Below are 57,671 nucleotides of genomic sequence, written 5' to 3'. Positions count from 1 at the left end.
CGTGCGACTGAGCTGGGCGACGACCGCCCGGTGGTCGCTGCCGGCGTCGTCGAGCTCGGTCACGACCCGGAAGCCGGTCGGCAGCCACTGCTCGGTGGCCATGACGTGGTCGATCGGCGCACCGAGGAGGGGAGGGACGTCGGTCGGCCAGGTCCCGACGCCGGCGTTCGCGGTCGCCTCGGCGGCATCGCGGCAGGCGCCGAGCGCTCCACCGTCGGTGCCGAGCCCGGCCATGTGGTCGAGGGTGGCGTTGAAGTCACCCGCCATGATCACGTTCCCCGACCGGCAGACGTCGGCGAGGTACCCCAGGCCGGCACGCCACTGCCCCATGTGCTCGGGCGTCGGCGACACGGGATGGGCGGCGACGATCGTGGGGCCCTCGCCCGACACGGGTGTCGCGACGACCGTCGGGAGGACGGGCGTCGTCCGTGCGTCGGTGGTGCCGTCGTCACCGATCGCGACCTGGTAGTCGCCCAGCGCGGCACTGATCAGGAGCGTCGTCGAGCGGCCGCTCGCGATCTGGTCGTAGGCCACCGTGTGCACCCACATGGGCTTGCCGGCGGCGGCCATGGCCTCGGCGACGGCGACGCCGACCTCCTGGCGGGTCTCGGGCAGGGCGATCACGTCGGCACCGACCTCGGTCGCGAGGGCGACGACGGCGTCGGCCCCGGTCGCCGCGCCGAGGGTGTTCCACGACAGCACGGTGACGTCGGTGGGCGTCTTCTCGACGAAGTCGGTGCGGCCCAGGCCGCGAGCCGTCACGACGCCCGCCGAGAGGACGCCGAACACGAGCAGCAGCACGGCCGCGCTCGCCGTGAGCGACCGGATCGGCCGCGCGACCAGGCCGAGCACGAGCAGCAGCACCACCAGGACGATCGCGACGGCCCCGGCGACGAGGCGGAACGACACCACCTGACCGACCGGGAAGACGCGCTGCAGCCCGACGGCCTGGGGCCAGAGGGCGGCCAGGAGCACGGCGGCGACGGCGAGGACGAAGACGAGGGCGACGAGACGACGGATCATGGCCCCTGGAGCCTAGGGGAACCCCCGACCGCACGTCGGGCGCCGCACGGACGGCTCGGATGCGCGCCGCCTACGATGGGGGGATGCCCACGCGCCTGGTCGACCTGCACACTCACTCGAGCGTGTCGGACGGCACCGAGGCGCCCGCCGCGCTGGTCGCGTCGGCCGTGCGCGCGGGGCTCGACACCGTCGCCCTGACCGACCACGACAGCACGGCCGGGTGGTCCGAGGCCACGGCCGCCGTCGCCGGCACCGGTCTCACCCTCCTCCCCGGCATGGAGCTCAGCACCCGGCTCGGACTGAACAGCGTCCACATGCTCGGCTACCTCTTCGACCCCGCCCACCCGGGCCTCGTCGCCGAGACGGCCCGCCTGCGCGACAGCCGTCTGCACCGGGCCGAGCGCATCGTCGAACGCATCGCCGCCGACTACGACCTCACCTGGGGAGACGTCCTCGCCCAGGCCAGCTCGGGGGCGACCCTCGGGCGGCCGCACATCGCCGACGCCCTCGTCGCCAAGGGCTACGCGCCCGACCGCAGCGCCGCCTTCGCGGGCATCCTGCACTGGCGGTCCGGGTACTACGAGCCGCACGAGGCACCCAGCCCCCTGATCGGCGTCCGCCTGATCCGGGAGGCCGGTGGCGTCCCCGTCATCGCCCACCCGGCGACGCGGGGTCGCGAGTCGAACGTCTCCAGCGAGGGCTTCGAGGCCCTCGTCGACGCCGGCCTGCTCGGCGTCGAGATCGACCACCGCGAGAACACCTCGGCCGGCAAGGCGCGACTGCTCGAGCTCGCCCGACGGTACGACCTCATCGTGACCGGGTCGAGCGACTACCACGGCGACGGCAAGCCCAACCGGTTGGGCGAGAACACCACGGCTCCCGGACAACTCGACCGGATCGTCGACGCGGCGACCGGGTGGGTGCCCGTCCGGGGCTGAACCGGCCCGCGCCTCCTCGTCCGCACGGCGACGTGCCGGGCGATGACGTGCTGGACGCACGAGACCCCCTCGCCGCGGACGGTCGAGGGGGTCTCGTGCTGGATCGGTCGTCAGCCCTGCGGCTGTGACGACGAGTCGCCGGCGGGACGACGGCGACGGTTGCGGCTGCGCTTGCGCGGGGCCTCACCCGTGCCCTCGCCGGCCGGAGCCGGCGCGTCGGGCGCCTGTGCGGCACCGCGGCCCGTGGTCGAGGGCTCACCGGAGGTCCGCACGGGAGCGTCGCCGCGACCGCGACCGCGACCCCTGTCACGATCGCCCTGGGGGCCGCCGGTGCGCTCGCGCGAGCCGACCGAACCCGCCTTGACCGCCGACAAGGAGCTCGCGCGCAGGCGTCCCTTCGTCCCGGCGGGGATGTCGAGGTCGGCGAAGAGGTGCGGGCTCGACGAGTAGGTCTCGACCGGCTCGGGCTGGCCCATGTCGAGGGCCCTGTTGATCAGAGCCCACTTGTGCAGGTCGTCCCAGTCGACGAACGTCACGGCGATGCCGGTCTTGCCGGCGCGGCCGGTACGGCCGGCGCGGTGCAGGTAGGTGTCGTGGTCGTCGGGCACGGTGTGGTTGATCACGTGCGTGACGTCGTTCACGTCGATGCCTCGGGCCGCGACGTCGGTCGCGATCAGGATGTCCTTCTTGCCCGCCTTGAACGCGGCCATCGCGCGCTCGCGCTGCTCCTGGTTGAGGTCACCGTGGACGGCCGCCGCGTTGAAGCCGCGGTCGTTCAGCTCTTCGACGAGCTTGGCGGCCGCGCGCTTGGTCCGGGTGAAGACGACGGTCTTGCCACGACCCTCGGCCTGGAGGATGCGCGCGATCACCTCGTCCTTGTCGAGCGAGTGGGCCCGGTAGACGACGTGCTTGATGTTCGCCTGCGTGAGGCCCTCGTCGGGGTCGGTCGCGCGGATGTGGATCGGCTTCGACATGAACCGGCGTGCCAAGGCCACGATCGGGCCGGGCATGGTCGCCGAGAACAGCATGGTGTGACGGGTGGCCGGCACCTGCTGGAAGATCTTCTCGATGTCGCTGAGGAAGCCCAGGTCGAGCATCTTGTCGGCTTCGTCCAGCACGACCTCTTGCACCTCTTTGAGGTTCAGGAGGCGCTGGCCGGCCAGGTCGAGGAGGCGCCCGGGGGTGCCCACGACGATCTGCGCGCCGGCCTTGAGTTGCTCGACCTGGCCCTCGTAGGCCTTGCCGCCGTAGATGCTGACGATCTTGGTCGCCCGGTTCGAGGTGGCGAGCTCGAGGTCGTCGGCCACCTGGACGCAGAGTTCGCGGGTCGGGACGACGACGAGGACCTTGACGCCGGGGGCCGGGTCGAGGCCGATGCGCTGGATGATCGGGAGGCCGAAACCGAAGGTCTTGCCGGTGCCCGTCTTGGCCTGGCCGATGATGTCCTGCCCGGCGAGGGCGAGGGGGATGGTCTGCGTCTGGATGGGGAAAGGTTCGAGGATCCCCTTCGACGCCAGAGCGTCGACCATGTCGGGGTCGATCGCGAGGTCAGTGAATGTCAAAGTGTTGCCCTGTCTCATATAGGGGGATGCGTCGAGTTTAGCCCGTCGCGACGGGCGGCCCCTCGGACCCCGTAAGATGTGGGCGTGGTGTCCTGGCCCGGTCGAGGTGCGAAACGCGGCGTCCCGTCCCTGCAGTGGCCGCGGCCCGCGGCGAAGCCGACCCCCGCGGCCCGGGTCGAGCTCGACCAGTTCACCCCCGACTTGTTGGTCTTCCTGGGGCACGCGGCCTACCTCGAACTCGCGCTCTTCGAGACGCTGGGCCGCTCGTCGGCCTTCGCCCCCGACGTCCGCGCGAAAGAAACCACCGGCCGCATCGCCGAGACGACCTTGGCCCGACACCGCGGCCTGGTGGCCGAGATCGAACGGTCGGGCCACGACGCCACCGAGTCGATGGAGCCCCACATCGCCGCCATCGACGAGTTCCGGGCCCGGACCGGAGGCACGGACTGGTACGAGGCGATCGTCGCGGACTACGTCGCGGCCGGCCTGCTCAACGACGTCTTCGTGCGGTTGGCGGCCGGACTGCCGGCGGACCACCACAAGCGGATCGTGGCGGTGCTCGAAGCCCACGACGACGCACCGCTCGTGGTGCGAGAACTGTCCGCGGCCATCGAGGCCGACCCGCGGCTCGCGTCACGGCTGGCCCTCTGGGGGCGCAGGTTGGTGGGAGACACCCTGTTGGTCGCTCGCGCCGCGGTGTCCGCGTCGCACGTGTCCGCCGACGACGAGCGTCTCGAACCCGTCTTCACGGAACTCATCGCCGCCCACACGCGCCGCATGGACGCGCTCGGACTCACCGCCTGAGCGCTGACCGCTGGTAGCCCTCCGGCTGGCGGGAGCGTCTCGGGCGAACTGGCGTGGCCGCCCTGGGCGACCGGCCATGCATGGAGGGCCTGGCGGAGGCGCGGCGTCAGGAGGCGGAGCGCACCAGGCGGGCGAAGTGCTCGCTGTCGTGAGCCCGGCGGCGGGCCGCCGCGACACGGCAGACCACGAACGCGACGACGGCGGGGAGGACGAGTGCTGCCACCCAGATCCATCCGCCGTCGGCGGGCCATCCGGCCCAGGTCAGGACCTCCCACACGATCGCTGCCACGACGGCGCCGGACGCGGGCGCGAGCAGGACGCCGCGGGTGTCGCCGTCGGGCAGCGCGTAGTGGAGGACGAACCCGAGGATGGCGCCACCCAGGACGACGAAGAGGAGTTCCACGACTAGCTGACGAACCCGACCTTGCGGCTCTCTTCGCTGCCGACCTCGACGTAGGCGAGCGATGCGGTGGGGACCAGGTAGGTCTTGCCCTTGGAGTCGGCGAGGGTGACGTACGACTTGCCGCCGTCGAGCGCGTCGCCGACGACCTTCTCGACCTCGTCGGCGGTCTGGGCCGTCTCGAAGCTGATCTCACGGGGGCTGTTGGTGATGCCGATGCGAATGTCCACGAGGTCACGATATCCGACCTCGCCGTCCCGGCTCTGCACGTTCTCTGTCGGCGCACACGGGGTGGCCCGTCGGGCCGTCGACGGTCCACGCGACCGACCTCGATGTCGGTGCCAGCCGGTAGCGTCGGGACATGGCCTCGACCGTCTCACCGCCCCTCTCGAGTCCGGCCCGAGCCTCGGTGCCGCCGGTGCTCGACGACTCGCAGCGGGCCGTGCTCGACCTGGCCGACGGGCGGTCGGCCGCGGTCCTGGGTGCCCCGGGCTCGGGCAAGACCCGCACGCTCGTCGAGTTCGTGGTCGACCGCGTCGAAAGGCGCGGTTGGGGTCCGGCCGCCGTCATGGTGCTCGCACCGACGCGCTCGACGGCGACGACGCTCCGTGACGTCATCGCGTCGAGGCTCACCGTGCCGACCCCGGGGCCCCTGGCCCGCACCGTCTCGTCCCTGGCATTCGACGTGGTCGGCCATGCGGCGCGGCTCGTCGGCCTGCCCACGCCGACCCTGCTGACGGGCGGCGACCAGGACAGCATCGTCCGTTCCCTCCTCGAGGGGCACGAGGTCGACGGCACGGGCCCGTCCTGGCCCGAGGGGCTCGGCCCGACCGTTCGTCGACTCCGCGGCTTCCGCACCGAACTGCGCGAAGTCCTCATGCGGTCGACCGAGCACCGCATCGGGTCCGAGGGGCTCCGACGAGCCGCCGAGAGGGCCGACCGGCCCGAATGGGCGGCGGTGGCCGACTTCCGCGACGAGTACCTGAGCGTCCTCGACGCCGCACGGGGGCGGCACCTCGACTCGGCGGACCTGGTCGACTACGCCGTCGCCGCCCTCGACCGCGGCGAGACCTCCCCGGTCGTCGAGGGGCTGAGGGTCGTCCTCGTCGACGACGCGCAAGAAGCGACCGAGTCGACCCTGGCGCTGCTCCGCGCCCTGACGCGGCGGGGTGTCGCCGTGGTCGCGTTCGGCGACCCCGACCTGTCCACCAGCGCGTTCCGCGGGGGCACGCCCGACGTGCTCGGTCGTCTCGGCCCTCGGCTCGGCCTGTCCGACGTCGAGACCCTGTACCTCTCCACGGCCCACCGGCACCAGCCTCCGTTGCGCGATCTCGTGCAGCGGGTCACCTCGCGCATCGGGACGGCCGGCGCCGGTCGCCAGCACGCCGCGGTGGCGGCTCCGGCGATCGAGCCCTCCGAGGCCGGGGGAGCGGCGGACCCGGTGGCGGTCCCGATCGTGACCGTCCGGGCCGACAGCCCGAGCCACGAAGTGGCGTCGGTGGCCCGCCTGCTGCGCGAGCACCACCTGGTCCGCAGGGTGCCGTGGTCGCGCATGATGGTCGTCGTCCGCAGCGGTGGGCAGGTGGCCGGAGTCGCCCGGGGGCTGCAGCTCGCCGAGGTCCCGACCCGCACCTCCGTCGCCGGACGCGCCGTGCGCGACGAACACGCGGCCCGCCACCTGTTGCTCGCCGCCGCCGTCGCCGTCGGTCGCGACGAGCTCACCGTCGAGCTCGCGACCGAGCTGCTGCTGGGGCCGCTCGCCGGCTTCGACGCGTTGTCGCTCCGACGCCTGAGGCTCGCCCTGCGAGCCGACGAGCTCGGCACGGGCGGCGTCCGCTCGGCCGACGACCTGCTCGTCGAGGCGCTCGAGGGGGCCGGTCGCTTCGTCACCATCGACTCGAGGTTCGCGGCCCGAGCCGGGCGTTTCTCCACCAGTCTCGACGCGGCCCGTCGTGCAGCCGCGACCGGCGCCAGCATCGAAGAGGTGCTCTGGGGCCTCTGGGAGCGCAGCGGACTCGCGGCCGAGTGGTCGGCCCAGAGCGACGGTCGCGGCATCGTGGCCGCCGAGGCGGACCGTCACCTCGACGGTGTCGTCGCCCTGTTCACGGCCGCCAAGCGCTTCGTCGAACGCACCCCCGAGGCACCCGCCGGTGCCTTCCTCGACTCGCTTCTCGGGGCCGAGGTGCCCGAGGACACCCTCTCGCCGCAGGCGACGGCCGAGACCGTGTTGGTGTGCTCGCCGTCGAACGCCGTGGGCATCGAGGTCGACGTGGTCGTCGCCGCTCGGCTGCAGGACGGCGTGTGGCCGAACCTCCGGGTCCGGGGCGGGCTGCTCGCCCCCGACGAGCTGGTCGACCTCGCCGAGCGCGGCCTGCTCCGCGGCGGTCCGATGGACGACCACGACCACGACGACGAGCCGGCAGCCCCCTCCGACGCGCGGGCCACGGTGCTCTCCGACGAGCTGCGCATGTTCGCCCTCACCGTGTCGCGGGCCACCCGACAGGTCGTGCTCTCCTGCACCTCGAACGACGACGAGGGGCCCTCGCCGTTCTTCCGGCTGCTGCCCGACGGCTGCCCCGAGGCACCCGCCGGGCACCCCCTGTCGCTTCGAGGACTCGTGGGGCACCTCCGTCACGTGCTCGTCTCGGCGCCTCACGGACCACGGGCCGACGACGCGGTCGAGGCGTTGGCCCGACTCGCCGGCGAAGGCGTGGCGGGGGCGTCGCCGGACGACTGGTACGGGTTGCCCGACCCCAGCACCGTCGAGCCGCTCATCGACCTGGAGGCTCCCGAGGCCCACGTGCCGGTCTCGCCGTCGCAACTCGGGTCGTTCGAGGAGTGCCCCCTGCACTGGTTCGTCGACCGGTTCGGCGGGTCCCCTCCCAACGCGGCGATGGGTCTCGGCACGGTGCTGCACGACGTGATGGAGCACGCCGAGGGCACCGACGTCGACTCGCTCTGGCAGTCGGTCGAGGGGCGCTGGCCCGAGCTCGAGTTCGAGTCGGCCTGGATCGCTGAGGCCGAGAAACGCCGGGCGCGCGACATGACCGAGAGCCTCTCCTCCTACCTGCGGGACTTCGAGGCGTCGGGCGGGAGCCTGCTCGGCGCCGAGTCCACCTTCAGCCTCGACATCGGGCCGGCACGTCTGCGCGGGTCCATCGACAGGGTGGAGCGCACCCGCGAGGGCGCCGCCGTGATCGTCGACCTCAAGACGGGCCGGTCGGCCCCGACGTCGCCCCAGGCCGTCGCCGAACACCCCCAGCTGGGCAGCTATCAGGTCGCCCTCGCCGACGGTGCCGTCGAGGCCGTGCCCGAGGGCACACCTCCCGGCGGGGCGAAGCTCGTGATCGTGTCGTCGGGCGTCCGGGGCAAGCTCTACCGGGAGCCCGCCCAGGGGGCGTTCGACGACGACCGACTCGCGGCCTTCCGTGCCCGGGTCGTCGACGCGGCCGAGCACATGGCGGGGCGGGTGTTCGTGGCCCGTCTCGACGACCACTGCGAAGGGCGGCACGGCGGATCGTGCCGCATCCACGTGGTGGGCGAGGTGAGCGGCTCGTGACGGCCGGAGGCCGCGCCGCCGACGGGGGTGGCGCCGCGGGCACGCGTGACGGGGTCGACGGACGCCGCGTCGACGGCACGACGCGCGCCTCCTCGTCCCGGCTCGGAGCAGCCGAGATCTCCGAGGCGCTCGGGCTTCCCACGCCGACCCCCGAGCAGCAAGCCGTCATCGAGGCCCCTCTCGAACCCGCCCTGGTCGTCGCGGGCGCCGGCAGCGGCAAGACCGAGACCATGGCCAACCGCGTGGTGTGGCTGCTGGCCAACCGTCTCGTCGGCGTCTCGCAGGTGCTCGGCCTGACGTTCACCCGCAAGGCCGCCGGCGAACTCGGTGAGCGGATCGAGCGGCGCATCGGCCAGCTCGCCGCCGTCGGACTGCTCGGCGACGAGGCCGATCCCTTCGACGTGCCCACCGTCTCGACCTACAACGCGTTCGCCAACGCGATCTTCCGCGACAACGCCCTGCGGGTCGGTCGAGAGAGCGAGTCGCAGGTGCTCGGCGATGCGTCCGCCTGGCAGCTGGCACGCTCACTCGTCGTGGGCAGCCACGACGAGCGCCTCGCCGGGCTCGGTCGAAGCGTCGACGGCATCACCGAGGCCGTCCTCCGCCTGAGCCACGCCCTCAGCGAGAACGTCACCGGGCCCGAGCCCGTGGCACACCTGGCCGACCGGTTCCTCGACCTCGCGAGTCTTCCGTCGACCAAGGGCAGCGCCTACAAGTCGGTCGTCGACGCCGTCGGCGCGGTGTCGGCGCTCCCGCCGCTGCTCGACCTCGCCGTGGCCTTCGCCGACGAGAAGGCCCGTCGAGGCCTCGTCGAGTACTCCGACCAGGTGGCCCTGGCCCTCGAGGTGTGCGACACGGCGCCGAACGTCGTGGCCGAGTTGCGCGACCGCTACCGCGTCGTGTTGCTCGACGAGTACCAGGACACCAGCGTCGTGCAGACCACCTTGTTGTCCCGCCTCTTCGAGGGCACCGGGGTAATGGCGGTCGGGGACCCCCACCAGTCCATCTACGGGTTCCGGGGTGCCAGCGCCGCGAACCTCGGACGGTTCCCGGTGGATTTCGGAGCCCGGCCCGATGCGGTGTTCAGCCTCTCGACCAGCTGGCGCAACGCGTCACGAGTGCTCGACGCCGCGAACACCGTCGTGGCCGAACTCGCGCGGTCCTCCGGGGCGGTCGTGGGCGAGCTGCGAGCCCGGCCGGGTGCGCCCGAGGGGCGCGTCGAACTGCTCTTCGACCAGACGCTGCCGGGCGAGGCCGACCAGGTCGCGGCCTGGCTGCAGAGCGAGCTGGCCGTGCCCACCATCGTCGACGGCGAGCCCGCCCGCCGAACGGCGGCGTTGCTCTTCCGCTCGAAGAAGACCATGCCCGTCTTCGTCGAGGCCCTCGCCGCTCGAGGCGTCAGGTACCACGTGCTCGGCGTCGGCGGTCTCCTGCAGCGGCCCGAGGTCGTCGACCTCGTGTCCTGCCTCCGGGTGCTGCACGACCCGTCGGCCGGTTCCGAGGCCATCCGTCTGATGGCCGGTGCCCGATGGCGGATCGGCGTTCGAGACATCGCCCGGCTGCGCGACGTCGCCTCGTGGCTCTTCTCGCACGACCACGCCCAACAGCGCCTCGACGACGAGGTCGCCGCCGGGTTCCGGGCGTCGGTCGCCGCGGGTGAGCACGGGTCGATCGTCGACGCCCTCGACTTCGTGGCCACGGCGCCCGTCACGCATCGGCAGCTCTCCGAGTTCAGTGACGAGGGGCTCGTCCGCCTGAGGCGGCTGGGCTCGCAGCTCGCCTTCCTCCGCGCCCGCACCGGTCTCGATCTCGTCGACCTGGTCACGCTGGTCGAGCACGAGATGCTGCTCGACGTCGAGGTGGCGGCGGCTACCGGCGCGCCGTCGGGGGGCGCGTGGCTGCAAGCCTTCGAAGACGAACTGGCGGGGTACGTCGCGACCGACGAGAACGCCGGCCTCGGGGGCTTCCTGTCGTGGCTGGCAGCAGCCGAGCGGCGGGACGACATGGGTCCGCGGTCCGAGCAGGCCGAGCGGGGCACCGTCCAGCTCCTGACCATCCACGGCTCCAAGGGGCTCGAGTGGGACGTCGTCGCGGTGCCACGACTCGTCGAGGGCGAGTTGCCCGGCACCTCCCGCGAAGGCGTGGGGTGGCTCGGTTTCGGCGAACTGCCGTACGAGTTCCGCGGCGATGCCGCCGAGCTGCCCGTGCTCGGCTGGCGGGGCGTGGCCGACCAGAAGGAGTTCGACCAAGCGCTGAAGGCGTTCAAGGACGAGTTGATCGTCCGGCACCAGGCCGAGGAGCGGCGTCTGGCCTACGTCGCACTCACCCGGGCCCGTGACGCCCTGCTCGTGAGCGGCTCCTTCTGGACGAGTGCCGTCCGCCCCCGCCCTGCCAGCCGGTTCGTCGTCGAATTGGCCGAGCGCGGGCTCGTGCCGACCGGTGACCTCCCCGAACGACCCGACGACGACGAGAACCCCCTGGCCGCCGCGTCCCGAGAGCTCAGCTGGCCGCTCGACCCCTTGGGGCAACGCCGCGCGGTGGTCGAGGAGGCCGCTGCACGGGTCACCACGGCCGTCGACCGGCTCTCACGAGACGAGCCCGCCGGCACGCAGCAGCCAGGCCCCGCGTCGAGATGGTCGTCCGACATCGACCTGCTGCTGCTCGAGCGCGACGCCGCGCGAGCGGGCGCCGGGGCGGTCCCCCTTCCCCAGCGCATCCCGGCCTCGAGGTTCAAGGACTACGTCGACGACCCCGCCGCGGTCGCCGCCGCGCTTCGTCGTCCCCTGCCCGAACGGCCCTATCGGGCGACCCGCCTCGGCACGCTGTTCCACGAATGGGTCGAAGAGCGCTTCCGGCCGACGGGTCGTGCCGAGACCCTCGACGCCTGGGGTGACGAGAGCGACCTCGACGACGAGCGGGTCGGCTCACCCGGGTCGGGGCCGATCGATCCCGACGACGCGAGGCGGTTCGAGCAGTTGGTGACGACCTTCGAGCGCTCGGCCTGGGCATCTCTCGAACCGACGGACGTCGAGCTCGAGATCCACCTCCCCCTCGGCAGTCGCACCGTCATCTGCAAGATCGATGCCGTCTTCGAACGCGACGGCCGGTTCGAGGTCGTCGACTGGAAGACGGGCAAGGCACCCACCGACGACGCCGACCTCGCGCTCAAGCAGCTCCAGCTGGCGCTCTACCGCGAGGCCTACGCCCGGTTCAGGGGTGTCCCGGCGGACACGATCGACGCGGTCTTCTACTTCGTCGCCGACGACGTGGTGCTTCGGCCCCGGCACGTGGCCGACCGCGACGAGCTCGTCGAACTCTGGCAGCGGGTCGAGGCGTCGACTCAGACGTGACGGCGCTCGGTGGCCTCGAGCAGGTCCTCGACCCCGTCGACGTCCAAGGCCGCGGTCGAGCCCGAGCCGATGCCGGCCCTTCGGTCACCGGGCAAGGAGTCGACCAGCTTCGTCATCATCTCGACGGCGTCGTCGACCACCGACGTGTTCTTGGTGCCGGTGCCGTGCAGCAGCCACTTCGCCAGGTCGAGTTCGCGGTAGAGGGTCGCCCGGTGCCGCAGCTGGTGGTCGCTCGTGCCGCGTGCGGTGTTGTAGGCGTCGAACGCCGTGTCGACCGCCGCCGGGCTCGGGGCACCCAGCAACCAGGCGAGGTCACGGGCGGGGTCACCGACCTGGAGGTCGTGCCAGCCGAGCACGCCGCTGACCGTGTCGCCGAGGACGAGCACCGAACCGGCGTCGAGGGAGCCGTTGACGACCGTGGGCTGGAACTGCCACAGCACCGAGTCCTGGATCGCGGCTTCCCAGCGCTCGAGCAGCGCGGCCGGCAGGAGGCGGGTCGAGGCCGCACGATCGACCAAGGCCGCCGACGAGCGCATGGCCTCGAACGGCGTGTGACTGATCAGGCCGGCGTCGGTCACGAAGCTCGTCGGCAGCGAGTGGATCGCCGCCACGGCACGGCCGAGTGCCGTCGGGAGGTCGCTGGTGGCGGTCAGTCGCGAGATCGACAGGTGCTCGCCGGGGACGACGTCGTAGACGATGCCGCGTGTGCGGCCGATCGGGGCCTGACCCCGGTAGGCCGGCACGTCGAACGAGAGCCGCCCTCGGACCCCTGCGCTCAGGGCACGGAGGGCGACGAGGTCGGCCGACTGCTCGGCCTCGGCCCGTTGCGAGCGAGGGACGCGGACGATGCAGTGCTCTCCGCCACGGCCGTCGACGAGTGCGGAGTCGAAGTCGCCACCCGTCTCGCTGCCGTGGCGTGACGCACGCGTGACGTCCAGGTCCGCGACGGCGGCCGTGGCCAGCGCGGCTAGAGTGAGATGAGATCTGGCCATGCCCTCAGGGTAGGCCGCCGCACGCGATGCCCTGCCGTGCGCCACGCTGTCAACTCGCGATGATTGGTCGTCCGATGTCTTCGCCTCTCACGTCCCGGCTCCCGCTGTCCCGACACCAGGTCGACCGGGACTACCTCACCCGTGAGCGTGACGGAGTCGTCGACGAACTGCTCGCGTCGGAGGTGACCCGTGTGCTCCCGGTCTGGCGGGGGCGGACGTTGATGGCCTCCCCGGATTCCCTCGCGCTCCTGCCGGCTGCCGCGGTGCCGGCCGCCGACGACTACGTCTACCTCGGGGTCTCGAAGGACCCCTCCGCCGTCGAGCCGGTGGGCACACCCCTCCTCGCTGCGCTGCTCGACGACGAGCGCGCGCGGTCGCTCTCGTCCGACGACTCCGCCTGGGGCAGTCCTCGCGTCTCGGGAACGGCGTTGAGTGACCGGGACGCGGGCCTCGCCGTCGAGGCCGTCGCCGTGGCGAACTGGCACGACTCGCACCGGTTCTCGCCGCGCACCGGCCGCCGCCTGGTCACCGACAAGGCGGGCTGGGTCCGTCGCGACCCGGACGACGGCCACGAGGTCTTCCCCCGGACCGACCCTGCGATCATCGTCGGCGTCACCGACGCGGACGACCGACTCCTGCTCGGCTCGAACGCCCTGTGGGAGCAGAACCGGTACTCGTTGCTCGCCGGCTTCGTCGAGCCCGGCGAGTCCCTCGAGCACGCGGTGCAGCGCGAGATCTTCGAGGAGTCCGGCATCAACGTCGTGTCGCCTCGATACGTGGGCTCGCAACCGTGGCCGTTCCCGGCGAGCCTCATGCTCGGCTTCCGGGCCGAGGTCGACGCCGACGACCCGGGGACGCTCACGCCTGACGGGGCCGAGATCCTCGACCTGCGCTGGTTCAGTCGTGACGACCTGGTCGCCGGCCTGGGCGAGATCGTCCTGCCCGGACGGACGTCCATCGCCCGGGCGATCATCGAGGACTGGTTCGGCGGCGAGATCGACCAGTGACCGAGGCCGCCGACCTGATCGCGGGGCTCGACGAACAGCAGCGCCGTGCGGCGTCGAAACTGCTCGGCCCCGTGTGCCTCCTCGCGGGTGCCGGTACGGGCAAGACCCGTGCCATCACCCATCGCATCGCCTACGGGGTCGCCACCGGCGTGTACGCCCCCAACCGCGTCATGGCGCTCACCTTCACCTCACGCGCGGCCGCCGAACTGCGCGGCCGTCTGCGTCACCTGGGCGCCGGGGGAGTCTCTGCACGGACCTTCCACGCCTCGGCCCTGTCCCAGCTGTCGTACTTCTGGCCGCAGACCATGGGTGGTCAGATGCCGCGGCTCCTCGACAGCAAGGCCAAGGCGCTCGCCCACGCCGCCGAGTCCCTGAGGCTCAAGATCGACACGGCGGCGTTGCGCGACCTCGCGGCCGAGATCGAGTGGCGGAAGGTCTCTCGGCTCACCCTCGAGGACTACGCCGAGGCGTTGTCGAGCAGGTCGTTGCCGCCGGCCATCAGCGTCGAGAAAGCCGTCGACCTGCACCGTGCCTACGAGGCCGTCAAGGACGAACGGCGACAGCTCGACTTCGAGGACGTCCTGCTCGCGACGGTCGGCATGCTCGAGCTCGAGCCGCGGGTGGCCCAGCAGGTGCACGAGCAGTACCGCTTCTTCGTCGTCGACGAGTACCAGGACGTCTCGCCCCTCCAGCAGGACCTGCTCGACCTGTGGCTCGGCGGCCGGAACGACCTCTGCGTGGTCGGCGACGCCAGCCAGACCATCTACTCGTTCGCGGGTGCGTCCTCGGACTACCTGCTCGGGTTCGGTTCACGGTACGACGACGCCACGGTCGTCCGTCTCGAGCAGAACTACCGCTCGTCGCGGCAGATCGTTGACACGGCGAACCAACTCATGCGGGGCCGTCCGGGTGCCCTGCACCTCCACCCGGCCGTCGAGACGACGGGCCCGGTGCCACCCGTGACCGAGTACGCCAGCGATTCGGCCGAGGCCAGGGGCATCGCCGAGACCATCGCCGACGAGATCCGGTCGGGAGTCGCCCCGGAGGAGATCGCGGTGCTGTACCGGGTCAACGTCCAGGCCGCGGCGATCGAGCGCGCACTCGCCGACGTCGGCGTGTCGACCCGCATCCACGGCGCGACGCGCTTCTTCGAGCTCCGCGAGGTGAAGGAGGCCCTGATGATGATGAAGGGTGCGGCGGTGAGCATCGTGGGCGAGCCGCTCTTCAAGACCGTCAGCGACGTCCTCCGGTCGCTCGGCTGGACCCAGGACGCACCCGACCAGAGAGGCGCGATCCGCGACCGCTGGGAGTCCTTGAACACGATCATGGGCCTGGCCGAGGCATCACCCGTCGGGACGACCCTCCGCCAGTTCGTCGACGAGCTCTTCGCCCGCCAGGCCGGTCAGCACGAGCCGACCATGGCCGCGGTCACCCTGGCGACGTTGCACTCCGCGAAGGGACTCGAATGGCGCAGCGTCTACTTGATCGGCCTCAGCGAGGGCCTCGTCCCGATCAGCTACGCGAAGGACGACGCGGCGATCGACGAGGAGCGCCGCCTCTTGTACGTCGGCGTCACGAGGGCGCGTGAGCGGCTCCGGTTGTCGTGGAGTCGCTCGGGGCAGGGGCGCGGCGGCGAACGGCGGGTGAGCCGGTTCGTGGAAGAGCTGCGCACCCGCACTCCGGGTGCGGCGGCACGTCCGCGCGAGTGACCCGCCCCTCGGCGATCGAGATCGACTCGACCTCGGAGTCCTCGGGTGCGCCGTCCGCAGCCGTCAGGCGGGACCACAGCCGGCGGGCGGCTCTCGTGGCGACCTCGTGGACGGACAGCAGCGGAGGCGCGGTGAGGGGACGGGCGCTCAGCTGACCGGCGATCGCGGGCCAGGCACGGTCGGCCTCGCCGGCGTGGAGGTCGAGACACCGGGCGCAGGCCGTCGAACCGGGAACCGTCACGGGGCCGATCCGCGCGTGACGATCGCCCACGCGCACGACGAGGTGCGTCAGATCGGACCTCACCCACTCTCGGACGACCCGGGGGTCGAGCACGTGCCCGCCGACCAGGACGCCCGTGGCGTGCCTCGGCGGAGCCAGGTCGGCGTCGGCCCGTCGGACGTCGGCACCGCAGGAGCCGAGGAGGCGCGCGACGGCATCGGCGACGGGGCCCGGCCCGCCGACGACGACGGTCGGCGGGACGACCGACCGGGTGTCGCCGCCCAGCGCGGGTCGCAGGCGCTCGACGGAGGCTTCGACCGCGGCGCGATCCAGGCCGAGGTGGGCGACGAGGGTGGGCAGGCCCCCCGCGCCGTGCCCCGCGGCGACGGCCGCGACCACCCGCTCGTCGAGCCTGCTGACCGGACTCAGGACGAGCGTGGGGCGGTCGACGCCGACCTGGAGGGTCGACGGATCGCGCCAGACGACGGGGATGCGGGGATCGAGGACGAGGGGCATCGTCCGATCATGTCGTGGGGCCGGGGCGGATGAGGAGTTGTCCACAGGTCCGCCCGGGCCCCGGTGACGGTGTCCGTCAGGATCGGGGGGCGTCCTGGTCGGGCCCGGACTCGCCGGGCTCGGTCGCCGAGCCGTCGTCCCCCTCGCGGGGGCGGTCGTCGGTCGTGTCGTCGAGCAGGTCCTGGATCGCCTGGTCGACGTCGTCGAAAGTGGGCTCGTCCGACGTCAGGCGGGCCACGAGGGACTGCGGGTCGTCGACGTCGGCGCTGGTGGGCACGATGTCCGGGTGCGACCAGAGGTCGTCTCGGCGCTCGGCACCGACGGCGTCGGTCACGGTCTGCCAGAGGACGGCCGCCTCGCGGAGGCGCCGCGGCCGCAGTTCGAGGCCGACCAGGGTGGAGAAGGCCGACTCGGCAGGCCCCCCGGCGGCCCGGCGGCGGCGGACCGTCTCGGCGATCGCCGCGGACTTCGGGAGGCGCGCCGTGGCCTGGGCGGTCACGACGTCGACCCAGCCCTCGATCAGGGCCAGGGTGGTCTCGAGCCGGGCGAGGGCGGCGAGCTGCTCGTCGGTCTTCGGGGGGATGAGGGCCCCGCTCTTCATGGCCTCCTGCAGGTCGCCGGGGTTCGAGGGATCGAAGTCCACCGCGAGTTCTTCGAGCCGGGAGGTGTCGATGCGGATGCCTTGGGCGAACTCGCGGATGGACGAGATGAGGTGCAGGCGCAGCCATCGGGCGTGCCGGAACAGGCGGGCGTGCGCGAGTTCGCGGACCGCCAGGTAGAGCTGTACCTGGTCGGCCTCGATGTCGAGGCCCTCGCCGAAGGCGGCGACGTTCTGGGGGAGCAGCGCCGCCTGCTGCTCGTCGAGGAGCGGGATGCCGACGTCGCCGCCGGACACGACCTCGGTCGAGAGCTGGCCGACGACCTGTCCGAGCTGCATGGCGAAGAGCGTGCCGCCGACGCTGCGCATGACCTGGCTGGCCCCGGCGAGCATCGAGCGCATCTCTTCGGGAGCCTGCTCGCTGAGCACGCCGGTCAGGGAGTCGGCGATCGACGTGGCCACGGGCTCGGCGAGCTGGCTCCACACGGGCATGGTGAGCCGGGCCCACTCGGCGCGGGTCACGAGGCGGGGCGTGGCGGTGAGCTCGGCCACGAACGTGACGTCGTCGAGCCACAATGCGGCGACGTGGAAGGCCTGCTCGAGGGCGGCGGTCTCGGCCGCGGTCGGCACGACGGCGCTCTGGGCGCCCACGGCGGTCGCCTGTTCGGTGGCGATCGACCAGTCGATGCCGTCACCGCTGCTGTTGACGGCGTTCTGCAGCTGACTCATGAGTCGCGCCACGAAGGCCGGGTCGTCGGGCAGCCCGGCGGCCCCGGCGAGCTGCGACGGATCGATCTCGGAACCGCCGGACAGGAACTGCCGCAGCATGTCACGGAACTCGTCCTCAGGCCCGCGCGGCGAATCATCGGTCATGCTGACTACGCTAGCTGCTGGCCGCACGAAGATCCTGGGATTCGGCCACCGCTCCGGGGGCGTCGCTCCGCTCGTGGCGAACGCGACCCGCGCCTCCCCGGCCGATCCCGAAAGGACCCTCCGTGGCCTTCTTCACGCCCCCGCGCACCGCCCCCTCGTCAGCACGCCGAGCGAGCAGGTTCGGCTGGCCCCTCCTGGGTGTCGCCGTCGTCTCGGCCGTGGTCCTGAGCCTCCTCCCGGGGCCCTACCTGATCGAACAGCCCGGCCCCGTGTTCGACACCCTGGGCAGTGCCGAGTACGAGGGTTCGTCCCAACCCCTGATCACCGTGTCGGGCCACGAGACCTACCCCACCGCGGGCACCCTCGACCTGCTGACCGTGAGCGTGCAGGGCAACCAGGACGTCCGGCCGGGCTGGGTCGACGTCGTCCGCGCGTGGGCGGACCGTAGCCGTTCGGTCATCCCGGTCGAGGCCGTGTACCCGTCGGGGGTGTCGAACGACCAGGTCGACGAACAGAACGCCGTCGACATGCAGAACTCCCAGAAGTCCGCGATCGCCGCGGCGCTGATCCACGAGGGATACGCCGTCCCCAGCGCCGTGACCGTCAGCCAGGTCTCCGAGGGGAGCCCTGCCGAGGGCGTCCTGCGCGAGGGAGACGTCCTGGTCAGCGTCAACGGCACCAGTCTCGCCACCGATGCGGACGTGGACGTCCTCCGCGGCCTGGTGGCGGCGAACGGGGCGTCGACGCCGGCGGAGGTGGTCCTCGAACGCGCGGGGACGAGCATGACCGAGCAGGTCACCCCGCAAGAAGTCGACGGCACGCCGCTCCTCGGCGTCGGGGTCAGCGTGGACTACACGTATCCCTTCGACGTCACGCTCAAGCTCGACCAGGTCGGCGGACCGAGTGCCGGCATGATGTTCGCGCTCGGCATCATCGACAAGACGACACCCGGCGAGCTCACCGGCGGCGCGAAGGTCGCGGGCACGGGCACGATCACGGCCTCGGGCGAGGTGGGTGCCATCGGCGGCATCCGACAGAAGCTCTACGGTGCTCGCGACGCCGGGGCGACCGTCTTCCTGGCGCCGTCCACGAACTGCTCCGAGGTCGTCGGGAACGTGCCCTCCGGGCTGGACGTCTACTCGGTCGCCACGTTGGACGATGCGGTCACGGCGCTCGAGACGGTCGCGGACGGCGGCGACACGTCGTCCCTGGCCACCTGCACGGCCGGTCGATAGCGTTCGTGCAGCCCGCGCAAAGCTGAGAAGGGGACGCTGAGTCGGCCAGGCTCGACACGTAGGATGGCCGTCCACGTCCCCGTCAGCCAGGAGTCCACCCTTGACGTCACCCGCATCGTCGCGAACCGCACGACGCTCGCCCCGATTGCCCGTCCTGGTCACGGTGGCCGTCCTCGCCGCCCTGGTCATCGCCTTCTTCATCTTCTCGTCGCTGCTGACCGACTACCTCTGGTACCAGCAGCTCGGGTTCACGGGAGTGCTCACGACACAGTGGATCTCCCGCCTCGTGATGTTCGCGGTGGGCTTCGTGGCCATGGCGGTGCCGGTGTACGTCAGCATCGAGGTGGCCTTCCGGTTCCGGCCGGTGTACGCCAAGTTGAACTCCCAGCTCGACCGCTACCAGCAGGTCATCGAGCCGCTGCGTCGGGCCGTCGTCATCGGCGTCCCCGCCGTCCTCGGCCTCTTCGCCGGCATCGCCACGTCGACGCAGTGGCAGACCGTCCTCGAGTGGATCAACCGCACCCCCTTCGGTCAGACCGACGCGCAGTTCGGGCTCGACATCGGGTTCTACGTCTTCGAGCTGCCGCTCTACCAGGCCGTGGTCGGCTTCGCCTCGGCCGTCGTGCTCATCGCCGGCATCGCCGCCGTCGCGACCAGCTACCTCTACGGTGCCCTGCGCTTCACCGGTCGCGAAGTGCGCATCTCGAAGGTCGCGCGCATCCAGTTGGCCGTCACGGCCGCCGTCTACCTGCTCCTCCAGGGCGTGAGCCTCTGGCTCGACCAGTACGCGACCCTGTCCGACGGAACGAACAAGCTCCTCACGGGTGCCACGTACACCGACGTCAACGCGGGCATCCCCGGCAAGCAGATCCTGGCCGGCATCGCGGTGGTCGTGGCCGTCCTGTTCATCGTGACCGCGATCGTCGGCCGCTGGCGCCTCCCGGTCATCGGTACGGCCGCGCTCATCATCATCAGCATCATCGTCGGGGGCATCTACCCCTGGATCGTCCAGCGCTTCACGGTCGAGCCCAGCGAGCGGACGGTCGAGTCGCCGTACATCGAGCGCAACATCCAGGCGACGCGTGAGGCGTACGGCGTGGCCGACGTCGAAGAGCAGACCTACGATGCGAAGTCCGACGCCGAGGCCGGCGCCCTGGCCGGTGACGCCGTCACCACCGCGAACATCCGCATCATCGACCCCGCACTCGTGACCGACGCCTTCGCCCAGCTGCAGCAGTACCGCCAGTACTACAGCTTCCCCGAGCAGCTCGCGGTCGACCGGTACACGATCGACGGCAACGTGCAGGACACCGTCATCGCCGTGCGCGAGCTGAACACCTCCCAGCTCGGCAACTCGGCGACCCCCTACAACACGACCTTCGTCTACACGCACGGCTACGGCGTTGTGGCGGCCTACGGCAACCAGCGGTCGGCGGACGGCCAGCCGGTCTTCCTCGAGTCCGGCATCCCGGTGACGGGCGCCCTGGGCGACGCCGGCGACTACGAACCGCGAATCTACTTCGGCCAGGAGTCGCCCACCTACTCGATCGTGGGTGGCGACGGCGGCAACGACATCGAGCTCGACTACCCGTCGGGCAGCAACGACAACGGCACCAACGAGACGACGACCTTCGAGGGCGACGGTGGGCCCAAGCTCGACAACGTCTTCAAGAAGCTCATCTACGCCATCAAGTTCCAGTCCGAGCAGATCTTCCTGTCCGACGCGGTGAACGACCAGTCGCAGATCCTCTACGACCGTGACCCCACCGAGCGCGTCCAGAAGGTCGCTCCCTACCTCACCATCGACAGCGCGCCGTACCCCTCCGTCGTCGACGGCAAGGTCGTCTGGATCGTCGACGGCTACACCACGACCAACGAGTACCCGTACTCGAAGCCGCAGGCGTTGTCCGACGCGATCGCCGACACGTACAACGACCGCCCGGTGTACGCCTCGAACAACATCAACTACATCCGCAACTCGGTGAAGGCCACGGTCGACGCGTACGACGGCTCGGTCAAGCTCTACGCGTGGGACACCAGCGACCCGATCCTGCAGACCTACGACAAGATCTTCCCCTCCACGCTGTCGCCGCTGAGCGACATGTCGGCCGAACTGCTCCAGCACGTCCGCTACCCGCAGGACATGTTCAAGGTGCAGCGGGCGATCCTCGGCACGTACCACGTGACGGACGCCGACTCGTTCTACTCGAGCGACGACGCGTGGGTCACGCCCAACGAGCCGACGAGCAACGCCCAGAACCCGCCGTTGCAGCCTCCGTACTACCTGACGCTGCAGCTGCCCGATCAAGACCCTGCGTTCTCGATCTACTCGACGTACATCCCGCAACAGTCGGGCGAGAACGCCCGGAACGTCCTGACGGGCTATCTCGCGGCGAATGCCGATGCGGGGTCGACACCGGGTGAGATCTCGTCGGACTACGGCAAGCTGACGCTGCTGGCCCTGCCGCGCACCGACACGCTGCCCGGTCCCGGACAGGTGCAGAACAACTTCAACACCGACACGGCCGTGGCCAACCAGCTCGCTCTCCTCACCCGAGGTGACACGAGCGTCGTCCGAGGCAACCTGCTGACCCTGCCGGTCGGCGGTGGTCTGCTCTACGTCCAGCCGATCTACGTGAAGTCGAACTCCGAGACGTCGTACCCGGTCCTGCAGCGCATCCTGGTCTCGTTCGGAGACAAGATCGCCTTCGAGGACACCCTCGACGGCGCCCTCGACTCGCTGTTCGGTGGCAACTCGGGTGCGACCGCCGGAGACAACGGCGTTCCGACCACGGGTGACGGGACTGGCGGCACGGGCACCGGCACCGGCGACGGAGCGACCGACGGTGGCACGGCCACCCCCGACACCGGCGGCACCGGGTCGGGTACCGACAACGCGGCGCTCGACCAGGCCCTGGCCGACGCTCAGCAGGCCCTGACCGACCGTGCCGCGGCCTACGCCGACAACGACCTGGTCGCGGCGGCGGAAGCCGACACGCGCCTCCAGACCGCCCTCGAGGACGCGGTCGCCGCCAGCGGTCAGTAGGCCCGACCGGTGTGACGTCGACCCCCCTTCCGGCATGCCGGGAGGGGGGTACGTCGTCGATCAGGCGTCGTGGGTGCCTCTTCCGGTGGCCCGATTGGACGGGAGCCGAACGGCGTGCTAGAGTCATTTCTTGTGCCGCGGGGTGGAGCAGTTCGGTAGCTCGCTGGGCTCATAACCCAGAGGTCGTAGGTTCAAATCCTGCCCCCGCAACAAGAACGAAGAAGGCCCCGGTCGAATGACCGGGGCCTTCTTCGTGTCCTCGTGCGCGTGATCGGGTCTGTGCCCCGGCCGCCGATCATGCCAAGGTTGAGGCATGTCGAGACTCCGGGTGGTCATCGCGCCCGATTCGTTCAAGGGAACCCTCGGCGCACCAGAGGTGGCGTCAGCACTCGCCGCCGGCTGGTCACGATCACGGCCGGACGACGTCGTCGTCACCCTGCCCTTGGCGGACGGTGGCGAGGGCACCCTCGACGCGTTCGAGCGGGCGTACCCCGGGAGCGTCCGCCACGAGAGCGTCGTGGAGGGCCCTGACGGCCGCCGGGTCGACGCCCCCTGGCTCACGCTGCCCGACGGCACGGCCGTCGTCGAGCTCGCCTCGTCCTGCGGGCTCGGCCTGCTGAGCTCACCTGCGCCGCACGACGCGAACACCCGCGGCCTGGGTGGCGTCATCCGTGCGGCCGTCGACGCCGGAGCCACCCGACTCGTCGTCGGCCTCGGAGGCAGCGCGTCGACGGACGGGGGAGCGGGCGCTCTGACGATCCTCGGTGCCCGCATCGTGGATTCCCTGGGGGAGCCCGTCGCCTCGGGCAACCACGGCCTCACGACAGCCGCCCGGGTCGATCTGTCGGGTCTCATCGCCCTCCCGCCCGACGGCGTCACGCTGTTGGTCGACGTCGACAGCCCCCTGCTCGGTCCCGACGGTGCCGCGGCCGTGTTCGGGCCGCAGAAGGGTGCCTCCGTCGACGACGTCCTCGCACTCGAGCAGGGTCTCGAGCGTTTCGCGAGCCTCGTCGACGTCGATCCCACGACGCCCGGGGCCGGGGCCGCAGGAGGAACGGGTTTCGGTCTGCTCGCCTGGGGTGCCCGTCTGCAACCCGGAGCGGTCGCCGTCGCCGAGACGGTCCGTCTCGCCGAGGCCCTGGCCCACGGTGACGTCGTCGTCACCGGAGAAGGATCGTTCGACGGTCAGACCGCCGCCGGGAAGACCGTGTCGCTCGTGCGTCGGATGGCCGACGCCGTCGGAGTACCGGTCGTCCTCGTCGCCGGTGCGGTCGACGCGCCTGCGGACGGCTTCGTCGACGTCGTCTCGACCACGCAGGTGGCCGGGGGCGTCGCCGAGTCCACGACCCGCGCCTCCTACTGGGTGGGCGAGGCCGCCGCCCTGGTGGCGGGGCGGTGGGCGCGATGAGCGCCGGCAGGACGCCCGAGATCGTCGTCGCGGTCGTGCAGACCGCGCCCGGCGACGACCCGGCGCGCAACCGGCGGACCATCACGGACCTCACCGAGGAGGCGGTCCGTCGCGGAGCGCAGGTGGTGGTCTTCCCCGAGTACTCGTCGTATTTTTCCCCCGACCTGGGCCCGGCGTACCTCGAGGCCGCGGAACCCACGGACGGGCCCTTCGTGCGCCACCTGACCGCGCTGGCCGACCGGCTCGGCGTCGTGGTCGTCGCCGGCCTCGTCGCCGTCTCGCCCGACCCGGCCCGGTTCGAGAACCTGCTCGTGGCCGTGGCGCCCGGTCGGGGCGTCGTCGCCCGCTACTCGAAGCAGCACCTCTACGACGCGTTCGGTGGGCAGGAGTCCCGGTGGATCGTGCCGGGCCCGTTGGCCGTCGCCGCGACCTTCGAGGTCGGCGGGCTCGTCTTCGGTCTGCAGACCTGCTACGACCTGCGGTTCCCCGAGGTCACGCGGACGCTCGTCGACGCCGGGGCCGACGTCGTCCTGATGCCGGCCGAATGGGTGCGCGGGCCGCTCAAGCAGCACCACTGGACGACCCTCCTGACCGCTCGTGCGCTCGAGAACACCGTGTACGTCGCCGCCGCGGACCACGCACCGCCGATCGGCGTGGGCTGCAGCACGATCGTCGACCCGACGGGCGTGGCCGTCGCCTCGGTCGGGGACGAGGTCGACGTCATGGCAGTGGCCAGGGTCTCGGCCGACCGGATCGCCGCCGTGCGGCGCCTGAACCCGTCCCTGGCCCTGCGTCGGTACGACGTGGTCCCGCGCCGCGTGGGGGCCGGCGAGACCTCCTCGGAGCGCTCAGACCGAGAGTGACGCGAGTCGGGCCGCGGCCTGCTCGAGCACCTCGACGCGCTTGCAGAAGGCGAAGCGGACGAGGGACGACTGCTCGGCGGCGAGCGCCGGGTGGCAGAAGGCGCTGATCGGCAACCCGACGACTCCGACCGATTCCGGGAGGCGCCGGCAGAGCTCGGCCGCGTCGTCGAACCCCAACGGAGCGGCGTCGGCGACCACGAAGTACGAGCCGCGGCTCGCGCGCACCGCGAAGCCGGCCCGACGCAGCCCGTCCGACAGCACGTCTCGCTTGTGGGCCAGCGTGCGAGCGATCCCGTCGAAGTAGGCGTCGGGAAGTCCGAGTCCGACGGCGATCGCGGGCTGGAAGACCGAGCCGTTCACGAAGGTCAGGTACTGCTTGACGGCGACGATGCGGTCGACGAGTTCGGCCGGACCGGTCAGCCAGCCGATCTTCCACCCCGTCGTGTTGAAGGTCTTGCCTCCCGACGAGATGCTGATCGTCCGGGCCGCCGCCCCGGGCAGGGTGGCGAACGGCACGTGTGCCGCTCCGTCGAAGAGCAGGTGCTCGTAGACCTCGTCGGTGACGACGAGCGCGTCGTGCTCGACGGCGAGTTCGAGCAGGAGGCGCCTGGTCGCGTCGTCGAGGACGCTGCCCGTGGGGTTGTGCGGGTCGTTCAGCACGACGAGGCGGGTGCGCGGACCGAAGGCCCGACGGAGTTCGTCCGGGTCGACGACCGAGTCCGGACCCCGGAGCGGGACGGTGACGTGGACGCCGCCCGCAAGCCCGATGACGGCTCCGTACGCATCGTAGAAGGGCTCGAGCGTCACCACCTCGTCACCGCGGTCGACGAAGGCCAGGATGGTGGCCGCCAGCGCCTCGGTCGCCCCCGCGGTCACGAGCACCTCGCGTCGCGGATCGAGGTCGATGCCGTAGAACCGCCTCTGGTGGGCGGCGACGGCGTCGAGGAGGACGGGCATGCCCCGGCCCGGCGGGTACTGGTTGAGGCCCGAGCGCAGTGCCTCGTGCGCCGCCTCGAGGACCTCGACCGGGCCGTCATCGTCGGGGTATCCCTGCCCGAGGTTGATGCTGTCCGTCGCCGTGGCGAGCGCCGACATCTCGGCGAAGATGGTCGGGGCGAGTCGACCGGCGGCGTCGAGGAGCATGGCGCCGCTCGCCGCGCGTTGCCAGGGTGCTTGAGGAGTCATGATCCCGTCACCGTAGCCGCGGTGGAGGGGCTCGGGGGAGGTCCCGTCCAGCCGCCGCATAAGCTGGGCGCAGTCCGCTCACAGGCTCGCCGTATGATCCGCCCAGCTTGGGCGACCAGGCTGTCAGGGCTTGGAAGGAGCACCATGACCGACACCCCCCGCCACGACGACGCCGACGACGGCGCACCGCGCACGCCCGAGGGCACCGCCGACGGTTCGCAGGGCGTCCCGGGCACCGACCGGGCCACGAACGACGGTGCCCAGCCCACGACGCCGTACCCGGCGGACCAGGGCGTCACCTACGGTGCTCCGCCTCTCCCCGGCAGCACGCCGCGCGCCGGCGAGTTCGAGTCCGGCCCCGACGGGCGCCGGAACGACGACTCGCAGCCTCGACCCGGCTCGTTCCCGCATCCGTCGTCTCACCAGCAGGCGGGTCCCTACCAGCAGCCCGGTTCGTACCAGCAGACGGGTTCGTACCAGCAGGCCGGGGACCCTCAGCAGCCCGGTCCCTACCAGCAGCCCGGTTCGTATCAGCAACCCGGGTCGTACCAGCAGCCGTCCTCCTACCAGCAGCCCGGTTCGTACCAGCAGGCCGGGACCGACCCCTATCGGCAGCCTGACTCCGACCCGTCGGCGTTCGCGTACGACACGACGAACTCGTACGCGGCGGCTGGTTGGCAGGCGCCTGCGGCGAAACCGAAGAAGAGCCGGCGTGGTGCGGGGTCCGTCGCGGCGGCCCTCCTGGTCGGCGTCCTCGTCGGAGGCGCGGCGGGCGGCGGCGTCGCCGCGGTGCTGTCCCGCGACTCCGGGGCCGGCGTCTCGGCCACGGGTCAGTCGCGAGACCTGACGGTCAACGACTACGACGACGCGACGGTCGTCACGGCGGTGGCGGCGAAGGCCACGAAGTCGGTCGTCACGATCAACGTGACGGCGGGCGAGTCCGGCGGCACCGGCTCGGGCGTCATCCTGAGCGACGACGGCTACATCGTCACGAACACGCACGTCGTCACCCTCGACGGGGCGAGTGCGTCGGGTTCCGTCACCGTCACGCTCAGCGACGGCAGCATCCTGCCGGCCGAGGTCGTTGGCCTCGACCCCACCGTCGACCTCGCCGTGCTGAAGGTCGACGCGACCGGGCTCACCCCCATCGACTTCGCCGACTCGTCGGAGCTGAACGTCGGCGACACCGCCGTGGCCATCGGCGCACCGCTCGGTCTGTCGAACACGGTGACCGACGGCATCGTCTCGACCCTCAACCGCAGCATCACCGTGCAGTCCTCGGCCGCCCCGACGGACGGCAGCGACCAGGGCCAGCAGAACGACAACAACGGCCAGGGGCCCTTCTCCTTCAACAACGGCGACGGCGGCACGCAGAACCAGGCCAGCTCGGTCATCTCGCTGCCGGTCATCCAGACCGACGCGTCCATCAACCCGGGCAACTCGGGCGGTGCGCTGCTCGACTCGCAAGGAGAGCTGATCGGCCTCAACGTCGCCATCGCCAGTTCCGGAGAATCGTCCGGCAGCATCGGCGTCGGGTTCTCGGTGCCGTCGAACCTCGTGCAGCGCGTCGCCAAAGAGATCATGGCGAACGGGAAGGCCAGCCACGGCCTCCTCGGCGCCAGCGTGAACGACGCCACGAGCGACGCGGCCGCCACCCGGGTCGGGGCGCTCATCGTCCAGCTCAGCCCCGGTGGTGCGGCGCAGAACGCCGGCCTGCGGCAGGGCGACGTCGTGACCGAGTTCAACGGCGTGCCGATCAGCGACCGGACGGACCTCACGGCGCAGGTCCGGTTCCTCGCCGGTGGCGCGACGGCCGACCTCACCTACGTCCGGGACGGGAAGACCGACACCACGAAGGTGACCCTCGACACCCTGACCTCCTGAGGCTCTGCCCGGTCGGTGCGGCGGGGTGGGGACGCGACGGCGTCCCAACGGGGGTCGGGACGCGACGGCGTCCCGGCCCCCGTTGGCGTGTTGCTAAGCTCGCCACGATCCCTGCGGCCGTCCGCAGTCCCGACCCGCGCCTCCCCGGCGCTCACGAGCCCGAGGAACGCGATCCATGCAAGCAGGCGACGCCACCCGACCCGGTGTCTCGTACGTCATGCCCGTCCTCAACGAAGAGCACGAGATCCGGGCGGCGGTCGAGAGCCTGCTCGACCAGGACTACGAAGGCCCGTTCGAGGTGATCCTGGCCCTCGGTCCGAGCGTCGACCGCACGAACGAGGTCGTGGCCGAGATGTCGGCGGCCGACCCGCGTGTCCGCAGCATCCCCAACCCCGTCGGATCGACCCCTGCCGGGCTCAACGTGGCCATCCGGGCGTCGGTCCACCCCGTCACGGTCCGCGTCGACGCCCACTCGGTGCTGCCTCGCGACTACACGCGCATCGCGGTCGAGACCCTCGAACGCAGTGGGGCCGACAACGTGGGCGGCATCATGGCCGCCGTCGGGCGCACCCCCTTCGAGAAGGCCGTCGCCCGCGCCTACGGCAGTCGGGTCGGCCTCGGTGGGACGCCGCACCACGTCGGTGGGGCCGAGGGGCCGACCGACACGGCTTACCTGGGGGTGTTCCTGCGGCACCGTCTGATCGAGGTCGGCCTCTTCGACGAGGGCGTCAAGCGCGGTCAGGACTGGGAGCTCAACCGCCGACTCAGGGCCACGGGCGGCACGGTCTGGTTCACCCCTCGGCTCGTGGTGACCTACCGTCCGCGACCGAGCCTGCGGAAGCTGGCGCGCCAGTTCGTCGCCACCGGGCTCTGGCGGGGCGAACTGGCCCGACGCTTCCCCAAGGCGAACACCGTGCGGTACCTGGTCCCTCCCGCCATGGTGCTCGGCGTGGCGCTCGGCCTGGTGGTCGGCCTGACCGGCCTGGTCGGCCTCGCTCTCGGCACCGCCCTCGGGTGGGCCACGCTCGCCCTCGTCGTACCCGGTGTCTACGTCGTCTTCGTGCTCGCGGCCGCTCTGCTCGCCGCCCGCGGCGACGACCTCCGCACCCGGCTCTGGTTTCTCGTAGTCTTGCCTTCCATCCACTTCGGGTGGGGCGTCGGCTTCGTGCTCGGCTTCCTCGACCTCACGAAGAACATCACCGCCCAGACCGGAAGGTAGCCGCCGATGACCGCGCTGCCCACCAGACCGAGCTCGATCGCCGAGCTGCGACGCGTCGCCCAGCCGCCCGAGGTGCGCAGCCGCGCGAACGCCGAGCACTGGACGGCCTCCCTGTACCTGCGCGACGTCTCGCCCTACCTGACCTGGTGGCTGCTCAAGACCAGCGTCTCGGCGAACGGCGTGACCGGGTTGATGATCCTCGTCGGCTGGTGCACCGCCCTGTCGCTGCTCGTGCCGGGCATCACCGGTGCCCTGCTCGCCCTCGTGCTGGGCCAGCTGCAGATGCTCGTCGACTGCTGCGACGGCGAGGTGGCCCGCTGGCGCGGAACGAGTTCGCCGGCCGGGGTCTTCCTCGACAAGGTCGGCCACTACTCGACCGAGGCGCTCATCCCGATCGTGCTGGGCGTCCGTGCCGCCGGGTTCCCCTTCGAGACCCCGGAGGACTTCCTCTGGACGACCGCCGGCTTCGCCCTGGCCCTCGTGATCGTGCTCAACAAGGCCCTCAACGACATGGTCCACGTCGCCCGGGCGAACGCGGGCCTCGCCCGGCTCGAAGACAAACGAGGAGGCGCGACCCAACCGAGCGGGCGCCTCCTGTCCCGACTGCGCAGCGCCGCGCGCTTCGTGCCGTTCCATCGGCTGTACCACTCGGTCGAGCTGACCATGCTCGTCTTCCTGGCCGCGATCGTCGGCCTCGTCGTGGGCGGTGTCACCCCCGACCGCGTCCTGCTCGTCGCCCTGCTCCCGTTGTCGGTGCTGGCGTTGGTCGGCCACTTCGTCGCCATCATGGCGTCGAAGCGGGTGCGCTCCTGAGCGAGGTCCGGCCCCGGGTCGGAGTCGTGAGCCTGACCCAGGGGCGACGTCCGCGCGACCTGGCTCGGGGGTTGGCCACGATGCTGGCCCAGCGCGACGTCGAGCTGGACGTCGTCTGCGTGGTGAACGGACGAGACGCCGCGACCGCCGAGGTCGAGGTCCCGACCGGGGTCCGCCTGCTCGAACTCGCCGAGAACGTGGGCATCCCCGCCGGCCGCAACCGGGGAGCCGAAGCGGTCTCGGGCGAGTGGATCTTCTTCCTCGACGACGACGCGAGCCTGCCCTCCGAGCGGTTCCTCGCCGACGCCGTCGCGTTGATGCGGGCCCGACCCGAGATCGGGCTCCTGCAGCCGCGGGTCGTGGACCCCGACGGCGCCGCGAACCCCCGCCGCTGGACGCCTCGACTGCGCAAGGGCGACCCTCGCCGCTCGAGCGACGTGTTCTCCGTCTGGGAGGGGGCCACCCTGCTGCCGCGCGACGTCTTCGACGCCTGCGCCGGCTGGGGGGAGCCGTACTTCTACGCGCACGAGGGCATCGAGCTGGCGTGGCGGGTCTGGGCCCAGGGCAGGCGCACCTGGTACGAGGGCTCGCTCGTGGCGAACCACCCGGCCATCGACCCGGCGCGGCACGCCGACTACTACCGTCTGAACGCCCGGAACCGGGTCTGGCTGGCCAAGCGCAACCTGCCCTGGCCGTTGGTCCCCGTCTACGTCGCCTCCTGGACGGGGGTCCAGCTGGTGCGCTGGGCACGCACCCCGCAGCGCCTGCGGCCCTGGTTCGCGGGCTGGGTGGAGGGGTGGCGAGAGGCGCCGGGCGGTCGACGCTCCATCGGTTGGGTAACGGTCCTCCGCATGTCCAGGGCCGGTCGACCTCCGGTCCTCTAGGCTTTCCGGGGTCCGGCGCCGATCGGGTGACGGACCGACCCGAGGAGGGCAAGTGCCGCTGACCCGAGACCTGGGGCTCGCCTGGAGCCTCGCCCGCCGGGCCGTCCGTTCCCGCAGCAGTCGACGTCGGCTGGAGCGCGACCCGCGGGTCGCGGTGACGCCGGCTCCGGGCACCGTGCGCGTCGCCGTGTACTTCGCCGACACGGCCGTCAACATGTACCAGATCCGCCAGTGGTACGCGCCTCTCGCCCACCTGGCCGAGACCTTCCCCGTCGCCATCGTCGTCCGTTCGCCGGGCACCATGGTGACCATGCTCGACGAGAGCCCGGTACCGCTGGTCTACGCCCGCAAGGTGGCCGACCTCGAGGACTTCGTCGCCGCTCAGCCGCTGGCCCTGACCCTGTACGTCAACCAGAACGCCAAGAACTTCCAGATGATGCGGTACGGCCGCATGTGGCACGTCTTCGTCAACCACGGCGAGAGCGACAAGATGTACATGACGACGAACCAGTTCAAGGCCTACGACTACGCCTTCGTCGCGGGCGACGCCGCCAAGGACCGCCTCGCCGCCAAGCTCTGGGACTACGACCTCGAGAAGCGCGCCGTGCCCATCGGACGCCCGCAGGCCGACCACTTCTCGGGCGAGGTGCGCTACCCCGACGACGACCGCCTCGTCGTGCTCTACGCCCCGACCTGGGAGGGTGACCGTCCCGCGGCCGCGTACGGGTCGATCGCGACGCACGGTCTCGCCCTCGTTAGGGCCCTGCTGGCCTCGGGGCGTCACCGGGTCGTCTACCGGGCGCATCCGCGGAGCGGCGTGCTCGATCCCGAGTACCGGCGAGCGCACGAGGCGATCATCCGGGCCCTCGGCGAGGCGAACGCGCGTGATCCCGACGCCCACCACGTCCACGACGTGGGGCCCGAGCTCGGCTGGCAACTGGCGGCGGCCGACGTCGCCGTGACCGACATCTCGGCGATGGTCTACGACCGCCTCGCCACGGGCCGTCCCCTCGTCGTGACCCGTCCGGTCGCCGTCGAGGCCGACGTCGACGAATCGGGCTACCTCGGTGACGCCGAGTGGTTGACGGCCGATGGTGCGGGCGACATCGTCGCCCTCGTCGATCGGGTCGTCGACGATCCGGAGGCGCGGGGTCGCCTCGAGCACTGGGTCCGGCGTCACTTCGGTGACACGTCGCCCGGAGCGGCCACGCATCGGTTCGAGAGCGCGGTGGCGCGCCTCGTGCAGCTGCGTGACGACTACGCGGCGCGCCGACCGTCGATCGACGACCCACGTTCGACCGGTTCGGCGGGCGACGCCGACCAGGAGGCCGGCGACGCGGAGGCGTCCGACCTCTGACCCCCGGCACCAGACTCGAGGGGTCTGGGGCACCAAGGCTTTCATGTCTCGGTGCCGTGGACTCTGGATGTCAGACGCTGAGCAGCGTATCCATGAGGCATGCCTGAACCGACGTCCGCCGCCGCCCGCCTCTTCGGAGAACGCATCCGTGACGAGCGTCTGCGCCTCGGGCTGAGCCAGGACGAGGTGGCGCACCTGGCGGGCATGAACGTGTCCAACTACGGAAAGATCGAGCGCGGCATCGGCAACCCCGTGTTGCACACGATCGTCCGTCTCGCCGTCGTGCTCGGGGTCGACCCGGGCGTGCTGGTCACCGACCTCGGGGCCGATCACCTGCCGCCCGTCCTCGAGGCCTTCACGGCTGCGGACTACGTCGCCGAGAGACGCGCTCGGCTCAGCAGCTGACCCGCCACCTCACGGGAAGGGCTCGTCGGCCAGGGTTCCGTCGACCAGGCTCAGAAACTGAACCGCCAGAGGTACTCGTCGCCGCCGGGCCGGAACCATCGCACGACGGCGATCGCACTCCGGCTCAGTTCGACGCCCAGCACGCAGAGGTCGACGGACTGGGCGGGGTCGAGTCGGTTGGTCGCGACGGGGACGAGGAGCCCGGTGCCCACGAGGGTGACCCTGACGCCCGTCACAGTCTCGGGGGAGTCGTTGACCAGCCGGTAGACGCGGGGTGCGCGGGAGCGGTCGAGGCTGAAGGGGACGGTGTAGGCAAGGGTCGACGTCGTCATGTCGTCGACCCTAGGAGCGACCGACGCGGGTCGACGCGCGTTCTTGTGGACGACGGCTGACTGGGGAGGACCCGTCAGGGGCCGGATCGCCGCCTCGCGCGAGGCCCGCGTGGCCGCCTCGCGGACGCCGGGTCGCCCTGGCGAGGGGAACGGTCAGAGCGACAGGTCGAGGGGGAATTCGGCAGGGGCCGCACCGAACGCCGTGCGGGCCGTCGTGACGACCTTGCGTCCGAGGAGGTGGTTGCCCGTCCCTCCCACGACGGCACCGATGCCGAACGGAAGGGCCCTGCCGAGGACCGAAGCCCCCTGCGACGCGGCGAACCGTCGGACGAACTGCTTGCGGATCGTGTCGGTCAGGCCACTCATCGCCGCCTTGGGCAGTTTCGAGGTCACGAGCTCACCCCAGAACGCGGTCCTGGCCGGGGCCGTCCCCATGGCCTCGCCCGCGAACTGTCGGACGAGGCTGGCACCCGGGCCGCCGAGCAGCATCGCCATGACGAGGGCCCGGGCGCGGTCGGGGTCCGAGACGGCGATGCCGTGGACCTCGGTCACGGACTGCGCGAAGAGGGCGCTCGCCTCGAGGAAGCCCGCGGTCTCGACACCCGAGAGGGCCAACGACACGCCCCAGCCGACACCGGGGATCACGGCGCTGGCCCCGACGGCGGCCCCGCCGGTCGTCACCGCGGCGAGGTACTCGCGTTCGAGGATGGTGATCAGCTTCTGTGGCGTCGCCTTCTTGTGCCGACGGCGCAGCGTGGCGACGTGCTTGACGACCACCGGACGTTGTACGGCCAGCAGCTTGTCGAGACGGCGCACCCAGGCGGTGTCCTCGGACCTGTCGGGCGCGGACGTCTGGTAGTGGTACTCGGTCGAGTTCCCGGCGTCACGGGCGACGAGTCGTCCGTCCGCCGTCGAGGCGTCGTGGTCGGGGCTGTGGGGCTGACTGCGTTCGGGCACGCCTCGACCCTACGCCGAGGGGCGGGGAGGGTGATCGGTGGCGTACCGGGCCAGGGCGTCGTCGAGTGGGCCGTCGAACACCAGGGCGCCCTTGTCGAGGTAGAGGCCCCGTCGGCAGAACCGTTTGAGGTCGCGTTCGTTGTGCGACACGAGGAAGAGCGTCCGACCGTCGGCGAGCATCTCGCCGATCCGGGCGTAGCACTTCTCACGGAACGCCTTGTCGCCCACGGCGAGCACCTCGTCGACCAGCACGACGGGCTCCTCGAGCCGCGAGATGACGGCGAACGCGATGCGGACCTTCATTCCGCTCGAGAGGTGTTTGTAGGGCGTGTCGACGAAGTCGCCGATCTCGGCGAACTCGATGATCTCGTCGAAGCGCCGGTCGATCTCGGGGCGGGACATGCCGTGCAGGCCGGCGGTCAGGTACACGTTCTCCCGGACGGTGAGGTCGGCGACGAAGCCACCGGTGATCTCGATGAGCGGCGCGACGCCGCCCGTCACCTCGACGGTGCCGGTGTCGGGCAGGATCACCTCGGCCACCAGCTTCAGCAACGTCGACTTGCCCTGGCCGTTGCGTCCCACGACGCCGATGGCCTCGCCCGGCTGCACCTCGAAGCTGATGTCGCGCAGGGCCCAGAACTCGCCCGGCCGGGACCGCCTGCCGCTGTCGGCGAAGAGGTCCTTGAACGACCGTCGGCCACGTCGGTTGCGGCGGAAGCGGATGCCGACCCCGTCGACGCGGATCACGGGGCGAGGTCCGGCGACGGTCATCAGATCTCCTTCAGGACGGCACGTTCGCTGGCTCGGAAGACGAGCAGCCCGACCGCCAGGACCACGACGCACACGCCTCCGCCGACCAGCACCTCGGTGAGGTCGAACTGTTCCGGGAAGAACGCCGACCGGTAGAGGCCGAAGATGCCGCTCAACGGGTTGAACGCCGCCAGCAGGTGGAGGCTCTCGGGGAGGTCCTGGGTGCCGTAGATGATGGGCGAGGCGTAGAAGGCGAACCGGAGGGCGAGCTTCGTGGCGCGCTCCAGGTCGCGGAAGAACACGACGAGCGGCGCGACGATTAGCCCCACCCCGGCGACGAGCACGGTCTGCATGACCATGGCCAGGGGGAAGAACACCACCTGCCACTGCAGGTGCGCGCCGCCCACGACGGCGAACAAGGCCAGGACGGGAAGGCTGAGGGTGAACTCGATGCCCTTCGAGCCGACGAGCCGGAACACCCAGATCGTCCGGGGGATCTTGGTCGACCGGACGAGCTTCGCCTCGCGGATGAACGCCCGGGTGCTGTCGGACACCGCCCCGTTGAACCACATCCAGGGCAGGAGGCCCGAGAGCAGGAAGACGATGTACGGCTCGTCGCCGACCGACCGCTTGAAGACGACCGAGAAGACGAAGAAGTAGATGCCCGACATGACGAGCGGGTCGAGGATCGACCAGAAGTAGCCGAGCTTCGACGTCGAGTACCGGACCTTGAGGTCGCGGCTCGTCAGCAGCCACAGCGTCTGTCGGTACCGCGCGAAGCCGCTACGACGGGGCCGTTCGGCCAGGTCAGTGCTCACGGACGTCCTTCTCGTTCAGGACACCAGGCACCGGCGCGCAGCCGTCGGGAGACGGCTCGGTTTAGACGAACAGGTTCGCGCGCTCGAGGTCTTCGGCGAAGTCGACCTCGACGGCGTAGAGGTCGGAGATGTCCACGGGCTCAAAGCGTAGCCCGTCCTGGCCGATGGCCAGTTCGATGCCACGCTCGAAGTAGTCCTGGTTGTCGACCTTCGAGAGCTGGTGCATGAGCGTCGCCTTGTCGGCCTTCGACACGAAGTTGATGCCGACGGCCTCGCCCAGACCACCCTTGACCTGCTTCGACAACTCGGCGATGTAGCCCTCGGCGTCGGTCGTGTACTTGACCTCTTCGTCGGACACCTTCGAGGTGTTGACGGTGACGAACGACTGGTCGTCGCGGACCAGGCGGGCCGCGCGAGTCAGGGCCGTGGGGTCGAAGACGACGTCGCCGTTCATCCACAGGACGCCACCGGAGGCGCTGGCCCGCAGGGCGCGGAGCAGGCTCTTCGACGTGTTGGTCTGGTCGTACATCTCGTTGTAGACGAACGAGGCCGACGGGAACGCCTCGACGATGTGCTCGAACTTGTAGCCCACGACGACGGTCACCCGGGCGTCGGGCCCGAAGGCGTCCCGGATGTTGTCGAACTGCTGCTGCATGATGGTGCGGCCGTCGCTGAGCTCGGTCAGTGCCTTGGGCAACGAGCGGCCGAGGCGGCTGCCGAGCCCGGCGGCCAGGATGACGATCTGCTGGCGGTGGTTCGTGTCGTTCTTGCTCACGCTGGTCTCCTCACAAGGGGCGAGCCCATGCGGGACGGGCTCTGCGGTGGCCCCGGCGGTGCGGACCGGACCCGTCTCTGGGTGCGATTCGCCTCGTGTTCGAGCGGTGTTCACCGCGGAGCATCGATCTGGACACGTCGTCGTGCTGTTGCAGACTACCCGATGGGGCCAGGAGCGGCCAGGGACCGTGCCCGAAGCGTGTCCGTTTCGTGATATGAGTCACCCGTCGACCGGTCGGCGTCGCGGCCTTGGTACGGTGGGGCGATGGCTGGACGGCGCGAGGACGAAGTGGGTGACATCGCCCCCGACTCGACACCGGGTGACGACACGGTCGGAGCGGTGGGCGCGTCCGACCAGGGGGAGAACACAGTGGACGACGACTCGACGACCGCGGGGGACGTGGCCGAGGGGACGGCTGAGTCGACGGAGGCCGCGACGCCCCGCGTCCCGGTGACGAAGTCGTCGACCGCGCGCAAGCCCCCGGCACCCCGGAAGCCCGCGTCGCCCCGCAAACCCTCGCAGCGCACCGCCGCCGACCGGTCGGCGGCGGCCAAGAAGGCAGCGGCGACCCGTGCCGCGAACGCGCGCGCCCGGGCCGAGGCGGCGGCGAAGGCCGCGGAAGAAGAGGTCGTCGCCGAACTCGCCGATGCGGGTGCCACGACGGACGGTACGGTCGTCGTCCCCGTCTCGGCCGACGACTACTTCGGCGACGCCCTGACGGCCGAGGAGGAATCGGCGGTCGCCCCGGACGACGCGCTCGCCGCCGACGCACCGACGACCGCCGGCGCGACCGCCCCGGACGACGAGGCCACCGTCGAGGTCCCCGAGGCCGAGACCGAGGCCGACGACGTCGAGGCCGCCGAGGCCCTCGACAGCGAGGGCGACGTCCGACCGACCCGTCAGGTCGACGTCGAGGCGCCCGTCGTGCTGTCGATCTCGGGGCTCATGAAGCGCTACGGCGGCACGGTCGCCGTCGAGAACGTCGATCTCGAGGTGCGGGCCGGGTCGTTCTACGGCATCGTCGGTCCGAACGGGGCCGGCAAGACGACGACCCTGTCGATCGTGACCGGTCTCCTGCGTCCCGACGCCGGCACCGTGACCGTCCTCGGGGCCGACGTCTGGCGCGACCCGGCCGCGGCGAAGCGAAGCCTCGGCGTCCTCCCCGACCGCCTGCGGCTCTTCGACCGGCTGACGGGTGCCCAGCTCCTCTACTATTCCGCGACCCTGCGGGGGCTCGACGGCGTGACGGCGCGCAAGCGCTCCTCCGACCTCGCCACCGCGTTCGGGCTCCACGACGCGCTCGGCCGTCTCGTCAGCGACTACTCCGTGGGCATGACGAAGAAGATTGCCCTGGCCGCCGCGATCATCCACTCGCCCCGGGTCCTCGTCCTCGACGAGCCCTTCGAATCGGTCGACCCCGTCTCGGCCGCGACCGTGACGGACGTCCTGCAGCGCTACGTGGCCGGGGGCGGGACGGTGCTGCTCTCGAGCCACAGCATGGACCTCGTCGAGCGCATCTGCGACAGCGTCGCGGTGATCGTCGACGGCCACGTGCTCGCCAGCGGCACGGTCGACGAGGTGCGGGCCGGACGCTCCCTCGAGCAGCGTTTCGTCGAGCTCGCCGGCGGGCGCGCGGTCACGGAGGGCATGGAATGGTTGCAGAACTTCTCCGACTGAGGCTCCAGACGATCGGTAACACGGTCCGCTTCGGGCCCCGCCGACTGACCGTCGCCGTCGCGTCCGTGCTGGCCGTGTTGATCGCGACCATCGCGGTCGCGAGCCTCGTGAGCGGCCTGCGTGATGCGCCCCTCGACGACGTGCGCGCCCTCGCGGTCGGCGGGGGAGCCCTCTTGCTGGTCGGATTCGCCGTCGTCCCCTTCGCGACCGTCCGTCCTGCCTGGAGCGACCCCCGCCGCCTCGCCGTCCTCGGCGTGCCCGAGGGGCGGGCGGCGATCGGACTCGCGCTCGGTGCCGCGGTCGGACTCCCCACGCTGGCCCTGTTGGTCCTCTCGACCGGGTACGTCCGGGCCTGGGGTGAGGGCACCGGCGTCGCCGCCGTCGCGGTCGTGGGGGCACTCGTCGCCGGCGTCACCGCGCTGTTGCTGGCCCTCGTGGCCTCGACGCTGAACAGCGTCGTCCTGACCTCCCGACGCGGTCGCGAGCTCGCACTCGTCGGTGCCGTGCTCGTCGTGCTGCTCGCCGTGCCCGTGATCGTCGACCTCGTCCGTCTCTCGTTGCCCGGCCGTTCGGGCACCGGCGTCGTCGCGGACGCCCTCGCCTGGACTCCCTTCGGAGCCGCGCTGGCGCTCCCCGGTCATGTCGCCGCAGGTCAGACCGGTCGCGTCGTGGCCGACGTCGTCATCGCCGCCGTCACGCTCGTGGCGCTCTGGCTCGCCTGGCGGGCACTCGTCGCGCGCGCGTTCGTCGACCGACCCGAGCCCGAGGAGGTCGACGACGGCGACGGACTCGGGTGGTTCGAGTACGTCAGGGCCTCGCCGACCGGAGCCGTCGCGGGCCGCAGCCTCACCTACTGGATGCGTGACGCCCGCTACCGCATGTCGCTCGTCATCATCCCGTTCCTCCCGCTTCTCGTCGTCCCCCTCGGCATCGCGGGAGTCAGCTGGAACTGGCTGGCCCTCGTCCCGGTGCCGATCATGTGCCTGATCCTGGGGTTCCTGCCGCACAACGACGTGGCCTACGACAGCACGGCGCTCTGGATGCACGTGGCGTCCGACACGCGGGGTCTGGCGGACCGGGTGGGGCGACTCGCGCCTCCTCTGCTGATCGGCGTCCCGCTCGTGGTGCTCGGGTCGGTCGTCGCCACCTGGCTGTTCGGCGACTGGCAGGCCCTGCCGTCCGAGCTGGGGGTCAGCGCCGGCTTCCTCCTCAGCGGCCTCGGTCTCTCGAGCCTGGTGTCGGCCCTCCTGCCGTATGCCACGGTCCGACCGCACGACGACCCGTTCCAGCAGCCGCAGTCGAACGGCGCGACCGCGGCATGGGCCCAGACCGTCATGATCGGGGGAGCCGTCCTCGCCACCGCACCCGCCCTCTGGTTCGCCGGTCGCGGGCTCATCACGGGCTACCCCGCGGGCGGCACGTGGGCGCTGGTCCTCGGCGTCGGCATCGGACTCGTCGTGCTGGTCGCGGGTGTCGCCCTGGGTGCCCGGGTCTTCTCGCGGCGGGCTCCCGAGCTGCTGGCGTTCGCCCTCCGCAGCTGAGCCGACGTCGACGTACGATGTCTGCATGACTGACACGCAGACGGGCGGCGGCCTCGACGTCATGGACCGCGAGCTCGAGAAGCTCCTGAACGACGAGGCGATCGACCCGGGCGACCACGAGCGCTTCTCGCACTACGTGAAGAAGGACAAGATCATGGAGTCCGCGCTGAGCGGCAAGCCCGTCAAGGCGCTCTGTGGCAAGAAATGGACGCCCGGTCGCGACCCCGAGAAGTTCCCGGTGTGCCCGACCTGCAGGGAGATCTACGAGAAGATGACGTCCGAGTGAGCTCGGCGCCTGATCACGCGTAGACGGTCGGCACGACCGGCTCGCCACGACCGAGCCGCAGCGCCTGGTCGGGTAGCTCGGCCACGGCCGCGGCTCGGTGGAGGCGCGCGCGAGCGACACCCTCCGGCCCGGTGTGCCGGGCGTCGATCTCGCCGGCCGTGACGAGCGGGACGTGCAGCGACCGTTCACCGGACGCCGTCTCCGACGACCCGACGCGGATGAGTTCGCGGGTGGCGACCCCGTCCACGATGACGCGCACGGGGGACTTCCGTCCACCCACGGAGGCCTTGTCGGCCGACTTCTTCGCCACGGAGACCCACTCGCCGTCGTCGCCGCGACGGGCGACCAGTTTGAAGACCATGCCGGCGGCCGGGTGGCCCGATCCCGAGACGACCGAGGTGCCGACGCCGAACGAGTCGACCGGGGCCGCGCGCAGGGCGGCGATCGTGTACTCGTCCAGGTCGTTCGTGACGGTGATCTTCGCCGCCGTCGCGCCGAGCTCGTCGAGCTGAGTGCGGACCTGGCCCACCAGCGACGGCAGGTCGCCGCTGTCGATGCGCACGGCCCCGAGCGACGGCCCGGCGACCCGGACGGCCGTGGCCACGGCTTCGGGGATGTCGTAGGTGTCGACGAGCAGGGTGGTGCCCGGCCCCAAGGTGTCGACCTGGGCGCGGAAGGCGTCCTCTTCGGTGTCGTGCAACAGGGTGAACGCGTGGGCGGCGGTGCCCATCGTCGGGACGCCCCACGACCGGCCGGCCTCGAGGTTGCTCGTGGCACCGAAGCCCGCGATGTAGGCGGCCCGGGCCGCGGCCACGGCGCTGCGTTCGCCCGTCCGCCGTGAGCCCATCTCGGCGAGCGGGCGACCGTCGGCGGCCGAGACCATGCGCGCCGCCGCGCTGGCCACGGCCGAGTCGTAGTTGAAGACGCTCAGCGCCAGGGTCTCGAGCAGCACGGCCTCGGCGAACGTCGACTGGATGACCAGCAGCGGCGACCCCGGCAGGTAGACCTCGCCCTCGGCGTAACCCCAGATGTCGCCCGAGAACCGGTAGTCGGCCAGCCAGTCGGCGGTCGTCGCGTCCACGACCCCCGCCTCGCGCAGCCAGGCCACCTCGTCGTCGCCGAACCGGAAGTCGGCGAGCAGCTCGAGGAACCGACCGGTGCCCGCGACGATGCCGTAGCGCCGCCCCTCGGGCAGACGTCGCGCGAACACCTCGAACACGCTGTCGCGGTGGGCCGTGCCCGCCTTCAAGGCGGCCTCGACCATGGTGAGCTCGTACCGGTCGGTCAACAGTGCGCTGGTCACACCGTCAGCCTAGGCTCGCCCGGTCGTCGAGGGGGTCGCGGCTCGCGCCGGGTAGGCTTCGTGGTCGTGACGGACGCACCCATCGGAGTCTTCGACAGCGGCGTCGGCGGCCTGACCGTGTCGAGGGCGATCATCGACCAGCTCCCCCACGAGTCGATCCGGTACGTCGGCGACACGGCCCATTCGCCGTACGGGCCGAAGCCGATCGCCCAGGTGCGCGGCTACGCCCTCGCCGTGATGGACGACCTCGTCGCCCAGGGCGTCAAGTTGCTGGTCATCGCCTGCAACACCGCCTCGTCCGCGGTGCTGCGCGACGCCCGGGAGCGGTACACGATCGGCGCGGGCATCCCCGTCGTCGAGGTGATCCAGCCCGCCGTGCGCGCGGCGGTGCAGCAGACGCGCAACGGCCGCATCGGCGTCATCGGCACCGAGGGCACGATCAACTCGCGTGCCTACGAGGACGCGTTCGCGGCGGCCGCGGGTCTCGAGCTGATCACGCAGGCCTGTCCCCGCTTCGTCGAGTTCGTCGAGGCGGGCGACACGTCGAGCCCCGAGCTGCGGGCAGTCGCCGAGGGGTACCTCGCCCCGCTGCGCGACGCCGGCATCGACACCCTCGTCCTGGGCTGCACGCACTACCCCCTCATGTCGGCGGCCGTCCAGTACGTCGTGGGCCCCGACGTCCGTCTCGTGTCCAGCGCGGAAGAGACGGCAGCCGACGTCTACCGCACCCTCGTCCAGCACGGGCTCGAGCGCACCGACCGGGGCGAGCCGCACCACGAGTTCGAGGCGACCGGGCCCGACGAGAAGTCGTTCCTGCGCCTGGCCCGCCGGTTCCTGGGTCCCGAGGTCTCGCGCGTCGGGCACCTCGAGACGGGGGCGATCGAGTTGCCCCCGGGCCTCCGCACCGTCGAGCGGACCTGACCCGCGCCTCCTGCGCCCGTGGGGTCGACGACCCCGCCCGCCACCGTCCATCCCCAGCCGAGAGAAGGCACCATGACCGACACCACGAGCACGACCGTCCGCGCCGACGGGCGCAGCACGACCGACCTGCGCCCCGTCACGATCGAGACCGGGTGGAGCGCCCACGCCGAGGGCAGCGCCCTCATCACCTTCGGCGGCACGAAGGTGCTCTGCACGGCGTCCTTCACGAACGGCGTGCCCCGCTGGCTGACCGGCAAGGGCAAGGGCTGGGTCACGGCCGAGTACGCGATGCTGCCCCGGGCCACCAACTCGCGCAACGACCGCGAGAGCGTCAAGGGCAAGATCGGCGGTCGCACGCACGAGATCTCGCGCCTGATCGGCCGCAGCCTCCGCGCCGTGGTCGACACCAAGGCCCTCGGAGAGAACACGATCGTCCTCGACTGCGACGTCCTGCAGGCGGACGGCGGCACCCGCACCGCCGCGATCACGGGTGCCTACGTCGCCCTCGCCCAGGCGATCGAGTGGGGGCGCGAGAAGAAGTTCGTCGGGCAGAAGGCCACGCCCCTGACCGACAGCGTCTCCGCCGTCTCGGTGGGCATCATCGACGGCGAGCCGATGCTCGACCTCGCCTACGTCGAGGACGTCCGTGCCGAGACCGACATGAACGTCGTCGTCACGGGCAGCGGGTCGTTCGTCGAGGTGCAGGGCACGGCCGAGGGCGCGCCGTTCGACCGTCGCGAGCTCGACTCGTTGCTCGACCTCGCCGTCGCCGGCGCCGTCGACCTGAGCCGCTTCCAGCGCGAGGCCCTCGGCCGATGACCCGTGTCGTCATCGCCACGCACAACAAGGGCAAGGTGGCCGAGCTCCGACTGCTGCTCGCCGAGACGGCGCCGGGCGTCGAGCTGGTCGCCTACGACGGCCCCGAGCCGGTCGAGGACGGTGACTCGTTCGCGGCCAACGCCTTGATCAAGGCGCGTGCGGCAGCCCGTCACACCGGGCTGCCCGCCCTCGCCGACGACAGCGGGATCTCGGCGGCGGCCCTGGGCGGGGCTCCCGGCATCCACTCGGCGCGCTACGCCGGCACCCGCGACGCGGACGACAACATCGACAAGCTGCTGGCCGAGCTCGACGGTGCCGACGACCGCTCGGCGTGGTTCTCGTGCGCCGCCGCCCTCGTCGTGCCGCCGCCCGTCGGTGCCGAAGGCCCCGACGGGCCGCCCGAGGCGAGCGCGTGGGTCGAGCACGTCGAGTACGGCGAATGGCACGGCGAGGTGCTGGAGGCGCGGGTCGGCTCGAACGGGCACGGTTACGACCCCGTGTTCCGCCCCGAGGGCGAGAGCCGCAGCGCGGCCGAGCTCACCGCGGACGAGAAGAACGCCGTCAGCCATCGCTCCCGGGCGTTCCGGGCGATCGCGCCCCGGGTGGCCGCGCTCGCGGACTGAGCCGCGCGCGCCTCCTCGGGGCCCTCGGCCGGCGGGCGCCTGGTGCCCGGGGTGGTCAGGCGTCGTGCGGCGCGGACGAGACGTGCGGCGTCTCGACCTCGCCCGAGGCCTCGGCCTTCTTGGCCTGGTGCACCCCGTGGAAGTAGTGGATCGCGATGGGGATCACCGTCGCCAGCACGGCCCCGAGCAGGATGAGGTCGATGTACGAGCTGACGAAGTCCGCGACGGGCGGGATGTGCCCGATGCCGAAGCCCGCCAACGTGATGCCCATGCCCCAGACGACGGCGCCGACGGCGTTGAACAGCGAGTACCGCCGGTAGCTCATGTGGCCGACTCCGGCCATGATCGGCGCGAAGGTGCGGATCACCGGGACGAACCGGGCGATGATGACGGCCATCGGGCCGAAGCGCTCGAAGAAGGCGTTCGTGCGGTTGACGTTCGCGACGCTGAACAGCCCGCTCTCCTTCCGCTCGAAGATGCGGGGGCCGACCTTGTGGCCGATGAGGTATCCGAGCTCGCCGCCGGCGAACGCGGCGATGCTGATGAAGATCGCGATCAGCCAGATCGGCAGGCCGAGGGCGCCGGGGTTCGTCGCGGCGAGGATGCCCGTGATGATCAACAGCGTGTCACCCGGGAACAGGAAGCCGATCAGCAGGCCCGTCTCGGCGAAGACGAGCAGGCAGACGCCGAGCACGGCCCACGGTCCGAAGGACGTGAGCAGGTACTCGGGGTTCAACCAAGGGATGGAGACGAGGGGCAGCATCGGGTGTTCTCCGGTCGTGGTGGCCGGCCTGCCGGTCTCGCTCAGGGTACCCGTGCGGGTGGAGGGACGTGAACCCTGGCGGGAGGGGGCACGTCGTGACGGCGCTCTGTGTGCGGGAGAAGGGACGTGAACCCTGGCGGGAGGGGGCACGTCGTTACGGCGCTCTGTGTGCGGGAGAAGGGACTTGAACCCTCACGCTCGAAAGCACAGGAACCTAAATCCTGCGTGTCTGCCAATTCCACCACTCCCGCGGCAGCACCGAGTGTACCGACGGCGACCCTCGGCGGGAACGGGGACGAGGAGGCGCTAGCGCTGCGAGCGGGGCACGTGCGGTGAGTAGCGGGGCACGTAGCGCACGAGGATCGCCGCACCCACGAGGCCGAGGACGCCCATCACCCCGCTGGCGAGCGAGATCGACACGACCGCGGTCACCCCGGAGATGAGCAGGGGCGCCGCAGCGCTGCCCGCGTCGCCGGTGAAGCGCCAGGCGCCGAGGAAGGGTGCGGGGTCGCCTTTGTCGGCCAGGTCGGCACCGAGCGTCATGAGGATGCCGCTGCCGACCCCGTTGGCGAGGGACATCAGGATCGCGACGGCGACGAACCATCCGACCCTGGCGTCGAGGTCGTGCGTGACCGACAGGGCGAGGTACGAGAGTCCGAGGCCCACCATGCAGGGGACGGCGCTCCAGAGGCGCCCGAAGCGGTCCATGATCTGTCCGCTCGTGTAGAAGAGCGCGAAGTCCACGGCGCCGGCGATGCCGATGATGATCGCGGTCTCGGACGCCCCGAGGCCGATGCTGACGGCCCAGAGGGGCAGCATGACCTGGCGACCGGAACGCATGGCGCCGATCAGGGCCGCCCCGCTGCCGAGCTTCAGCAGCACGCCTCGATGACGCCAGAGGGTCGCGAAGAGGCCGTGTGCCTCCCGGGCGACGAGGTCGGCGCCGTCCTCCGTGCCGCTGCCGGGCCGGACGCCGAAGGCAGCCGACGGGTCGCGCAGGACGAGCAGCGCGATCGCCGCGCCGAGGCAGCCGACGATGTGGACGACGAACGCCGATTGCACGGACCCGGTCAGCTCGATGACCCCGGCCGAGAGGAACGGTCCGACGAAGTAGCCGAGTCGGAAGACTCCGCCGAGGCTCGACAGCGCCCTGGCGCGGATCTCGACGGGCACGAAGCTGGTCATGAAGGCGTGCCGTGCGAGGGCGAAGACCGCGGTCGCGAGGCCGATCACCAGCACGCCGACGGCGAGGACGATCTCGTTCGGCGCCAGCAGACAGGTGACGAGACCGCCGATGCTCACGAGCGAGGCACCGATCATCGCGGTGCGCTCGCCGATGCGGCTGACGAGCCATCCGCTCGGGATGTCTCCGATCAGCTCGCCGACGAGGATGAGCGCGGCGACGAAGCCGGCGAAGGGGAGCGAGGCACCGAGCTCGCTCGCGACGACGGGGATGATCGGGATGATGGCCCCCTCGCCGATGGCGAAGAGCGCCGCGGGCAGGAACGCCGCGAGGGCCACCGACCGCATGCTGAAGGCGGGGGAGGAGGAAGACATGTCGCTCGCCACCCTAGGCCCGCTGCGTACACTTGTCGGATGAAGGTCTTGGCAGCGATGAGTGGTGGAGTCGACTCGGCGGTGGCCGCGGCGAGGGCGGTCGAGGCGGGCCACGACGTGGTGGGCGTGCACCTGGCGCTCAGCCGGATGCCGGGGACGCTCCGAACGGGCAGCCGTGGCTGCTGCACCATCGAGGACTCGATGGACGCCCAGCGCGCCGCCAACAAGATCGGCATCCCGTATTACGTGTGGGACTTCTCCGAGCGCTTCAAGCTCGACGTCGTCGACGACTTCGTCGCCGAGTACACCGCGGGCCGAACACCCAACCCCTGCATGCGCTGCAACGAGCGCATCAAGTTCGCCGCCCTGCTCGAGAAGGCGCTCGCGCTCGGCTTCGACGCGGTCTGCACGGGTCACTACGCGACCATCGTCACCGACGACCGGGGCAACCGAGAGCTGCACCGCGCCTCCGCCTGGGCGAAGGACCAGTCGTACGTGCTGGGCGTGCTCACCGCCGAGCAGCTCGCGCACTCGATGTTCCCGCTCGGGGCGACGCCCTCCAAGGCCGAGGTGCGGGCCGAGGCCGCCGAGCGCGGCTTCAGCGTGGCGTCCAAGCCCGACAGCCACGACATCTGCTTCATCCCCGACGGCGACACCCGCGGGTGGCTCGCCGAGCGGGTCGGTGCCGAGACGGGTGAGATCCTCGATCGCAGCGGTGCCGTGGTCGGGTCGCACGAGGGGGCGCACGCCTTCACGGTCGGCCAGCGCAAGGGCCTCAACATCGGCTTCCCGTCCGACGACGGGAAGCCGCGCTTCGTGCTCGAGGTGCGACCGGTCGACAACACGGTCGTCGTCGGACCGAAGGAGGCCCTCGACATCGCCGAGATCGCCGGCGGCTCGTACACCTGGGCCGGGCTCGCCCCGGTCGACCCGACGGTCGCGTTCGACTGCGACGTGCAGATCCGTGCCCACGCCGACCCCGTACCCGCCGTCGCGCGGGTGTCGGAGGTCGAGGGTAAGAAAGAACTCGTGATCACACCTCGCGAACCCCTCAACGGCGTCGCCCCCGGGCAGACCGCCGTCGTCTACGTCGGCACCCGTGTCCTCGGTCAGTGCACGATCGACCGCACGGTCAGCGCCGTGCCCGTGCCCGCAGACGTCACCGTCTGAGGCGACCACGATGAGCGAGACCGGCGACGACGCCTCCGCCTCCGGGCCCGCGGTCGAGACCGACGGCGTCCCCGACGACCTGTCCCAGGCGCGAGACGAGGCCGAACGTCTGACGACCCGCATCCTCGAGCTGCGTGACCAGTACTACGAGGGCAACGGCTCGACCGTCTCCGACGCCGACTACGACGGCCTCGTGCGACGCCTCGACTCCCTCGAGCGGGCTCACCCCGAGCTGCAGAAGCCCGACAGCCCCACGCAGACGGTCGGTGGCCGGGCCGAGACCACGCAGTTCGCCCCGGTCGAGCACGCCGAGCGCATGCTCAGCCTCGACAACGTGTTCAGCGACGACGAGCTCGCCGAGTGGGCGGGCAAGGTCCAGCGCGACGCCGGGGCCGAACGCGTGCGGTTCCTCACCGAACTGAAGATCGACGGCCTGGCGATCAACCTGCGGTACGAGGACGGCGTGCTCGTCACCGCCGCCACCCGCGGCGACGGCGTCGTCGGCGAGGACGTGACCGGCAACGTGCTCGCCATGGGCACGATCCCCGAACGGCTCGAGGGCACCGGCCACCCGCCGCTGGTCGAGGTGCGAGGCGAGATCTTTTTCCCGGTCAGCGAGTTCGACGAACTGAACGCCCAGCAGCGCGAGGCGGGAGAACGCGTCTTCGCGAACCCCCGCAACGCCGCCGCCGGCTCGCTGCGTCAGAAAGGAGAGGGCAAGAGCCCCGAGAAGCGCGAGTTGATGCACGCACGCCTGCGCCGCCTGCGGATGCTCGTGCACGGCATCGGCGCGTGGCCGGTCCGCGAACTCGAGCGGGCGACCGAGGTCCGGTCGCAATCCGAGGTCTACGACCTGCTGGGTGGGTGGGGCCTGCCCATCTCGACCCACTACCGCGTCTTCGACACCGTCGACGAGGTCGAGGCCTTCATCCACGACTACGGGGTGCGGCGCTCGTCGGTCGAGCACCAGATCGACGGCATCGTGGTCAAGGTCGACGACCTCGCCCTGCACGAAGAGCTCGGGGCCACGAGCCGGGCTCCCCGGTGGGCGACGGCGTTCAAGTACCCGCCCGAAGAGGTCAACACGACGCTGCTCGACATCGTCGTGAGCGTCGGACGCACGGGTCGGGCCACGCCCTTCGCCGTCATGGAGAAGGTCGAGGTCGCTGGCAGCGAGGTGCGCCAGGCGACCCTGCACAACCAGCAGGTCGTCAAGGCGAAGGGCGTGCTGATCGGCGACACCGTCGTGCTGCGCAAGGCGGGCGACGTCATCCCCGAGGTGCTCGGCCCGGTCATCGAGCTGCGCGACGGCACCGAACGCGAGTTCGTCATGCCCGTCGACTGCCCCGAGTGCGGCACCCCGCTCAAGCCCGCCAAAGAGGGCGACATCGACCTGCGCTGTCCCAACGCCGAGAGCTGCCCTGCCCAGGTCCGCGGACGCGTCGAGCACATCGCGTCCCGCGGCTCCCTCGACGTCGAAGGGCTCGGCGAGGTCGCGGCGGCCGCGCTGACGCAGCCCGTCGAGCCGGCCACGCCGCCCCTGCGCACCGAGGCCGGCCTCTTCAGCCTGACGATGGCCGACATCTTCCCCGTACGGGTCGTCGTCCGCGACACCGAGACCGGCATGCAGAAGCTCGAGGCCGACGGGCAGCCGAAACTCGTCACCCCGTTCCGCCGGAAGCGCGCCAAGCGCGACGGCGCCTTCGACCCCTCGGCCGCCGAGTTCTCGGGTGACGAGACCTCGGTGCCGTCCAAGACGGCGATCGAGATGCTCGCGAACCTCGAGAAGGCGAAGACCAGCCCGCTGTGGCGGTTCCTGGTCGGTCTGAGCATCCGACACGTCGGGCCGGTCGCGGCCCGGGCGCTGGCCAACCACTTCGGCTCGCTCGACGCCATCCGAGCCGCCTCGCGGGACGAGCTCGCGGCCGTTGACGGCGTGGGCGGCATCATCGCCGATGCGCTGCTCGCCTGGTTCGACGTCGACTGGCACGTCGAGATCATCGATCGGTGGACGGCGGCGGGAGTGCAGTTCGCCACACCCGGTCATCCCGGACCGGGTGCCGCCGAGGCGGCGGGTGGCGTGCTCTCGGGCGTGACGGTCGTGGCGACGGGGAGCCTCGAGGGATTCACACGCGAGGGCGCACTCGAGGCCATCGTCGAGGCCGGTGGCAAGGCGGCGAGCAGCGTGAGCAAGAAGACGGACTTCGTCGCGGCCGGACCCGGCGCCGGATCGAAGTTGACGAAGGCCGAGCAACTCGGGGTACGGATCATCGACGCGGAGCAATTCGCTGTCCTCCTTAAGGAGGGCCCGGCGGCTCTCGTTGTCCCCCAGGTGGGGGACGAGGAGGCGCCTGAATCATGATTTCCCTGGTCAGGGGCACTTTCGTTTCCTAGGATGTGAGGACGTGTCGTTCTCCAGCAGTAGGGAGCCGGGGTACAGGCACGTGACTAGGGGGAAGACCCGACGTGCTGTTCCTCGCTGCAGCAATGCTTTCTGCCTCGGTGCACCTCGCCGGGGTGGCCGACGCTCCGACCGTGCCGTCGGCGACCGACGTGACGCTCGACCGCCCGGCCACCGGGCCACTCGTCGGGGCGTCGCCGGGCAACGTCCCGGGGGTCGCACCGGTACGGGACGGTCGTGCCGTGCCCGAGCTCGACGGCTGCCGGGAGGTCGAGGCGACCGCCTTCTCGGCCGAGGCCTGCCTCGACCAGCTGGCCCGCGCCTCCTCGGCCGGGGTCGAGCGCTTCGCCGACACCCTCGACGCCGACGGTGACGACGCGACGGCGCTGACGGCGGCGCTCGGTGAGCAGGTCGCACCCGAGGTCACGGCCGCCTGGTGGTCCGGGCTGGGCGACGGTCGGCAGGCGGTCCTCGCGCGCAGCGTGCCGGGCGTCGTCGGCAACCTCGAGGGCGTCCCGTACTCGGTGCGCGACACCGCCAACCGGCAGCTCCTGCGGTACGCGACGGTCGCCGTCTCGCAGCGGATCGGTTCGGTCGACGAGGAGCCGGGTGACGCCCGTCGTCTGGCCATGCTCCAGCAGGTGCGGGCGACGCTCGACGGGGCGACGAACGACGTCCCCTTCGCCGGGGCGGCCGACCGACACCTCGTGGCGCTCGACACGGTCCTGCCCGGACGCGCGGCCGTCACCGTCGGCGACCTCGACACCGCCGACCACGTCAGCGTGCTCGTCCCCGGCATGCTGTTCACGGTGTCGGACCAGCTCGTGGACTGGACCAACACCGCCGGCGCCCTCCACGACGAGCAGGCCACCTGGGCGACGTTGCTGGGCCGCGGCGGCCCCGGCCCCGTGCCGACCGTGGCCGTCGTGGCCTGGATGGGCTACCAGACGCCCGACCTGACCAACTTCTACGACCTCGGCCTCGCTCGGCAGGGTGCCTCCCACCTCGTGGACGCGCTCGACGGGCTCGACGCGGCCCGGGCGGACGACGAGCCGCGGGTGTCGGTCATGGCGCACTCGTACGGCTCGACGACGGCGACGATCGCCCTGTCGTCCGGACGCGTGTCGGTCGACTCGCTGGTACTGCTCGGATCGCCCGGCAGCGTCGTCTCCGACGCCGGGGAGCTCGCGGTCCGCGGTCACGACGTGTACGCCGCCGCCGGCAGCTTCGATCCCGTGGCCGGGAGCGGCTTCTTCGGGGCCGACCCGGCGACGGGCGCCTTCGGCGCCGTCGTGCTGCACCTGAGCGGTGGAGCCGACGCGGTGACGGGACACGCCCTGGCCTCCGCCCTCGGCCACAACGACTACTTCCGGGCCGGCACCGAGTCGATGCGCAGCCTGGCCCTCATCGGGCTCGGGCACGGCGCACTCGTCGACGGTCGCACCGGCCAACCGGGCGAGGGCGGTCCGGAGGCGCCCGCCCTCACGCTCGTGCGGCCGCAGGACGTCTACTTCCGCGACTGAGGGTCCGACGCCGCGACCCACCACGACCCCGCGCGTCGGTGCCGCCCCGTAGAATCGTGCGGTACCGCCGCCGCGGTACCCCCGCACGACCACGTGAGAGAGAAGCATGTCCGAAATCACGCGCGAGCAGGTGCAGCACCTCGCCGGTCTCGCCCGCATCGCCCTCACCGAGGCCGAGATCGACACGATGACCGCCGAGCTCGGCCACATCGTCGACAGCGTCGCCAAGGTTCGAGAGGTCGCGACCGACGACGTCCCGGCGACCAGCCACCCGATCCCGCTCGAGAACGTGTTCCGGCCCGACGTCGTGGGCCAGACGCTCACGGCCGAGCAGGCCCTGTCCGGCGCCCCCGACCACGACGGCTCGCGCTTCCGGGTGAGCGCGATCCTGGGAGAAGAGCAGTAGCCATGACCGACACCACCTCGCTCGTCCACCTGTCCGCCGCCGAGCTGTCGACCCGCCTCGCCGCCGGCGACGTGTCGTCGGTCGACGTCACGCGCGCCCACCTCGACCGCATCGAGGCGGTCGACGGGGACGTCCACGCCTTCCTGCACGTCAGCACGGCCGCACTCGACACGGCGGCCGACGTCGACCGCCGCCGCGCCGCGGGCGAGGCCCTCGGCCCGCTCGCCGGCGTCCCGATCGCCATCAAGGACGTCCTCTGCACGATCGACATGCCGTCGACCTCCGGCAGCAAGATCCTCGAGGGTTGGGTGCCGCCGTACGACGCCACCGTCGTCGCCAAGCTGCGCGCGGCCGACCTCGTCCCCCTCGGCAAGACCAACATGGACGAGTTCGCGATGGGCTCGTCGACCGAGTTCTCGGCCTACGGACCCACGCACAACCCCTGGTCGCTCGACCGCATCCCCGGTGGCTCGGGTGGCGGCTCCGCGGCCGCCGTCGCCGCCTTCGAGGCGCCCCTCGCCCTGGGCAGCGACACCGGCGGGTCCATCCGCCAGCCCGGTGCCGTCACCGGCACCGTCGGGGTCAAGCCGACCTACGGGTCGGTCAGCCGCTACGGCGCGATCGCCCTGGCCAGCTCGCTCGACCAGGTCGGCCCGGTCAGTCGCACGGTGCTCGACAGCGCCATGCTGCACGACGTCATCACCGGGCACGACCCCCGCGATTCCACCTCGCTGCGCGACGCCTGGCCCTCGTTCACCGAGGCGGCCCGCACCGGTCTCGCCGGCGGGGCCCTGCAGGGCGTCCGCATCGGAGTCGTCCGCGAGCTGAACGGCGAGGGCTTCCAGGCCGGCGTCAAGGCCCGCTTCGCCGAGGCCCTCGACCTCATGAGCGCGGCCGGTGCCGAGATCGTCGAGATCTCGGCCCCGAGCTTCGAGCACGCGATCAGCGCCTACTACCTGATCCTGCCGGCCGAGGCGTCGAGCAACCTCGCCAAGTTCGACTCGGTGCGCTTCGGCCTGCGGGTCGTCCCCGAGGGAGGCGGCACCGTCGAGGACGTCATGGCCGCCACCCGCGAGGCCGGCTTCGGCCCCGAGGTGAAGCGCCGCATCATCCTCGGCACCTACGCGCTGAGCGCGGGCTACTACGACGCCTACTACGGCAGCGCGCAGAAGGTACGCACCCTCGTGCAGCGCGACTTCGCGGCGGCGTTCGACCAGGTCGACGTCCTCGTCTCGCCGTCGGCGCCCACCACGGCGTTCCGGCTCGGCGAGAAGATCGACGATCCGCTGGCCATGTACCTCAACGACATCACGACGATCCCGGCCAACCTGGCTGGCATCCCCGGCATCACGGTGCCGATGGGCCTGGCCGCCGAGGATGGGCTGCCGACGGGATTGCAGTTCATGGCCCCCGCGCGCGGCGACGCCCGCCTCTACACCTACGGTGCCGCCCTCGAGCAGCTGCTCGAGCAGGGCTGGGGCCACACGCTCATCTCGCGCGCGCCCGACCTGAGCGCGACCGAGCAGACCGCCGCCACCGAGGGAGTCATCTGATGGCCAAGGCAGACCTGATGGACTACGAGAAGGCCCTCGAGCAGTTCGAGGTCGTCCTCGGCTTCGAGGTCCACGTCGAGCTGGCGACCAAGACCAAGATGTTCTCGGACGCCCCGAACTTCTTCGGTGGCGAGCCCAACACCAACGTCACCCCGGTCGACCTGGGCCTGCCCGGGTCGCTGCCGGTGGTCAACGAGCAGGCCGTGCGCTACTCGATCAGCCTCGGCTTGGCCCTGGGCTGCTCGATCGCCGAGAGCTCGCGCTTCGCCCGCAAGAACTACTTCTACCCCGACAACCCCAAGAACTACCAGGTCAGCCAGTTCGACGAACCCATCGCGTTCGAGGGCGAGGTCGAGGTCGAGCTGCCGGACGGGACCGTCTTCGCGATCCCGATCGAGCGCGCCCACATGGAAGAGGACGCCGGCAAGCTGACGCACGTCGGCGGGTCGACCGGTCGCATCCAGGGCGCCGAGTACTCCCTCGTCGACTACAACCGCGCCGGGATCCCGCTCGTCGAGATCGTCACCAAGCCGATCATCGGCGCGGGCGCCAAGGGTCCCGAGCTGGGCGCGGCCTACGTGTCGACCATCCGTGACATCGTGCGGGCCCTCGGCGTCAGCGAGGCCCGCATGGAGCGCGGCAACCTGCGCTGCGACGCGAACGTCTCCCTGCGTCCGCACGGGCAGGAGAAGCTCGGCACCCGCACCGAGACCAAGAACGTCAACTCGTTCCGTTCGGTCGAGCGCGCGGTCCGCTACGAGATCCAGCGTCAGGCCGCGATCCTCGCCGCGGGCGGCACCATCACGCAAGAGACGCGCCACTGGCACGAAGACACCGGTCGCACCTCGGCGGGCCGCCCCAAGAGCGACGCCGACGACTACCGGTACTTCCCCGAGCCCGACCTGCTGCCCGTCGTCCCTCCTCGCGAGCTCGTCGAAGAACTGCGTCTGGCCCTTCCCGAGGCGCCGGTCGCCCAGCGTCGCCGGCTCAAGTCCGAGTGGGGGTTCGCCGACCTCGAGTTCCAGGACGTCGTGAACTCCGGCCTGCTCACCGAGCTCGTCGAGACCGTCGCCGCGGGTGCCTCACCCCAGGCCGCACGCAAGTGGTGGACCGGCGAGATCGCCCGCCTCGCCAACGCGCAGGGCGTCGAGGCCTCGAGCCTCGTGTCGCCCCTGCACGTCAGCGAACTCATCGCGCTCGTCGAGAGCGGCGAGCTGACCGACCGACTGGCCCGTCAGGTGCTCGAGGGCGTCGTCGCCGGCGAGGGCAGCCCGTCCGAGGTCGTCGAGGCCCGAGGGCTGAAGGTCGTCTCGGACGACGGCGCGCTCATCGCCGCCATCGACGAGGCCCTGGCCGGTCAGCCCGACGTGCTGGCGAAGATCCGCGACGGCAAGGTCCAGGCCGCCGGTGCAGTCATCGGCGCCGTCATGAAGGCCATGAAGGGGCAGGCGGACGCCGCGCGCGTCCGCGAGCTGGTGCTCGAGCGGGCGCAGGCCTGATCGACGTGACCACGGCCGCGGCAGGGAGCGGCGCACGATGAACCTCGTCGCGCGTCTGCGCCCCGCCGTGCCCGTGGCCGTCGCCTTCGTCGGCGTGCTCGTGACGCTCGCGGTGGCCTCGCGCGTCCTGCCCGGCCGGGTCGTGATGGTCCACCTCAGCGAGACGGGTGGGTCGGCGTTCGCGGCGAGCCGTGACGACCTCGTCCTCCTTGGCGCCGTGCTCGTGGTCGGCATCGTCGTGACCTGGTCGGTGTCGGCTCTGTTCCTCGCGGTCACGCCCGCCCGCCACGTGCTCGTCCCGCACGCCGCCTTCTGGAAGAACCCGGCCAACCGGGCCGAGATGAGGCGCCGGTACCAGCGCTACCTCGCGGTGGCGACCAGCGCCTCCCTGTCGTTCGTCGCAGCGTTGTTCGTCCTGGCCCTCGTCTCGCAGGGTGGGCCCCTCGCGGCCTGGTGGCTGCCCGCGGCCGTGTCGGCCGCGTTCGTGCTCTTCGTCCTGGGTGGTCTGATCTGGGTGTTCACGATCGGCTTCACGCCGACCCCGGCGGGCGTCGCGGTCCGCACGGCCGCATCCGACCGCGAGGCGCGGGTCGCGTCGTCACCGTCCTCCACCCGCGTCGCGCTCCCGAAGCCCGACGCGTCGGCGGCGCGTCCGCCGAAGGTGAGCCAGCGCCCGACCGAGGCGACTCCACGGAGCGGCACCGCGCCTCCTGCTCCGTCCCCCCGGCCGGGCCGCACGTCCGGGCGTCCCGAGACCGCACCCGCCGACGGCCCGCGAAAGGGCCCACCCCGCCCCTACCAACCCCGACCACGCTCCGGAGGCCCCCGTGGATGACGACCGGTACGGTGCCGACGTGCTCGCCGGCGACTGGAAGCGCTCGACGAAGCCGGCGCCGACGCCGACCGACGCGGTCCGCGACCTCGTGGTGGAAGAGGTCCGGTCGGGCTTCACGGGCGCGATCGTCCGCGTCGAGGCCGGCACCGTCGAGCTCGAGGACTGGAAGGGCCGGGTGCGGGCCTTCCCGATGTCGGGCTCGTTCTCGATCGACGGCGCCCCCGTCGCGCTGCGGGTGCCGCGGGCGGCGCCTCAGGGTCGGGCGCGCACGGCGTCCGGCTCGTTCGCCGTCGAGGGGGCCAAGGCCCGGGTCGCCCGTCAGAGTCGCATCTTCGTCGAGGGGCGGCACGACGCCGAGCTGGTCGAGAAGGTCTGGGGCTCCGACCTGCGGGTCGAGGGCGTCGTCGTCGAGTACCTCGAGGGCGTCGACCACCTGGCCGACGTGCTCCGCGACTTCCGGCCGGGGCCCGAGCGACGCGTCGGCGTGCTCGTCGACCACCTGGTGCCGGGATCGAAAGAGAGCCGTGTCGCCGAGGGCATCGCCCGCAGTCCGCTCGGCCGCCACGTGTTGGTGGTCGGTCACCCGTTCGTCGACGTCTGGCAGGCCGTCAAGCCCGGGCGGCTCGGTGTCGAGGCCTGGCCGGTCGTGCCCCGATCCGTCGAGTGGAAGCACGGCGTGTGCGAGGCCATGGGCTGGCCGCACGAGGACCAGGCGGACATCGCGCGGGCCTGGCAGCACATCCTGTCGCGCGTGCGGAGCTATGCCGACCTCGAGCCGTCGGTGCTCGGCCGGGTCGAGGAACTCATCGACTTCGTCACGTCGGGCTGAGTCCCGGCGTCGACGCGGGTGACGCGGCCCGAGTCGTGCACCGCCGTCCGCTCCGCGGGCTGCTCGGACACCTCGATCCCCGGGAATCGCCCGGGCGTGTCGGCGTCCCGGCTGCTTTTCGCCCTAGATTCGAGGCATGGCCGAGCAGATCGAGGGACGCGTGAGCTCTGCCGTCGACGCCTGGCTGCGCTGGCTGCCCCGGTGGCACATCGGCACCGCCCGCGGTCGCACGCGACCGTGTCGGGTGTGCCTCGGCTCGCCCGTCGCCACCGCCGCCGGATTCGACCACGACGTGCCGCACGCCGTGCAGCACGCGCTGTTGAACCGGATGCGGCAGATCGTCGACGACGACGTCGACGAGTACACGGCCCGCAACCTGCCGCTCGTCACGCGCGAGCTGCGACTCGCCGAGGCCCAGGAGGCGCGGGGCTACCGACCCGAGCAGGGTCTCGACCCCGAGTTCCAGGGTCTCGATCTCGACCCCGAACCCGAACCGGGCCAGCCGTTCCTCTTCACGCTCGCCGGGCTCGCGGGGATGCCGGCCGACGCCGGCATCGTCCCGCCCGACCCGACCGTCGTGGGCGGGTCCACCGGAGCCACCTCCACGACCGAGCCCGACGTCGCGGCCGCGTCGTTCGACCCCGACGACCTCGACGGCTGGCTGCTGCCGCCCGACTCGGCGACGCCGACCGACGCGCCTCTGCCCGACGAGCCTCGTCCGGCCGCCGGATCGGAACACCGACCGGGTCCGGCCCCGCGACCCGAGCCCGAGCCCGAGTACTCGGACGAGGCCAAGGCCGCACTGCGACACGAGATCACCCTGGCGGGCGACCACGCCGAGTCCGTCGGCACGAGCCTGTGCCTGGCCCTGGTGCAGCACCGTCCGCGCATCGCCGAGGCCATCGACCGCCTCGTGGCCCCCCAGGTCGACGAACTGCTGGCAGAGTTGTCGCGCGCACTCGAGCAGCCGCGGTCGCGCTGAACCCGAGCGACCCGGTCCGCGGCGCGTGCCGACGTCACGAGAGGACACCGAGATGACCCGCCCCAGCCCGACCTCGTCCGCGACGACCCGGCGGCGGGAGGTCGGCCCGGCCTGGTGGCCGATCGTCGTCGACCTCGTCGCGGTCCTGGCCTTCGTCGTCATCGGCCGTCGCAGCCACGCCGAAGGTCTCGACCTGCCCGGCCTGCTCGGCACGCTGTGGCCGTTCGTGGTCGGCTCGGTCGTCGGCTGGGCGAGCGTGACCGGCGTCCGCTGGCCGCTGTCGGCCGTCCGCTCGGGAGCGGTCGTCTGGGTCTCCACCGCCGTGATCGGCGTGCTGCTCCGTGTGGTGAGCGGTCAGGGTGTGCAGGTCAGCTTCGTCGTCGTGACCGTCGTCGTGCTCGGCGTGTTCGTCGTGGGGTGGCGAGCGGTCGCCGCACTCGTCCGCCGCTGACGCGGGGACGTCAGACGACGCAGCGACGTTCGACGACGCGGGCACGCCAGACGACGCGGGGACCTCAGACGACGCGGACCGAGCGGGCCTCGATGCCCACGTTGCCCCGGCCGTCGAGCGCGTAGACGTAGATCTTCCACACCCCGGGGCGGGACGGGGCCTGCACCGTCCTGGTCCCCGGCCCAGTGGTGGTCGCCGGCAACGGCCGGAGGGACTCGTCCCCGTCGACGTACCGGCTCGTGGCGTAGACCCGGTAGGTCACGGGGTCGCCGTCGGGGTCGGTCACCGAGGTCGTCAGCGTGACGGGTGTGCCCGGGCGCACTCCCGAGGCCGGGGACAGCGTCACGGAGCGCACGACGGGCGACGTGTTGGTGGGCGCCTCCCCGCCGTAGGCGCGTTGGACCGCGAAGTACGACAGCCGACGGAGGCCGTCGGTCCGGAGGTTCAACCAGACGCCGGGCTCGTCGTTCTCGAGGCCGTAGTTGAAGACGGTGGCCCCGAGGGCGACGCCGGGATGGGACAGGACGGCCTGCCACGCGGCGGTGTAGGCCCGGGCCTTGGCCTCGTCGCCGGGTTCGAGCGGGATGCCGTTCGCGTCGTCGGGGACCTCCCACGATCCGGCCGGACCGGTCTCGGTCACCAGGTAGGGCTTGGTGTAGCCGCCGGAGATCCACCCGTCCTCGAGGTACCCGACACCGCCGTACGAGTTGACCGAGTAGAAGTCGAGCGACGGAGCGTGCTCCTCGTAGTACGAGAGGGCGCCGATCCAGGCGTCGGTCGAGGTGACGGGGTGGCCCGGGTCGATCGAGTGGATCGTCCGGGCGACCTCGTCGACGAAGCGGGCGTAGGCGACACGTTGGCTCTCGCCCTGCCCCAGCATCACCTCGTTGCCCACGTCCCAGGCCAGGAGGCTCGGCCGATCCCGGTAGGCGGCCACGGTCGAGCGGATGGTCGCCAGAGTGGCCGTCTTGTACGCGGTGTCGCCGACGTAGTCGACGCCGTGGTCGAGCCACAGGCCGGCGACGACGTGGAGACCGGACGCCGACGCGG

At 71.6% G+C, this 57,671-nt stretch carries 49 protein-coding genes and 2 tRNA genes (2 of these 51 only partly in view); 34 read left to right on the top strand and 17 right to left on the bottom strand.

The window, feature by feature from the left end; genetic code table 11:
* Positions 1-1,023, bottom strand: the 5' portion of a protein-coding gene (locus HQQ78_RS09390; protein WP_173152734.1) for an endonuclease/exonuclease/phosphatase family protein. Its footprint begins 9 nt before the window's first position; 1,023 of the gene's 1,032 nt are visible here — the first part of the coding sequence; its start codon is at positions 1,021-1,023; its stop codon lies beyond the left edge, outside the window.
* A gap of 83 nt (positions 1,024-1,106) precedes the next feature.
* Between HQQ78_RS09390 and HQQ78_RS09385 the strand changes: the two genes are divergently transcribed.
* Positions 1,107-1,961, top strand: coding sequence for a PHP domain-containing protein (locus HQQ78_RS09385; RefSeq protein WP_173152732.1), 855 nt, complete (start codon positions 1,107-1,109; stop codon positions 1,959-1,961).
* 110 nt (positions 1,962-2,071) lie between these two features.
* Here the strand turns inward: HQQ78_RS09385 and HQQ78_RS09380 are convergent, their stop codons facing one another.
* The gene (locus HQQ78_RS09380) at positions 2,072-3,523 is read right to left on the bottom strand and encodes a DEAD/DEAH box helicase (RefSeq protein WP_173152730.1); all 1,452 of its coding nucleotides are present in this window, start codon (positions 3,521-3,523) and stop codon (positions 2,072-2,074) included.
* Between the two features lie 84 nt (positions 3,524-3,607).
* On the opposite strand from HQQ78_RS09380, the gene HQQ78_RS09375 reads away from it, so the two are divergent.
* Positions 3,608-4,327 (top strand): ferritin-like fold-containing protein, encoded by a 720-nt coding sequence (locus tag HQQ78_RS09375; RefSeq protein ID WP_082460613.1) that lies wholly within the window; start codon positions 3,608-3,610, stop codon positions 4,325-4,327.
* 106 nt (positions 4,328-4,433) lie between these two features.
* Here HQQ78_RS09375 and HQQ78_RS09370 read toward each other — a convergent pair whose 3' ends face one another.
* Together HQQ78_RS09370 and HQQ78_RS09365 are read right to left on the bottom strand one after the other, a co-directional pair.
* Complete coding sequence (locus HQQ78_RS09370) at positions 4,434-4,730, bottom strand: hypothetical protein (RefSeq protein WP_056048642.1); 297 nt, start codon at positions 4,728-4,730, stop codon at positions 4,434-4,436.
* Between the two features lie 2 nt (positions 4,731-4,732).
* On the bottom strand, positions 4,733-4,957 hold the full coding sequence (locus tag HQQ78_RS09365; RefSeq protein WP_043595511.1) for a DUF3107 domain-containing protein: 225 nt from the start codon (positions 4,955-4,957) through the stop codon (positions 4,733-4,735).
* A gap of 131 nt (positions 4,958-5,088) precedes the next feature.
* Between HQQ78_RS09365 and HQQ78_RS09360 the strand changes: the two genes are divergently transcribed.
* Complete coding sequence (locus tag HQQ78_RS09360; protein WP_173152728.1) at positions 5,089-8,286, top strand: UrvD/REP family ATP-dependent DNA helicase; 3,198 nt, start codon at positions 5,089-5,091, stop codon at positions 8,284-8,286.
* On the top strand, positions 8,283-11,636 hold the full coding sequence (locus HQQ78_RS09355; RefSeq protein ID WP_173152727.1) for an ATP-dependent DNA helicase: 3,354 nt from the start codon (positions 8,283-8,285) through the stop codon (positions 11,634-11,636). Before HQQ78_RS09360 ends, HQQ78_RS09355 begins: the two co-directional genes overlap by 4 nt.
* Here the strand turns inward: HQQ78_RS09355 and HQQ78_RS09350 are convergent.
* Complete coding sequence (locus HQQ78_RS09350; RefSeq protein WP_173152725.1) at positions 11,627-12,628, bottom strand: phosphotransferase; 1,002 nt, start codon at positions 12,626-12,628, stop codon at positions 11,627-11,629. The genes HQQ78_RS09355 and HQQ78_RS09350 overlap by 10 nt on opposite strands.
* A gap of 74 nt (positions 12,629-12,702) precedes the next feature.
* Between HQQ78_RS09350 and nudC the strand changes: the two genes are divergently transcribed.
* The 3 genes from nudC to HQQ78_RS09335 all read left to right on the top strand — a co-directional run bounded on the left by nudC (position 12,703) and on the right by HQQ78_RS09335 (position 16,113).
* Positions 12,703-13,635 carry an NAD(+) diphosphatase gene (nudC, locus tag HQQ78_RS09345; RefSeq protein ID WP_173152722.1) on the top strand — a complete coding sequence of 311 codons (933 nt, stop codon included), beginning with the start codon at positions 12,703-12,705 and terminating at the stop codon, positions 13,633-13,635.
* Positions 13,632-15,344 carry an ATP-dependent helicase gene (locus HQQ78_RS09340; protein WP_173152720.1) on the top strand — a complete coding sequence of 571 codons (1,713 nt, stop codon included), beginning with the start codon at positions 13,632-13,634 and terminating at the stop codon, positions 15,342-15,344. The genes nudC and HQQ78_RS09340 overlap by 4 nt, the downstream gene beginning before the upstream one ends.
* A gap of 256 nt (positions 15,345-15,600) precedes the next feature.
* Entirely contained in the window at positions 15,601-16,113 is a 513-nt protein-coding gene (locus HQQ78_RS09335; protein ID WP_173152717.1) for a hypothetical protein, read from the top strand.
* 43 nt (positions 16,114-16,156) lie between these two features.
* Here the strand turns inward: HQQ78_RS09335 and HQQ78_RS09330 are convergent, their stop codons facing one another.
* Entirely contained in the window at positions 16,157-17,551 is a 1,395-nt protein-coding gene (locus tag HQQ78_RS09330; RefSeq protein ID WP_173152714.1) for a zinc-dependent metalloprotease, read from the bottom strand.
* Between the two features lie 122 nt (positions 17,552-17,673).
* Here HQQ78_RS09330 and HQQ78_RS09325 point away from each other — a divergent pair, with 122 nt between their 5' ends.
* From HQQ78_RS09325 to HQQ78_RS09305, 5 genes are all read left to right on the top strand, one after another.
* Positions 17,674-18,786, top strand: coding sequence for a PDZ domain-containing protein (locus HQQ78_RS09325; RefSeq protein WP_123571541.1), 1,113 nt, complete (start codon positions 17,674-17,676; stop codon positions 18,784-18,786).
* 100 nt (positions 18,787-18,886) lie between these two features.
* Positions 18,887-21,832, top strand: coding sequence for a UPF0182 family protein (locus HQQ78_RS09320; RefSeq protein ID WP_173152711.1), 2,946 nt, complete (start codon positions 18,887-18,889; stop codon positions 21,830-21,832).
* A 136-nt stretch (positions 21,833-21,968) separates the two neighbouring features.
* Positions 21,969-22,042 (top strand) — tRNA-Met (locus HQQ78_RS09315).
* A 103-nt stretch (positions 22,043-22,145) separates the two neighbouring features.
* Positions 22,146-23,240 carry a glycerate kinase gene (locus HQQ78_RS09310; RefSeq protein WP_173152708.1) on the top strand — a complete coding sequence of 365 codons (1,095 nt, stop codon included), beginning with the start codon at positions 22,146-22,148 and terminating at the stop codon, positions 23,238-23,240.
* A complete protein-coding gene (locus tag HQQ78_RS09305; protein WP_173152705.1) occupies positions 23,237-24,103 on the top strand; it encodes a carbon-nitrogen hydrolase family protein in 867 nt (288 codons plus the stop codon). The genes HQQ78_RS09310 and HQQ78_RS09305 overlap by 4 nt, the downstream gene beginning before the upstream one ends.
* Here HQQ78_RS09305 and HQQ78_RS09300 read toward each other — a convergent pair.
* On the bottom strand, positions 24,089-25,288 hold the full coding sequence (locus HQQ78_RS09300; protein WP_173152702.1) for an aminotransferase class I/II-fold pyridoxal phosphate-dependent enzyme: 1,200 nt from the start codon (positions 25,286-25,288) through the stop codon (positions 24,089-24,091). The genes HQQ78_RS09305 and HQQ78_RS09300 overlap by 15 nt on opposite strands.
* A gap of 144 nt (positions 25,289-25,432) precedes the next feature.
* Here HQQ78_RS09300 and HQQ78_RS09295 point away from each other — a divergent pair, with 144 nt between their 5' ends.
* From HQQ78_RS09295 to HQQ78_RS09270, 6 genes are all read left to right on the top strand, one after another.
* On the top strand, positions 25,433-27,172 hold the full coding sequence (locus HQQ78_RS09295; protein WP_173152699.1) for a S1C family serine protease: 1,740 nt from the start codon (positions 25,433-25,435) through the stop codon (positions 27,170-27,172).
* Between the two features lie 175 nt (positions 27,173-27,347).
* Complete coding sequence (locus tag HQQ78_RS09290) at positions 27,348-28,391, top strand: glycosyltransferase family 2 protein (RefSeq protein ID WP_173152696.1); 1,044 nt, start codon at positions 27,348-27,350, stop codon at positions 28,389-28,391.
* A 6-nt stretch (positions 28,392-28,397) separates the two neighbouring features.
* A complete protein-coding gene (locus HQQ78_RS09285; RefSeq protein ID WP_173152693.1) occupies positions 28,398-29,204 on the top strand; it encodes a CDP-alcohol phosphatidyltransferase family protein in 807 nt (268 codons plus the stop codon).
* Complete coding sequence (locus HQQ78_RS09280) at positions 29,201-30,088, top strand: glycosyltransferase family 2 protein (protein ID WP_173154752.1); 888 nt, start codon at positions 29,201-29,203, stop codon at positions 30,086-30,088. Before HQQ78_RS09285 ends, HQQ78_RS09280 begins: the two co-directional genes overlap by 4 nt.
* Positions 30,089-30,140: 52 nt before the next feature.
* On the top strand, positions 30,141-31,445 hold the full coding sequence (locus HQQ78_RS09275; protein WP_173152690.1) for a CDP-glycerol glycerophosphotransferase family protein: 1,305 nt from the start codon (positions 30,141-30,143) through the stop codon (positions 31,443-31,445).
* A gap of 99 nt (positions 31,446-31,544) precedes the next feature.
* Positions 31,545-31,850, top strand: coding sequence for a helix-turn-helix domain-containing protein (locus HQQ78_RS09270; RefSeq protein WP_056048603.1), 306 nt, complete (start codon positions 31,545-31,547; stop codon positions 31,848-31,850).
* A gap of 50 nt (positions 31,851-31,900) precedes the next feature.
* Here HQQ78_RS09270 and HQQ78_RS09265 read toward each other — a convergent pair whose 3' ends face one another.
* The 5 genes from HQQ78_RS09265 to HQQ78_RS09245 all read right to left on the bottom strand — a co-directional run bounded on the left by HQQ78_RS09265 (position 31,901) and on the right by HQQ78_RS09245 (position 35,482).
* On the bottom strand, positions 31,901-32,182 hold the full coding sequence (locus HQQ78_RS09265; RefSeq protein WP_173152687.1) for a hypothetical protein: 282 nt from the start codon (positions 32,180-32,182) through the stop codon (positions 31,901-31,903).
* 153 nt (positions 32,183-32,335) lie between these two features.
* A complete protein-coding gene (locus HQQ78_RS09260; RefSeq protein ID WP_342211740.1) occupies positions 32,336-33,139 on the bottom strand; it encodes a hypothetical protein in 804 nt (267 codons plus the stop codon).
* Between the two features lie 9 nt (positions 33,140-33,148).
* Complete coding sequence (locus HQQ78_RS09255; protein ID WP_123571534.1) at positions 33,149-33,910, bottom strand: ABC transporter ATP-binding protein; 762 nt, start codon at positions 33,908-33,910, stop codon at positions 33,149-33,151.
* Positions 33,910-34,707, bottom strand: coding sequence for an ABC transporter permease (locus tag HQQ78_RS09250; protein ID WP_173152684.1), 798 nt, complete (start codon positions 34,705-34,707; stop codon positions 33,910-33,912). The genes HQQ78_RS09255 and HQQ78_RS09250 overlap by 1 nt, the downstream gene beginning before the upstream one ends.
* Positions 34,708-34,768: 61 nt before the next feature.
* Positions 34,769-35,482, bottom strand: coding sequence for an NTP transferase domain-containing protein (locus HQQ78_RS09245; protein ID WP_056048594.1), 714 nt, complete (start codon positions 35,480-35,482; stop codon positions 34,769-34,771).
* Between the two features lie 264 nt (positions 35,483-35,746).
* Between HQQ78_RS09245 and HQQ78_RS09240 the strand changes: the two genes are divergently transcribed.
* From HQQ78_RS09240 to HQQ78_RS09230, 3 genes are read left to right on the top strand one after another with little or no spacing between them, the layout of a single operon-like run.
* The gene (locus tag HQQ78_RS09240; RefSeq protein ID WP_123571532.1) at positions 35,747-37,159 is read left to right on the top strand and encodes an ABC transporter ATP-binding protein; all 1,413 of its coding nucleotides are present in this window, start codon (positions 35,747-35,749) and stop codon (positions 37,157-37,159) included.
* On the top strand, positions 37,135-38,700 hold the full coding sequence (locus HQQ78_RS09235; protein WP_173152680.1) for an ABC transporter permease: 1,566 nt from the start codon (positions 37,135-37,137) through the stop codon (positions 38,698-38,700). Before HQQ78_RS09240 ends, HQQ78_RS09235 begins: the two co-directional genes overlap by 25 nt.
* A 25-nt stretch (positions 38,701-38,725) precedes the next feature.
* Positions 38,726-38,986, top strand: a complete 261-nt coding sequence (locus HQQ78_RS09230; RefSeq protein ID WP_056048588.1) for a DUF3039 domain-containing protein — start codon at positions 38,726-38,728, stop codon at positions 38,984-38,986.
* Positions 38,987-38,999: 13 nt separating this feature from the next.
* Here HQQ78_RS09230 and HQQ78_RS09225 read toward each other — a convergent pair whose 3' ends face one another.
* Entirely contained in the window at positions 39,000-40,250 is a 1,251-nt protein-coding gene (locus HQQ78_RS09225; protein WP_207114073.1) for a nicotinate phosphoribosyltransferase, read from the bottom strand.
* A 105-nt stretch (positions 40,251-40,355) separates the two neighbouring features.
* Here HQQ78_RS09225 and murI point away from each other — a divergent pair, with 105 nt between their 5' ends.
* The 3 genes from murI to HQQ78_RS09210 all read left to right on the top strand — a co-directional run bounded on the left by murI (position 40,356) and on the right by HQQ78_RS09210 (position 42,652).
* Positions 40,356-41,210 (top strand): glutamate racemase, encoded by an 855-nt coding sequence (gene murI / locus HQQ78_RS09220; RefSeq protein ID WP_173152677.1) that lies wholly within the window; start codon positions 40,356-40,358, stop codon positions 41,208-41,210.
* A 72-nt stretch (positions 41,211-41,282) separates the two neighbouring features.
* Entirely contained in the window at positions 41,283-42,029 is a 747-nt protein-coding gene (gene rph / locus HQQ78_RS09215; RefSeq protein WP_043595412.1) for a ribonuclease PH, read from the top strand.
* Positions 42,026-42,652: a non-canonical purine NTP pyrophosphatase gene (locus HQQ78_RS09210; protein ID WP_173152674.1), complete on the top strand. Its 627-nt coding sequence runs from the start codon at positions 42,026-42,028 to the stop codon at positions 42,650-42,652. The genes rph and HQQ78_RS09210 overlap by 4 nt, the downstream gene beginning before the upstream one ends.
* A gap of 55 nt (positions 42,653-42,707) precedes the next feature.
* Here the strand turns inward: HQQ78_RS09210 and HQQ78_RS09205 are convergent, their stop codons facing one another.
* From HQQ78_RS09205 to HQQ78_RS09195, 3 genes are all read right to left on the bottom strand, one after another.
* The gene (locus HQQ78_RS09205) at positions 42,708-43,415 is read right to left on the bottom strand and encodes a DedA family protein (protein ID WP_173152671.1); all 708 of its coding nucleotides are present in this window, start codon (positions 43,413-43,415) and stop codon (positions 42,708-42,710) included.
* Between the two features lie 169 nt (positions 43,416-43,584).
* Positions 43,585-43,666 (bottom strand) — tRNA-Leu (locus HQQ78_RS09200).
* Positions 43,667-43,721: 55 nt separating this feature from the next.
* Complete coding sequence (locus HQQ78_RS09195; protein ID WP_123571528.1) at positions 43,722-44,972, bottom strand: MFS transporter; 1,251 nt, start codon at positions 44,970-44,972, stop codon at positions 43,722-43,724.
* Between the two features lie 39 nt (positions 44,973-45,011).
* Here HQQ78_RS09195 and mnmA point away from each other — a divergent pair, with 39 nt between their 5' ends.
* The 10 genes from mnmA (at position 45,012) to HQQ78_RS09145 (ending at position 56,621) form a co-directional block, all read left to right on the top strand.
* Positions 45,012-46,142: a tRNA 2-thiouridine(34) synthase MnmA gene (gene mnmA, locus HQQ78_RS09190; protein ID WP_173152669.1), complete on the top strand. Its 1,131-nt coding sequence runs from the start codon at positions 45,012-45,014 to the stop codon at positions 46,140-46,142.
* Between the two features lie 10 nt (positions 46,143-46,152).
* A complete protein-coding gene (gene ligA, locus HQQ78_RS09185) occupies positions 46,153-48,504 on the top strand; it encodes an NAD-dependent DNA ligase LigA (protein ID WP_173152667.1) in 2,352 nt (783 codons plus the stop codon).
* Positions 48,505-48,608: 104 nt separating this feature from the next.
* A complete protein-coding gene (locus HQQ78_RS09180; RefSeq protein WP_173152664.1) occupies positions 48,609-50,066 on the top strand; it encodes an alpha/beta hydrolase in 1,458 nt (485 codons plus the stop codon).
* 106 nt (positions 50,067-50,172) lie between these two features.
* Positions 50,173-50,472 (top strand): Asp-tRNA(Asn)/Glu-tRNA(Gln) amidotransferase subunit GatC, encoded by a 300-nt coding sequence (gene gatC / locus HQQ78_RS09175; RefSeq protein ID WP_159827032.1) that lies wholly within the window; start codon positions 50,173-50,175, stop codon positions 50,470-50,472.
* A gap of 2 nt (positions 50,473-50,474) precedes the next feature.
* Complete coding sequence (gene gatA / locus HQQ78_RS09170; protein WP_159827029.1) at positions 50,475-52,025, top strand: Asp-tRNA(Asn)/Glu-tRNA(Gln) amidotransferase subunit GatA; 1,551 nt, start codon at positions 50,475-50,477, stop codon at positions 52,023-52,025.
* Positions 52,025-53,524: an Asp-tRNA(Asn)/Glu-tRNA(Gln) amidotransferase subunit GatB gene (gene gatB / locus HQQ78_RS09165; protein WP_056048565.1), complete on the top strand. Its 1,500-nt coding sequence runs from the start codon at positions 52,025-52,027 to the stop codon at positions 53,522-53,524. Before gatA ends, gatB begins: the two co-directional genes overlap by 1 nt.
* 37 nt (positions 53,525-53,561) lie before the next feature.
* On the top strand, positions 53,562-54,359 hold the full coding sequence (locus tag HQQ78_RS15880) for a hypothetical protein (RefSeq protein WP_173152662.1): 798 nt from the start codon (positions 53,562-53,564) through the stop codon (positions 54,357-54,359).
* The gene (locus tag HQQ78_RS09155; RefSeq protein ID WP_192122713.1) at positions 54,352-55,188 is read left to right on the top strand and encodes a DUF3097 domain-containing protein; all 837 of its coding nucleotides are present in this window, start codon (positions 54,352-54,354) and stop codon (positions 55,186-55,188) included. Before HQQ78_RS15880 ends, HQQ78_RS09155 begins: the two co-directional genes overlap by 8 nt.
* 136 nt (positions 55,189-55,324) lie before the next feature.
* Positions 55,325-56,170 carry a spermidine/putrescine ABC transporter substrate-binding protein gene (locus HQQ78_RS09150; protein ID WP_173152660.1) on the top strand — a complete coding sequence of 282 codons (846 nt, stop codon included), beginning with the start codon at positions 55,325-55,327 and terminating at the stop codon, positions 56,168-56,170.
* 52 nt (positions 56,171-56,222) lie between these two features.
* Complete coding sequence (locus HQQ78_RS09145) at positions 56,223-56,621, top strand: DUF3054 domain-containing protein (protein WP_173152657.1); 399 nt, start codon at positions 56,223-56,225, stop codon at positions 56,619-56,621.
* 64 nt (positions 56,622-56,685) lie between these two features.
* Here HQQ78_RS09145 and HQQ78_RS09140 read toward each other — a convergent pair whose 3' ends face one another.
* A protein-coding gene (locus tag HQQ78_RS09140) for a discoidin domain-containing protein (RefSeq protein WP_216844321.1) crosses the window boundary here: on the bottom strand, positions 56,686-57,671 show its 3' portion. The gene runs 715 nt beyond the window's last position; only the last 986 of its 1,701 coding nucleotides appear in the window; its start codon lies beyond the right edge, outside the window — the gene reads right to left on this strand; it ends in the stop codon at positions 56,686-56,688.

It is taken from the genome of Frigoribacterium sp. VKM Ac-2859 (assembly GCF_013204925.1).
Taxonomy (GTDB): domain Bacteria; phylum Actinomycetota; class Actinomycetes; order Actinomycetales; family Microbacteriaceae; genus Frigoribacterium.
The sequence above is the reverse complement of the archived record's forward strand: the minus strand, read 5'-3'. Positions and strand labels throughout refer to the sequence as shown.

Excerpts from the sequence above, each read along its gene's own strand:
- HQQ78_RS09385 (WP_173152732.1), top strand. The coding sequence starts at position 1,107 with ATGCCCACGCGCCTGGTCGACCTGCACACTCACTCGAGCGTGTCGGAC.
- HQQ78_RS09360 (WP_173152728.1), top strand. The coding sequence starts at position 5,089 with ATGGCCTCGACCGTCTCACCGCCCCTCTCGAGTCCGGCCCGAGCCTCG.
- HQQ78_RS09350 (WP_173152725.1), bottom strand. The coding sequence starts at position 12,628 with ATGGCCAGATCTCATCTCACTCTAGCCGCGCTGGCCACGGCCGCCGTC.
- nudC (WP_173152722.1), top strand. The coding sequence starts at position 12,703 with ATGTCTTCGCCTCTCACGTCCCGGCTCCCGCTGTCCCGACACCAGGTC.
- HQQ78_RS09330 (WP_173152714.1), bottom strand. The coding sequence starts at position 17,551 with ATGACCGATGATTCGCCGCGCGGGCCTGAGGACGAGTTCCGTGACATG.
- HQQ78_RS09310 (WP_173152708.1), top strand. The coding sequence starts at position 22,146 with ATGTCGAGACTCCGGGTGGTCATCGCGCCCGATTCGTTCAAGGGAACC.
- HQQ78_RS09305 (WP_173152705.1), top strand. The coding sequence starts at position 23,237 with ATGAGCGCCGGCAGGACGCCCGAGATCGTCGTCGCGGTCGTGCAGACC.
- HQQ78_RS09300 (WP_173152702.1), bottom strand. The coding sequence starts at position 25,288 with ATGACTCCTCAAGCACCCTGGCAACGCGCGGCGAGCGGCGCCATGCTC.
- HQQ78_RS09295 (WP_173152699.1), top strand. The coding sequence starts at position 25,433 with ATGACCGACACCCCCCGCCACGACGACGCCGACGACGGCGCACCGCGC.
- HQQ78_RS09290 (WP_173152696.1), top strand. The coding sequence starts at position 27,348 with ATGCAAGCAGGCGACGCCACCCGACCCGGTGTCTCGTACGTCATGCCC.
- HQQ78_RS09285 (WP_173152693.1), top strand. The coding sequence starts at position 28,398 with ATGACCGCGCTGCCCACCAGACCGAGCTCGATCGCCGAGCTGCGACGC.
- HQQ78_RS09270 (WP_056048603.1), top strand. The coding sequence starts at position 31,545 with ATGCCTGAACCGACGTCCGCCGCCGCCCGCCTCTTCGGAGAACGCATC.
- HQQ78_RS09265 (WP_173152687.1), bottom strand. The coding sequence starts at position 32,182 with ATGACGACGTCGACCCTTGCCTACACCGTCCCCTTCAGCCTCGACCGC.
- HQQ78_RS09255 (WP_123571534.1), bottom strand. The coding sequence starts at position 33,910 with ATGACCGTCGCCGGACCTCGCCCCGTGATCCGCGTCGACGGGGTCGGC.
- HQQ78_RS09240 (WP_123571532.1), top strand. The coding sequence starts at position 35,747 with ATGGCTGGACGGCGCGAGGACGAAGTGGGTGACATCGCCCCCGACTCG.
- HQQ78_RS09235 (WP_173152680.1), top strand. The coding sequence starts at position 37,135 with ATGGTTGCAGAACTTCTCCGACTGAGGCTCCAGACGATCGGTAACACG.
- HQQ78_RS09230 (WP_056048588.1), top strand. The coding sequence starts at position 38,726 with ATGACTGACACGCAGACGGGCGGCGGCCTCGACGTCATGGACCGCGAG.
- HQQ78_RS09225 (WP_207114073.1), bottom strand. The coding sequence starts at position 40,250 with ATGGTCGAGGCCGCCTTGAAGGCGGGCACGGCCCACCGCGACAGCGTG.
- rph (WP_043595412.1), top strand. The coding sequence starts at position 41,283 with ATGACCGACACCACGAGCACGACCGTCCGCGCCGACGGGCGCAGCACG.
- HQQ78_RS09210 (WP_173152674.1), top strand. The coding sequence starts at position 42,026 with ATGACCCGTGTCGTCATCGCCACGCACAACAAGGGCAAGGTGGCCGAG.
- HQQ78_RS09205 (WP_173152671.1), bottom strand. The coding sequence starts at position 43,415 with ATGCTGCCCCTCGTCTCCATCCCTTGGTTGAACCCCGAGTACCTGCTC.
- HQQ78_RS09195 (WP_123571528.1), bottom strand. The coding sequence starts at position 44,972 with ATGTCTTCCTCCTCCCCCGCCTTCAGCATGCGGTCGGTGGCCCTCGCG.
- mnmA (WP_173152669.1), top strand. The coding sequence starts at position 45,012 with ATGAAGGTCTTGGCAGCGATGAGTGGTGGAGTCGACTCGGCGGTGGCC.
- ligA (WP_173152667.1), top strand. The coding sequence starts at position 46,153 with ATGAGCGAGACCGGCGACGACGCCTCCGCCTCCGGGCCCGCGGTCGAG.
- gatC (WP_159827032.1), top strand. The coding sequence starts at position 50,173 with ATGTCCGAAATCACGCGCGAGCAGGTGCAGCACCTCGCCGGTCTCGCC.
- gatA (WP_159827029.1), top strand. The coding sequence starts at position 50,475 with ATGACCGACACCACCTCGCTCGTCCACCTGTCCGCCGCCGAGCTGTCG.
- gatB (WP_056048565.1), top strand. The coding sequence starts at position 52,025 with ATGGCCAAGGCAGACCTGATGGACTACGAGAAGGCCCTCGAGCAGTTC.
- HQQ78_RS15880 (WP_173152662.1), top strand. The coding sequence starts at position 53,562 with ATGAACCTCGTCGCGCGTCTGCGCCCCGCCGTGCCCGTGGCCGTCGCC.
- HQQ78_RS09150 (WP_173152660.1), top strand. The coding sequence starts at position 55,325 with ATGGCCGAGCAGATCGAGGGACGCGTGAGCTCTGCCGTCGACGCCTGG.
- HQQ78_RS09145 (WP_173152657.1), top strand. The coding sequence starts at position 56,223 with ATGACCCGCCCCAGCCCGACCTCGTCCGCGACGACCCGGCGGCGGGAG.